The sequence below is a fragment of the Natrinema sp. HArc-T2 genome (assembly GCF_041821085.1).
In the GTDB taxonomy this organism is placed as follows: domain Archaea; phylum Halobacteriota; class Halobacteria; order Halobacteriales; family Natrialbaceae; genus Natrinema.
The window spans coordinates 164,600-220,339 of the sequence record NZ_JBGUAZ010000006.1 but is presented as its reverse complement, the minus strand read 5'-3'; the positions used below and the strand labels follow the sequence as shown (position 1 = coordinate 220,339).

The 55,740-nt window shown below is 62.1% G+C and carries 57 protein-coding genes, 1 tRNA gene and 3 pseudogenes (2 of these 61 only partly in view); 31 read left to right on the top strand and 30 right to left on the bottom strand.

Annotated elements, in window-relative coordinates:
- From ACERI1_RS15490 to aglJ, 3 genes are all read left to right on the top strand, one after another.
- Positions 1-1,839, top strand: partial view of a BGTF surface domain-containing protein gene (locus tag ACERI1_RS15490; RefSeq protein WP_373619340.1) — the 3' portion only. It extends 603 nt beyond the left edge of the window; only the last 1,839 of its 2,442 coding nucleotides appear in the window; its start codon lies beyond the left edge, outside the window; the stop codon is at positions 1,837-1,839.
- Positions 1,840-2,163: 324 nt separating this feature from the next.
- On the top strand, positions 2,164-2,322 hold the full coding sequence (locus tag ACERI1_RS15485) for a hypothetical protein (RefSeq protein ID WP_373619338.1): 159 nt from the start codon (positions 2,164-2,166) through the stop codon (positions 2,320-2,322).
- Between the two features lie 32 nt (positions 2,323-2,354).
- Complete coding sequence (gene aglJ / locus ACERI1_RS15480; RefSeq protein ID WP_373619337.1) at positions 2,355-3,362, top strand: S-layer glycoprotein N-glycosyltransferase AglJ; 1,008 nt, start codon at positions 2,355-2,357, stop codon at positions 3,360-3,362.
- A gap of 76 nt (positions 3,363-3,438) precedes the next feature.
- Here the strand turns inward: aglJ and ACERI1_RS15475 are convergent, their stop codons facing one another.
- Positions 3,439-3,768, bottom strand: a complete 330-nt coding sequence (locus tag ACERI1_RS15475; protein ID WP_373619336.1) for a hypothetical protein — start codon at positions 3,766-3,768, stop codon at positions 3,439-3,441.
- Positions 3,769-3,940: 172 nt separating this feature from the next.
- Here ACERI1_RS15475 and ACERI1_RS15470 point away from each other — a divergent pair, with 172 nt between their 5' ends.
- Entirely contained in the window at positions 3,941-4,150 is a 210-nt protein-coding gene (locus ACERI1_RS15470) for a ribbon-helix-helix domain-containing protein (RefSeq protein WP_006186097.1), read from the top strand.
- 288 nt (positions 4,151-4,438) lie between these two features.
- Here ACERI1_RS15470 and ACERI1_RS15465 read toward each other — a convergent pair whose 3' ends face one another.
- Positions 4,439-4,861: a hypothetical protein gene (locus ACERI1_RS15465; protein ID WP_373619335.1), complete on the bottom strand. Its 423-nt coding sequence runs from the start codon at positions 4,859-4,861 to the stop codon at positions 4,439-4,441.
- A gap of 71 nt (positions 4,862-4,932) precedes the next feature.
- The gene (locus tag ACERI1_RS15460; protein ID WP_373619333.1) at positions 4,933-5,616 is read right to left on the bottom strand and encodes a hypothetical protein; all 684 of its coding nucleotides are present in this window, start codon (positions 5,614-5,616) and stop codon (positions 4,933-4,935) included.
- Between the two features lie 166 nt (positions 5,617-5,782).
- On the opposite strand from ACERI1_RS15460, the gene ACERI1_RS15455 reads away from it, so the two are divergent.
- On the top strand, positions 5,783-5,965 hold the full coding sequence (locus ACERI1_RS15455; protein ID WP_373619332.1) for a hypothetical protein: 183 nt from the start codon (positions 5,783-5,785) through the stop codon (positions 5,963-5,965).
- A gap of 218 nt (positions 5,966-6,183) precedes the next feature.
- Here ACERI1_RS15455 and ACERI1_RS15450 read toward each other — a convergent pair.
- Together ACERI1_RS15450 and ACERI1_RS15445 are read right to left on the bottom strand one after the other, a co-directional pair.
- Positions 6,184-6,759 (bottom strand): annotated as a pseudogene (locus tag ACERI1_RS15450) (transposase); the annotation flags it as partial.
- Positions 6,760-7,221: 462 nt separating this feature from the next.
- On the bottom strand, positions 7,222-7,401 hold the full coding sequence (locus tag ACERI1_RS15445; RefSeq protein WP_373619330.1) for a hypothetical protein: 180 nt from the start codon (positions 7,399-7,401) through the stop codon (positions 7,222-7,224).
- Positions 7,402-7,559: 158 nt separating this feature from the next.
- Here ACERI1_RS15445 and ACERI1_RS15440 point away from each other — a divergent pair, with 158 nt between their 5' ends.
- The 3 genes from ACERI1_RS15440 to ACERI1_RS15430 all read left to right on the top strand — a co-directional run bounded on the left by ACERI1_RS15440 (position 7,560) and on the right by ACERI1_RS15430 (position 11,092).
- Positions 7,560-8,810 (top strand): RNA-guided endonuclease InsQ/TnpB family protein, encoded by a 1,251-nt coding sequence (locus tag ACERI1_RS15440; RefSeq protein WP_373619328.1) that lies wholly within the window; start codon positions 7,560-7,562, stop codon positions 8,808-8,810.
- Positions 8,811-8,974: 164 nt separating this feature from the next.
- Positions 8,975-9,661, top strand: coding sequence for a VOC family protein (locus tag ACERI1_RS15435; RefSeq protein WP_373619327.1), 687 nt, complete (start codon positions 8,975-8,977; stop codon positions 9,659-9,661).
- Positions 9,662-9,718: 57 nt separating this feature from the next.
- Complete coding sequence (locus tag ACERI1_RS15430) at positions 9,719-11,092, top strand: arylsulfotransferase family protein (RefSeq protein WP_373619326.1); 1,374 nt, start codon at positions 9,719-9,721, stop codon at positions 11,090-11,092.
- Positions 11,093-11,166: 74 nt separating this feature from the next.
- On the opposite strand, the gene ACERI1_RS15425 is transcribed toward ACERI1_RS15430, so the two are convergent.
- From ACERI1_RS15425 to ACERI1_RS15410, 4 genes are all read right to left on the bottom strand, one after another.
- On the bottom strand, positions 11,167-11,544 hold the full coding sequence (locus tag ACERI1_RS15425; protein ID WP_008014304.1) for a helix-turn-helix transcriptional regulator: 378 nt from the start codon (positions 11,542-11,544) through the stop codon (positions 11,167-11,169).
- 386 nt (positions 11,545-11,930) lie between these two features.
- Positions 11,931-12,860, bottom strand: a complete 930-nt coding sequence (locus tag ACERI1_RS15420; RefSeq protein ID WP_373619324.1) for a permease — start codon at positions 12,858-12,860, stop codon at positions 11,931-11,933.
- A 6-nt stretch (positions 12,861-12,866) separates the two neighbouring features.
- On the bottom strand, positions 12,867-13,109 hold the full coding sequence (locus ACERI1_RS15415) for a thioredoxin family protein (RefSeq protein WP_373619323.1): 243 nt from the start codon (positions 13,107-13,109) through the stop codon (positions 12,867-12,869).
- Positions 13,110-13,576: 467 nt separating this feature from the next.
- A complete protein-coding gene (locus ACERI1_RS15410) occupies positions 13,577-13,999 on the bottom strand; it encodes a RidA family protein (RefSeq protein ID WP_373619321.1) in 423 nt (140 codons plus the stop codon).
- Between the two features lie 140 nt (positions 14,000-14,139).
- Between ACERI1_RS15410 and ACERI1_RS15405 the strand changes: the two genes are divergently transcribed.
- Genes ACERI1_RS15405 through ACERI1_RS15395 form a run of 3 tightly spaced genes read left to right on the top strand, consistent with a single transcriptional unit; the run spans position 14,140 to position 16,150 of the window.
- Positions 14,140-14,538, top strand: coding sequence for an ArsR/SmtB family transcription factor (locus ACERI1_RS15405; protein WP_373619319.1), 399 nt, complete (start codon positions 14,140-14,142; stop codon positions 14,536-14,538).
- Complete coding sequence (gene arsB, locus ACERI1_RS15400) at positions 14,531-15,697, top strand: ACR3 family arsenite efflux transporter (protein WP_373619317.1); 1,167 nt, start codon at positions 14,531-14,533, stop codon at positions 15,695-15,697. The genes ACERI1_RS15405 and arsB overlap by 8 nt, the downstream gene beginning before the upstream one ends.
- A gap of 6 nt (positions 15,698-15,703) precedes the next feature.
- Positions 15,704-16,150 carry a low molecular weight phosphatase family protein gene (locus tag ACERI1_RS15395; protein ID WP_373619315.1) on the top strand — a complete coding sequence of 149 codons (447 nt, stop codon included), beginning with the start codon at positions 15,704-15,706 and terminating at the stop codon, positions 16,148-16,150.
- Between the two features lie 11 nt (positions 16,151-16,161).
- Here ACERI1_RS15395 and ACERI1_RS15390 read toward each other — a convergent pair whose 3' ends face one another.
- Together ACERI1_RS15390 and ACERI1_RS15385 are read right to left on the bottom strand one after the other, a co-directional pair.
- Positions 16,162-16,452 (bottom strand): DUF5779 family protein, encoded by a 291-nt coding sequence (locus tag ACERI1_RS15390; protein ID WP_373619314.1) that lies wholly within the window; start codon positions 16,450-16,452, stop codon positions 16,162-16,164.
- 165 nt (positions 16,453-16,617) lie between these two features.
- On the bottom strand, positions 16,618-17,073 hold the full coding sequence (locus ACERI1_RS15385) for a ferritin-like domain-containing protein (protein WP_373619312.1): 456 nt from the start codon (positions 17,071-17,073) through the stop codon (positions 16,618-16,620).
- 424 nt (positions 17,074-17,497) lie between these two features.
- On the opposite strand from ACERI1_RS15385, the gene ACERI1_RS15380 reads away from it, so the two are divergent.
- The 9 genes from ACERI1_RS15380 to ACERI1_RS15340 all read left to right on the top strand — a co-directional run bounded on the left by ACERI1_RS15380 (position 17,498) and on the right by ACERI1_RS15340 (position 27,025).
- Entirely contained in the window at positions 17,498-18,706 is a 1,209-nt protein-coding gene (locus ACERI1_RS15380; RefSeq protein ID WP_373619371.1) for a LeuA family protein, read from the top strand.
- Positions 18,707-19,029: 323 nt separating this feature from the next.
- On the top strand, positions 19,030-20,853 hold the full coding sequence (ilvB, locus tag ACERI1_RS15375; RefSeq protein ID WP_373619310.1) for a biosynthetic-type acetolactate synthase large subunit: 1,824 nt from the start codon (positions 19,030-19,032) through the stop codon (positions 20,851-20,853).
- Positions 20,850-21,512 (top strand): acetolactate synthase small subunit, encoded by a 663-nt coding sequence (ilvN, locus tag ACERI1_RS15370; protein ID WP_373619308.1) that lies wholly within the window; start codon positions 20,850-20,852, stop codon positions 21,510-21,512. Before ilvB ends, ilvN begins: the two co-directional genes overlap by 4 nt.
- Positions 21,505-22,557, top strand: coding sequence for a ketol-acid reductoisomerase (gene ilvC / locus ACERI1_RS15365; protein ID WP_373619306.1), 1,053 nt, complete (start codon positions 21,505-21,507; stop codon positions 22,555-22,557). Before ilvN ends, ilvC begins: the two co-directional genes overlap by 8 nt.
- Positions 22,558-22,584: 27 nt before the next feature.
- Positions 22,585-22,869: a hypothetical protein gene (locus ACERI1_RS15360; protein ID WP_373619305.1), complete on the top strand. Its 285-nt coding sequence runs from the start codon at positions 22,585-22,587 to the stop codon at positions 22,867-22,869.
- Entirely contained in the window at positions 22,866-24,287 is a 1,422-nt protein-coding gene (gene leuC, locus ACERI1_RS15355; protein ID WP_373619304.1) for a 3-isopropylmalate dehydratase large subunit, read from the top strand. The genes ACERI1_RS15360 and leuC overlap by 4 nt, the downstream gene beginning before the upstream one ends.
- The gene (gene leuD, locus ACERI1_RS15350; RefSeq protein WP_373619302.1) at positions 24,284-24,919 is read left to right on the top strand and encodes a 3-isopropylmalate dehydratase small subunit; all 636 of its coding nucleotides are present in this window, start codon (positions 24,284-24,286) and stop codon (positions 24,917-24,919) included. The genes leuC and leuD overlap by 4 nt, the downstream gene beginning before the upstream one ends.
- 150 nt (positions 24,920-25,069) lie before the next feature.
- Positions 25,070-25,984, top strand: a complete 915-nt coding sequence (locus ACERI1_RS15345; protein ID WP_373619300.1) for a DMT family transporter — start codon at positions 25,070-25,072, stop codon at positions 25,982-25,984.
- Between the two features lie 57 nt (positions 25,985-26,041).
- On the top strand, positions 26,042-27,025 hold the full coding sequence (locus ACERI1_RS15340; RefSeq protein ID WP_373619298.1) for an isocitrate/isopropylmalate dehydrogenase family protein: 984 nt from the start codon (positions 26,042-26,044) through the stop codon (positions 27,023-27,025).
- 110 nt (positions 27,026-27,135) lie between these two features.
- Here ACERI1_RS15340 and dph5 read toward each other — a convergent pair whose 3' ends face one another.
- Positions 27,136-27,909: a diphthine synthase gene (gene dph5, locus ACERI1_RS15335; RefSeq protein WP_373619297.1), complete on the bottom strand. Its 774-nt coding sequence runs from the start codon at positions 27,907-27,909 to the stop codon at positions 27,136-27,138.
- Between the two features lie 246 nt (positions 27,910-28,155).
- Between dph5 and ACERI1_RS15330 the strand changes: the two genes are divergently transcribed.
- The 3 genes from ACERI1_RS15330 to ACERI1_RS15320 all read left to right on the top strand — a co-directional run bounded on the left by ACERI1_RS15330 (position 28,156) and on the right by ACERI1_RS15320 (position 30,635).
- Positions 28,156-29,397: an RNA-guided endonuclease InsQ/TnpB family protein gene (locus ACERI1_RS15330; RefSeq protein ID WP_373619296.1), complete on the top strand. Its 1,242-nt coding sequence runs from the start codon at positions 28,156-28,158 to the stop codon at positions 29,395-29,397.
- 82 nt (positions 29,398-29,479) lie between these two features.
- Positions 29,480-30,469 (top strand): class I SAM-dependent methyltransferase family protein, encoded by a 990-nt coding sequence (locus ACERI1_RS15325; protein WP_373619295.1) that lies wholly within the window; start codon positions 29,480-29,482, stop codon positions 30,467-30,469.
- 92 nt (positions 30,470-30,561) lie between these two features.
- Positions 30,562-30,635, top strand: a tRNA-Thr gene (locus ACERI1_RS15320).
- 61 nt (positions 30,636-30,696) lie between these two features.
- Here ACERI1_RS15320 and ACERI1_RS15315 read toward each other — a convergent pair.
- The 3 genes from ACERI1_RS15315 to ACERI1_RS15305 all read right to left on the bottom strand — a co-directional run bounded on the left by ACERI1_RS15315 (position 30,697) and on the right by ACERI1_RS15305 (position 32,421).
- Positions 30,697-31,254 carry a dihydrofolate reductase family protein gene (locus ACERI1_RS15315; RefSeq protein WP_373619293.1) on the bottom strand — a complete coding sequence of 186 codons (558 nt, stop codon included), beginning with the start codon at positions 31,252-31,254 and terminating at the stop codon, positions 30,697-30,699.
- Between the two features lie 405 nt (positions 31,255-31,659).
- A complete protein-coding gene (locus ACERI1_RS15310; RefSeq protein ID WP_373619292.1) occupies positions 31,660-32,172 on the bottom strand; it encodes a hypothetical protein in 513 nt (170 codons plus the stop codon).
- Complete coding sequence (locus tag ACERI1_RS15305; RefSeq protein WP_373619373.1) at positions 32,173-32,421, bottom strand: hypothetical protein; 249 nt, start codon at positions 32,419-32,421, stop codon at positions 32,173-32,175. It abuts the gene before it with no gap.
- A 74-nt stretch (positions 32,422-32,495) separates the two neighbouring features.
- Between ACERI1_RS15305 and tnpA the strand changes: the two genes are divergently transcribed.
- Both tnpA and ACERI1_RS15295 read left to right on the top strand, forming a co-directional pair.
- Entirely contained in the window at positions 32,496-32,888 is a 393-nt protein-coding gene (gene tnpA, locus ACERI1_RS15300; RefSeq protein WP_373619290.1) for an IS200/IS605 family transposase, read from the top strand.
- 1 nt (position 32,889) lies between these two features.
- A pseudogene (locus ACERI1_RS15295) lies at positions 32,890-34,145 on the top strand (RNA-guided endonuclease TnpB family protein).
- Between the two features lie 136 nt (positions 34,146-34,281).
- Here the strand turns inward: ACERI1_RS15295 and ACERI1_RS15290 are convergent.
- Genes ACERI1_RS15290 through ACERI1_RS15280 form a run of 3 tightly spaced genes read right to left on the bottom strand, consistent with a single transcriptional unit; the run spans position 34,282 to position 36,338 of the window.
- Positions 34,282-34,986 carry an energy-coupling factor transporter transmembrane protein EcfT gene (locus tag ACERI1_RS15290; protein ID WP_373619288.1) on the bottom strand — a complete coding sequence of 235 codons (705 nt, stop codon included), beginning with the start codon at positions 34,984-34,986 and terminating at the stop codon, positions 34,282-34,284.
- Between the two features lie 49 nt (positions 34,987-35,035).
- A complete protein-coding gene (locus ACERI1_RS15285; protein ID WP_373619287.1) occupies positions 35,036-35,740 on the bottom strand; it encodes an energy-coupling factor ABC transporter ATP-binding protein in 705 nt (234 codons plus the stop codon).
- Positions 35,741-35,750: 10 nt separating this feature from the next.
- The gene (locus ACERI1_RS15280) at positions 35,751-36,338 is read right to left on the bottom strand and encodes a biotin transporter BioY (protein WP_373619286.1); all 588 of its coding nucleotides are present in this window, start codon (positions 36,336-36,338) and stop codon (positions 35,751-35,753) included.
- 520 nt (positions 36,339-36,858) lie between these two features.
- Here ACERI1_RS15280 and ACERI1_RS15275 point away from each other — a divergent pair.
- Positions 36,859-41,847 carry a CARDB domain-containing protein gene (locus ACERI1_RS15275; RefSeq protein WP_373619285.1) on the top strand — a complete coding sequence of 1,663 codons (4,989 nt, stop codon included), beginning with the start codon at positions 36,859-36,861 and terminating at the stop codon, positions 41,845-41,847.
- A gap of 116 nt (positions 41,848-41,963) precedes the next feature.
- Here the strand turns inward: ACERI1_RS15275 and ACERI1_RS15270 are convergent, their stop codons facing one another.
- Both ACERI1_RS15270 and ACERI1_RS15265 read right to left on the bottom strand, forming a co-directional pair.
- Complete coding sequence (locus tag ACERI1_RS15270; protein ID WP_373619284.1) at positions 41,964-42,254, bottom strand: hypothetical protein; 291 nt, start codon at positions 42,252-42,254, stop codon at positions 41,964-41,966.
- Between the two features lie 125 nt (positions 42,255-42,379).
- The gene (locus ACERI1_RS15265) at positions 42,380-42,847 is read right to left on the bottom strand and encodes a DUF5799 family protein (RefSeq protein ID WP_373619283.1); all 468 of its coding nucleotides are present in this window, start codon (positions 42,845-42,847) and stop codon (positions 42,380-42,382) included.
- Between the two features lie 144 nt (positions 42,848-42,991).
- Here ACERI1_RS15265 and ACERI1_RS15260 point away from each other — a divergent pair, with 144 nt between their 5' ends.
- On the top strand, positions 42,992-43,468 hold the full coding sequence (locus tag ACERI1_RS15260; protein WP_373619281.1) for a universal stress protein: 477 nt from the start codon (positions 42,992-42,994) through the stop codon (positions 43,466-43,468).
- Between the two features lie 121 nt (positions 43,469-43,589).
- Here the strand turns inward: ACERI1_RS15260 and ACERI1_RS15255 are convergent, their stop codons facing one another.
- Positions 43,590-44,528, bottom strand: coding sequence for a biotin--[acetyl-CoA-carboxylase] ligase (locus tag ACERI1_RS15255; RefSeq protein WP_373619279.1), 939 nt, complete (start codon positions 44,526-44,528; stop codon positions 43,590-43,592).
- A gap of 104 nt (positions 44,529-44,632) precedes the next feature.
- Complete coding sequence (locus ACERI1_RS15250) at positions 44,633-45,613, bottom strand: tyrosine--tRNA ligase (protein WP_373619278.1); 981 nt, start codon at positions 45,611-45,613, stop codon at positions 44,633-44,635.
- Between the two features lie 227 nt (positions 45,614-45,840).
- Between ACERI1_RS15250 and ACERI1_RS15245 the strand changes: the two genes are divergently transcribed.
- Positions 45,841-46,494, top strand: a complete 654-nt coding sequence (locus ACERI1_RS15245; protein WP_373619277.1) for a hypothetical protein — start codon at positions 45,841-45,843, stop codon at positions 46,492-46,494.
- A 21-nt stretch (positions 46,495-46,515) separates the two neighbouring features.
- Here ACERI1_RS15245 and ACERI1_RS15240 read toward each other — a convergent pair whose 3' ends face one another.
- The 5 genes from ACERI1_RS15240 to ACERI1_RS15220 all read right to left on the bottom strand — a co-directional run bounded on the left by ACERI1_RS15240 (position 46,516) and on the right by ACERI1_RS15220 (position 52,077).
- Positions 46,516-47,295: a 4-phosphopantoate--beta-alanine ligase gene (locus ACERI1_RS15240; protein WP_373619275.1), complete on the bottom strand. Its 780-nt coding sequence runs from the start codon at positions 47,293-47,295 to the stop codon at positions 46,516-46,518.
- Positions 47,296-47,347: 52 nt separating this feature from the next.
- Positions 47,348-48,181: a pantoate kinase gene (locus tag ACERI1_RS15235; RefSeq protein WP_373619274.1), complete on the bottom strand. Its 834-nt coding sequence runs from the start codon at positions 48,179-48,181 to the stop codon at positions 47,348-47,350.
- A 51-nt stretch (positions 48,182-48,232) separates the two neighbouring features.
- Entirely contained in the window at positions 48,233-49,018 is a 786-nt protein-coding gene (locus tag ACERI1_RS15230) for a hypothetical protein (RefSeq protein WP_373619272.1), read from the bottom strand.
- A 312-nt stretch (positions 49,019-49,330) separates the two neighbouring features.
- Entirely contained in the window at positions 49,331-50,635 is a 1,305-nt protein-coding gene (gene aspS, locus ACERI1_RS15225; RefSeq protein WP_373619270.1) for an aspartate--tRNA(Asn) ligase, read from the bottom strand.
- A gap of 95 nt (positions 50,636-50,730) precedes the next feature.
- On the bottom strand, positions 50,731-52,077 hold the full coding sequence (locus ACERI1_RS15220) for a cytochrome P450 (RefSeq protein WP_373619269.1): 1,347 nt from the start codon (positions 52,075-52,077) through the stop codon (positions 50,731-50,733).
- A gap of 158 nt (positions 52,078-52,235) precedes the next feature.
- Between ACERI1_RS15220 and ACERI1_RS15215 the strand changes: the two genes are divergently transcribed.
- The 3 genes and pseudogenes from ACERI1_RS15215 to ACERI1_RS15205 all read left to right on the top strand — a co-directional run.
- Positions 52,236-52,904, top strand: a complete 669-nt coding sequence (locus tag ACERI1_RS15215; protein WP_373619267.1) for a helix-turn-helix domain-containing protein — start codon at positions 52,236-52,238, stop codon at positions 52,902-52,904.
- 67 nt (positions 52,905-52,971) lie between these two features.
- Positions 52,972-53,763: an NAD-dependent deacetylase gene (locus tag ACERI1_RS15210; RefSeq protein ID WP_373619265.1), complete on the top strand. Its 792-nt coding sequence runs from the start codon at positions 52,972-52,974 to the stop codon at positions 53,761-53,763.
- A gap of 194 nt (positions 53,764-53,957) precedes the next feature.
- A pseudogene (locus ACERI1_RS15205) lies at positions 53,958-54,119 on the top strand (DapH/DapD/GlmU-related protein); the annotation flags it as partial.
- 81 nt (positions 54,120-54,200) lie between these two features.
- Here ACERI1_RS15205 and ACERI1_RS15200 read toward each other — a convergent pair.
- The 3 genes from ACERI1_RS15200 to ACERI1_RS15190 form a co-directional block, all read right to left on the bottom strand.
- Positions 54,201-54,902, bottom strand: a complete 702-nt coding sequence (locus ACERI1_RS15200; protein ID WP_373619264.1) for a phosphoglycerol geranylgeranyltransferase — start codon at positions 54,900-54,902, stop codon at positions 54,201-54,203.
- Between the two features lie 170 nt (positions 54,903-55,072).
- A complete protein-coding gene (locus ACERI1_RS15195; RefSeq protein ID WP_171052362.1) occupies positions 55,073-55,246 on the bottom strand; it encodes a hypothetical protein in 174 nt (57 codons plus the stop codon).
- 149 nt (positions 55,247-55,395) lie between these two features.
- Positions 55,396-55,740: the 3' end of a threonine synthase gene (locus ACERI1_RS15190; RefSeq protein ID WP_373619263.1), read on the bottom strand. 849 nt of this gene lie beyond the right edge of the window; 345 of the gene's 1,194 nt are visible here — the last part of the coding sequence; its start codon lies beyond the right edge, outside the window; the stop codon is at positions 55,396-55,398.

Below are 55,740 nucleotides of genomic sequence, written 5' to 3'. Positions count from 1 at the left end.
GATCGTGGTAGCCACGATGCTGACTTCCAGAGCCTGGAAGCTGGCGAGTACAACTTCACCATCGAAGCTGGTGACACTGCAGCAGAAACCAGCGCTTCGATTACCGTCACCGAAGAGGATATTTCGGTTGACTTCACTCAGTCGACTTTCGTCGAGCAGCGTAGTAACGTTGCAGACGTGACTGTCGACTTCACTAACGCAGATAACGCTTACCTCGTCATCGGTGACGAATCTGAGGTCAACTATGAAGTTGTCCTGAAGGTCACGCCCGAGAATAACGACGATGAAGTCACTGTCTCGGTGAACTCTGCATCCGCTAACAAAGTTGCCGAAAGCGACGAAGGTAACACGCACTCCGCTTTCACCGCTGACAACAACGCCAACGTTGTTGTTGAGGACGTTGTCAAGGGCGGCCTCGACGACCCGCTCGCAGCTGGTGACTACCAGCTCGACCTGGGTGGCACCTACTCGGAGGCTGACGGCCTGAGTCAGGAGTACGACACGGCATACCTGACGCTCGAGGAGCGCACGGAGCTCTCCGAGGATGCCGTCGCAACGCACACCGCACCGCAGGGCGACATCGCAAGTGTGAGTGACTTCGAAGACGCAACTGTGACTGAGAGCGACCAGATCGCCGCTGGCGATCAGCTTCTCGTGACCGTCGACATGGAGAGCCTCCACGGCTACTTCGACGACGGTACCTCGCACGACAGCGTCTCGCTCACGGTGACGGAGCAGGACAGCTCGCCGAACTCAGAACCGCAGGTCTGGAGTACTGACGCTGGAGAGGGAGAGAACGATCTCACCGCGGATCTCATCAGCGCAAACCAGTCTGAAGGTCAGCTGATCTACGCGATTACAGCAAGCGACCTGTACGACGGCAGTGCCGCTGACTTCGAGGACTCCCAGAACTTCAACGCGAACTTCTCGGTATCCACGGACAACCCGTACGTCAGTGATAGCGATGAATCCGCTGAGAGTGAGTTCAGCATCGAAGAGCGCATCATCGAGTGGGACGACAGTGCTGCTGAAGTCCCCACCTCGGCTGACGCTGTTGTGACCGGCACGACGACCGTCGCACCTGGCACGGAAATCACCACCCGCGCTCGCGCAGCGGGTACCTTCGTGAAGTTCGAAGACGCTGTTGTCGACGAGGACCGTGCCTTCGGTGCTGAATACAACTTCAGCGCAGAGGCTGCTGGTACCGAGTTCACGCTCCGTGCGACGGACCCCGTTACCAGTGAACACACGACGATGGACTCTGTTCTCGTCGAAGCCGACGAGCCGGAAGAACCGGCTCCGTTCAACTACGACGTCACCACCGACCCCGCAGAGCCGAAGGCCGGTGACGACGTCTCCGCGACGATCACCGTCGAGAACCCCAACGACATGACCGGCTCCGAGAACGTCACGTTCGTCTTCGACGGCGAGACCCTCGTCGACGAGACGGTCTCACTCGAGGCCAGTTCCTCGACCACGCTCGAAGCGGACCTCCTCGAGAACGCCTCCGCTGGCGACTACGAGTGGACGCTGACGGCTGACGGTGAGGAAGTCGACTCCGGTACGCTCACCGTCGACGAGGCTGAGAAGAAGGGCGAGTCCGACGGTAGCACCGACGGCACCGACGGTAGCACCGACGGCACTGACGGTAGCACCGACGGCACTGACGGTAGCACCGACGGCACTGACGGTAGCACCGACGGCACTGACGGTAGCACCGACGACGGCAACACCTCTGACGATGGTGGCTCCGACGACGGTACGCCCGGCTTCGGTGTCGGCGTTGCTCTCGTCGCGCTGCTCGGCGCTGCCATGCTGGCCCTGCGCCGTCAGAACTAAGCTGTAGAACTACCGGCTTTCGCCGGCCTTCAATTTCCGCGGTTTCTTTTTATTGAACGTCATACCCGATAGCGACAGCAGTCGCAAACCTGGGTATGCAGTGCGGTAACTCTCATAGTCCGACCTCGTCCGCAACGATATTTCAGGGCAAGGTCATGACTCACGGGTCAGTTACTACATTGTGAGGCCTCACTGCGAGACACCGATCAACGAGTCGGGCCTCGAGGAACGAATTGGTACCCACCCGGGTACGAACCCGCACGCAACGATGGAGTACAACGCAGCCTGAGAAACAGGCATTATATTCCTCTGTCTTCCCACGTCATGACTGAAGAAGCCGTCGCACCGATCCTCAAGGCCGAATCCGATATCTCGGTCGGTAATGACCTCAAGGTCGCGATGAACCCCGAATTCCTCCGAATAGGATCTGCAGCCAAAGACTTCCTCGAGTCAGATAAAAAGCGGTCATTATTCGATCAGTAGCCTTTTGCGGTTCGGTGGGGGAGTAATGCCCAATGGAAGACGACGCGGTTCGCGCGGCCTCGAGCCCCCGCTCGGACGGCGGCGACGTCGTCGCCGTAACCGAGCAAACCCGCGAAATCTCGCCGGAGGAGGTCTGCGTGCTCATCCCGACGCTCGAGGAGGCGGCCACGATCGGCGACGTGATCGAGGGCTTCTACGAGCAGGGCTATACGAACGTCGTCGTGATCGACGGCGACTCCGAGGACGACACCCGCGAGATCGCCCGCGACCACGGTGCGGAAGTGCTGGTCCAGTCGGGCAGCGGCAAGGGCCAGGCCGTCCGTGAGGCACTCGAGTATGTGACGGTTCCCTACGTGTTGATGCTCGACGGCGATGGGACCTACGACCCAGCTGACGCCGACGAGATGATCGAGCCGCTCGCGCGCGGGTACGAACACGTCATCGGCAACCGGTTTGCCGATATGGACGACGACGCGATGCGGGCGCTGAACGGCTTTGGCAACCGGATGATCAACCGCGCGTTCGGATTCATCCACGGGGCCAACTACGAGGACATCCTCTCGGGGTATCGAGCGTTTACCGTCGACTCGTTCCGCCGGCTCTCGCTCGATTCGGACGGCTTTACCATCGAGACCGAACTCGCCGTCGAGTGTGTCAAACATGGGATCGACACGACGGTCGTCCCGGTCAGTTACCGAGCACGGCCCGACGAGTCCGAGACCAACCTCCATCCAGTCAAAGACGGCGGGACGATCTTGCTCGCGCTGTACTCGCTGGCTAAGACCAATAACCCGCTGTTCTACTTCGGCAGTCTCGGCGTCGGCGGCATCGCCTCTGGTGTCCTCATTGCAGCCTACGTACTCTGGGAGTGGATTCAGTACACACAGAGCCACGAGGTCTTGGCAGTGGTCTCGGCAGCCGCGATCATCCTCGGCGTCCAGTTGCTTATGTTCGGCGTCCTATCGGACATGCTCGTGACCCTCCATCGCGAACAGCGCCGTCGCTTGGAGCGAATCGCTCGAGACGAGCGAAACAAGTAAGATAATTTTCACTCGATCGACTGGACCGCTACCACAGTGACGTAGCGGACGACAACAGGAACAGTGCCCCGTGCGATCAGAACGGCAACAGCGACCGGACCTGCGAAACGACGCTGCCCGAGCGGTTCCGTCGGTACTCCTCGAACGGCTCGTGGAGTGCGTTCAACAGCTCTTGTCGGGAGTCAAAGCGGTCCGTCGGGACGTCGTCGAGTATTTCGCCCAGAGCAACGTCGCTCCCGTGGACGTCGTAGGGGATGTGCTCGTGGCCGAGTTCGGCTCTGACGTCGTCTTTCGTGGCCGGAAAGGACAGATCAGCGTCCTTGAGGTGAGCGTCGACGGCAGCGATGCCGAACTCGATACTGTCGGGTTTCTCGTCGTCTCCGCTCGATGGTGGCCGGACTCCCATGCCTTATCTCTCGCTACGGAGCCGAATATAAAAATGCCTGTGGAGACGGTCGACGATCGCTATTGGACGGGAGCTGTGATCAACTATCATAGAGGGCCACAAGCGCGCGGTGCGCACGCGCGATCGATAGCGCTGTCGACACGCATTTGGGGCCCGCGACGGAGTATGGCGTATGACCGAATACACCACGGTGTCGATCCCGAAGGACCTGGCCGACCGCGTCGAGGAGACCATCGAGGGGACGAGCTTCCAGAGCACGAGCGATCTCGTCCGGTTCCTGCTGCGGAGCATCGTCATCCAGCACCAGAAGGAGGGCGAACTCACCGAAGCCGAGTTCGAAGAGATCACTGAACAGCTCCGCGGGCTGGGCTATCTCGAGTAACCGGACCAATCAGCCCGCGAGCCAGCTACCGGCTGGTGCAACACGGGAACAGCGCTTTTCGGTCTCGAGAGCGTACCCTCTTAGGGGAGTAGACATGCCACACGTTCCGGACTTCCCATCCGACGACGAGACCGACGATGGCCGAGACCGGAGCCCCGGCGGCATCATCGATCGGATCATCGGCGACGACGAGTTCCCGCTCCCGACCGGGTGATACGCAACAACTCACAGCCGTTTTTTGAACGCATACCTGTTTCGTAGCGCCGGCCACGAATCCGTCAGCGCACGTCAGTCCGTCAGCGACTGGTCCGGCGGCGCGGCGTCGACGATCTCAAGGGGCTGGCGCTTGCCGCTGCGGTCGAACGCGGCGAACGACCGCTCGTCAGTCCCCCAAGGCGGGACGGCGACGAAGACGATTTCGGCGAGGTCGTCGCGTCGAGTCACCTCGAGTTCGCCGACCGGATGGGAAATAAACCGGCCCTGTGCCTGTCGGGCAGGCATCGAGAGATCGACGCCGAAGACGGCGTTGACGGAGTTGCCAGGATCGGGCAGAAAGAAGTCCGTAAAGACCGGCGTCTCGGGATCGAGGCCGTCCGCACCCTCGAGTTCGTCGGCCATCGTAACCGAGACGCCGGTCGTCACGTCGTCGGGATCCGCGTCGCTGGCCAGGTCCAGCAACACGTCGACGAGCGCACGGGTGACGTAGACCACAGGTCAGCTTTGGGTGGGAGGTAATTAGATTTATGCCCTCCAGCAGTTAGGTCGACTCGACATCACCGCTCTCAGATCGGCAGGAAGTCCCAGGCTGCCTCGGTGTACAGCCGGGGGGCTCGCCGACGAGAACTCTTGAATGCGTCCTCGAGCGCGTGCGCAGCACCGTCCATTACGCCGGCACCGTGGCCGACGAGGACACGCTCGGGTCGGATGCCACGAAACGCCGCTCGTGGCGGATTCAGTCGCAACATCGGATGCACGCCGAGTCGCTCGTCGCCAGCCAGGAAGTAGTCGACGGTCCCGACCGTTTCGGGGATGACAAGCGTTCTGTCGGCTGGATTGTAGAGGGCAACTTCCTGCCAGAAGCGGCTGTCGACGACGGTAAGTGCACGGATCCCGGTATCCGAGAGTTCGTCACTGAAGCGGGCGACCGCAGTGTCGATGTCGTCGGTTACGCCATCAAAGAACTCGGGCAGGTAGACGGGGACGCGATGACGCCTCGCGATAGCAGCGGCGTCGCGTTTGTGTCGATCCAGCGTGACGACGACGCCGGTCACGTCTCCGAACTCGGCGAACAGCTCGTCGAGTCCCTCAGCGTCGACAGGATCGATCACCCAGACCTCGCCGTCGATCGCGAGGGCGTGGCTAGCACGTTGCATTCGTTCGTCGGGATGGGCGAGCCAGCCGACACCACCCTCGAAGCGGTCGATCTCTCGGAAGTCGGTTGCACGCTCGTCGACACGAAAGGCCATGCCACTGTCTATGAACGCAGTAATGATAAAATCCCATCGCAGGGATGGCAGCCGGCTGGCAGCGACACCATATCTGCCGACGCGACGTTGGGCATCTTGCCGATGGGATTCGACGGTTGGACGACAATCCTTTTTCTCTGCCGACACCTCGGTCGAGCTATATCGAATGCCAGCACTGATTCCGGACATCGTCGCGACAGTCGTTGCGCTGACGCTCGCCCAGCAACTCGAGCAGACGATCAGTTTCGGGATCTTCGTGCTCGGCGCGGCGCTGGCGACGCTCAGCGCGTTGGCGTGGCGACGGGAACGCGACCGGCGCATGGCCGTCGTCGCCGTCGGCTATCTTTAACCAGCGAGAGAATCCCCCGCCGTTCACAGTCGTTGCCGAACCGAGGTATAGAACAAGCTGAAATTAATTCTTTCGTTACTATCCGTGTCGGTATCAATCGGTCCAGAGAGTGGAGGACCGATTGAGAAAGCGAAGGAGCGCCGTCGAACGGCGCTCCGAAGCGTTATCACTCAGTGATTGCTTCCTAACCGATTAGCTCGGTCGTCTGGAGTGGAATTCTACCCGTAGTCAGTTGGAAGCACGAATTCACGGAAGATCTTCGTCGAGAGTGGTGGCTTCCCAGGAATTGTGCCACCGGTGACGAGGACGTTCGCTAGAACCCAGAGGTTGTACAGCGCGACTGCAAACAGAAAGTAGAACAACCGCACCGAGAACGTCGGCGATGACGTTCTCGGAAGAAAGTCACCGATCTGTCGGTATGATGTTTCGATCCCCCAGCGGCGGAATGCCGCCGCGTACGCTCGTGGTGCATCAGGCGCTATCTCTCGGTTTGTGACAAACCACACGTGTTCATCCTCTTTCGAGCGGTGTGGGACAGCAAAGACTGTTACAGCCACCGACGCAGTCGGTTTTCGCTTTCGTTGCATGAGATAGTCATCGACGACCGTCTCAGCACCGACGCTGAGACGGTCTTTCATGCCTTTGCTTGGACGCGCACGAACGATGTAATCGACACCAAGTTGTTCCAGTTCCGCGACAACGTGAACCTGATAGAAGCCGCGGTCAAGATAGACGTGTCTGAGCGAGACATACTTCTGGGCAGTCTCTAACAGGGTTCGAACGGCTTCGCGCTTGAGTGATCGGGGTTTGGTTTGAATACTCGTTTCGGAAGCATTCGCTCGGGTCACCGGATTCGAACAGCGTAAGGCGTAGCCAAGATTCAGAAGTGACGCAGACCACTCTAGCGCGGAAGCCGTTCTCTTCGAGCGGGAGCACTGCAAGCGTAAACCGTGTTCCAGGTGCCACGATACACAGTGTCGCAAAGCAATACGTCCGAGTGGTTCCCTGGTCGGGATAGGTGATGAGAACGTGGTCTGTCTCGGCTGAGCCATAGAATCGCCATTCGTGAAGGTCGATCGCAACGTCGACACAGCTTGGTAACAGCCGACGTTTCCGAAGAACTTCGAAGAGATCGTCGCGGACGCCATCGAACTGATCGTCGATGGCGTCCGCGTCCAGATTCCGTAGGTGGTAGAGAAGCGATTTTGCAAGTGGATTTCGAGCTGTGGATGTGACGTCAACCGGCTTATCTTGGTTCAACTGGTGTGTTTTCCGCCTGTGTTGGCGAATTCCTGCTCAAAAGCGATACGAGAGAGGACTTTCTCGAAGTCCTCTCTCGTGTACATCCCACAGGGTTTGATCTCAAAGTCAAGTTCTGGATAAAGAAGGGCTGATGCAGCTTGACAGACCTGTTTTGCTTCGGTTGTCTTCACCATAGACAACCTACCAGCAGTGTCGTAAATTAGGTTCGGCGTCTACTGTTCACGGCGGGCGTGAATCGCGTCACTCACCTACGGAATCCACCGCTCAATAACAGACCGGATATTCAACGTTAATCTGAATGATTAAGTAGGTTTGTCTACATAGGCTATGTATGGCGGTTAAGGCCACTCGAACCTATGTTGGTTCCATCCAGAACCAGCAACAGGTCTGCGATGGCCTCGATTCGCTCGGTGATTCCGCCTCGAAAATCTGGAACGTCGCACGCTGGACAGCAGACCGCATCTGGGATGAAGCTGGCGAAATACCAGACGAAGGAACGCTCAAAGCGTACATGAAGAACCAGTCGTGCTGGAAAGACCTGAACGCACAATCCAGTCAGAAAGTCATCGAAGAACTTTCCGACGCTTTCCAGTCATGGTTCGACCTGCGACACAAGTTTGACGAGGCGAATCCTCCCGGCTACCGTAAATACGGCGACACTCGACCCAAGAGTACGGTCACGTTCAAAGCAGACGGCTTCAAACACGACCCCGAACACGACCGCGTCCGACTCTCAAAGGGCAAGAACCTGAAAGAACACTGGTCGGACTTCCTGCTCTGCGAGTACCAGACCCGCCCCGACGTTGACCTTTCAGAAGTCAACAAGGTGCAGAACGTGCGAGCCGTCTGGAATGGCGACGAGTGGGAACTGCGCTTCGTCTGCAAAGTCGAACTCGAAACCAACGACTCAGCAGGCAACGAAGTGGCCGGTATCGATCTCGGTATCAAGAACATCGCCACAGTCGCATTCCCCGACGAGTACATCCTGTACCCCGGCAACTCGCTCAAACAGGACAAGCACTACTTCACCCGAGCAGAGTACGACACTGAGGGTGAGAACGGCCCCTCGGAGAAGTCGATGCGGGCACGCAGGAAACTCACAGACCGTGAAACACACTTCTACCACACGCTTACGGACACGATCATCACGGAGTGTGTCGAACGCGGTGTTGGTACGCTCGCGGTGAGCTGGCCTGAAGACGTGCGCGAGTCCGACTGGGGCAAGACGGGAAACAAAAAGTTGCACTCGTGGGCGTTTGACCGTATCTACCAGTACCTCGCGTACAAGGGGGAGATTCGTGGCGTTGAGGTGCTGAAAGAGAACGAGTGGGACACCTCGAAGACGTGTTCACGGTGTGGTGACGACACGAGGTCAAACCGCGTGGAACGGGGCTTGTATGTCTGTTCATCGTGTGTATTGGTCGGGAACGCCGATTGTAACGGGGCGGAGAATATGCGCCAGAAGATAACTCCGAGTCCTCACGGTGAGGATAGGAGTAACGGCTGTGTGGCACAGCCATCGGTACACCTGTTCGACCGCGAGAGCGGGACGTTTCAGACGAGAGAACAGGTCGTGTCGTAGACCAGCAAATATCCCACCTGCGGTACGGGAAGCCTCGCCGTTTACCGCGAGGAGGATGTCACCGTTTCGCGTCCATCGATCGAATGTTCGTCCAACCATCGAATCGTCCAGTTCGATCGCAGACCGCCGACGATTCTTTATCCCTCCTTCGAGTAGCCTGCGTCATGCTAACGGGGCTTTCCTGGCTGGCACTCGAGGTCAAATATCTCGAGCCGGCGCGGGCGTTCTACGAAGAGACACTGGGACTGTCCGTCCACGAGCGCGAGGACGACGAACTCGTTGCCACAGCTGGCGAGACCGACCTCGTGCTTCGACGACCGAGCGGACTCCCCCGGGGTGGTCTCCATACTCACTACGCGTTCTCGATCCCCGCGGTCGAGTACGACGACTGGTGGAATCGCCTCTCTGAGAGCCATGATCTCGAGGAGGCGCAGTTCGGCCCCGCGCGGTCGCTGTACCTGTACGACCCGGACGGCAACTGCGTCGAACTCGGCCAGCAGGACGTGGCCGGTCCCGGCATCGATGGGATCTTCGAGGTCGTCCTCGAGGTCGAAGACCTCGATCGTTCGCGTGACTTCTACGAGGACCTGGGATTCGAGACCGTCGACGAGGGCGACGACCGCACGCGGGTGCGACTCCACGGGCCGATGGCGCTCGAACTCTGGGAACCCCATCTGGGACTCGCCGACGCCCGCGGCGGCGTCCACGTCGACCTCGGGTTCGAGACGGATGAGCCGAAGGCGGCGCTCGAGACAGTCCATGATCGCGTTCAGGTAGTCGATCGAGAGGCCGACGACGAGGTCGTCGTTCGCGATCCGGACGGTCACGTCCTGACGTTCCTCGCGCCGTGAACGTGCCCGCAGCCCTATTACCGTCCTCGTGGAAGGGCGATAGACGGCGAAACACGAATGGTTCGATCGACAGTCGCGGCAGCAACTGACCGACTCACTCGAAACCACGTTCGGATCGTTTTCCTCACGATACTCATCGCGTGCGCTGCGGGAATCGTCTTCAGCGCAGCTGGCGAGTCTGCGAGCGAACGGACGGATGCACCCGCTGACGCGCCCCCAACCGATAACCACACCGTCATCACGCAGTCGGGACGGGCCGGTAACATCCTCGCGTACGCGCCCAACGGAAGCCGAATCTACGCCAACTATACGCACACGAAGTACTACGACGTCGATCCCGTCGAAAACGAGTCGATGACCGTCGAGTACGCCGCGACGGACACGCTGTATGCCGACAGCTCTCGCTGTCAGGACCCGCCCTGTGCGCGCAACGTCATCGAACGGGCGAACCTCTCGACAGGCGAGGTGACCGAGGTCTACGCCCAGTACGTCTACCGGGAAACCGCCGGCGAGTGGCACGACGCCGACCGGCTCGACGACCGGCATATCGTCGTCGCCGACATCGCCGCCGATCAGGTGTTCATGGTCGACACTGAGACAGGGATGATCGAGTGGACTTGGGATGCCCAGAGTGACTTTCCCGTTGAGGGTGGCGGCTCCTACCCGGGCAACTGGGTCCACCTCAACGACGTCGAGGTCCTTGCAGACGGGCGCGTGATGGCCAGTCTCCGCAACCAGGATCAGGTCGTCTTCATCGAGCCCGAGACTGGGCTGGTCGACGACTGGACGCTCGGTGCGGAAGACGAGTACGCGATTCTCAACGAGCAGCACAATCCGGACTATATCCCCGAGTCGCGTGGCGGCCCTGCTGTCGTCGTCGCGGACTCGGAAAACGGTCGCGTCCAGGAATTTCAGCGCGACAACGGAGATTGGAACCGGAGCTGGGTCTGGTCCGACGACCGGATGCAGTGGCCCCGCGACGCCGACCGGCTGCCCAACGGCAACACGCTCGTCACCGATACCGGTGGCGAGCGTGTCCTCGAGGTCAACCAGAGCGGCGACATCGTCTGGCAACTCGAGGTGCCCCACCCCTACGATGCCGAACGCCTCGAGACCGGCGACGAGAGCACCGGTGGACAGAGCGCAGCGGTGCTCGGACTCGAGTCGCAGACGAGCGGCGCTGACGACGGAGGGAGGCAGAACATCGATCTCGGCGTCTTCGATCCGATCGTCGATCGGGCCCGGTCGCTCGTTCCGTCTCACGTCGTCACGTTCGTCGTCTACGCCAGCCCGTCGTGGCTGGGGCCGTCCGCCCTCGGACCGGTGACCGTCGGCCTTGCGACGGCGCTGCTCTGGGGATGCGCCGAACTCAGATGGGCGCTCCGCGCGCGCGGAATCCGGCTTCGTTGGCCCGTATACAAGGAGAAATAGCCGTCCGTCTTACACGAGCTGCAAGAAGGAGTGCTCCGAGCCGACGAGCGCTGCCTCGAGTCCGGATGTAAACGTTATTCTCCCTCAGCGAGCGCGTGTGCAATCTCGAGTAACTGCAGTGCAGCGGTGTCGCCGATCCGGTAGTAGGTCCACTTGCCTTGGCGTCGCGTCTTGACCAGCCCTGCGTCTTTGAGCTCTCGCAAATGACTCGCCACCGTCGACTGGGGCGCGTCGAGGACGACTTGTAACTCACACGCACACAGTTCGCCTTCTTTGAGCGCCTCGAGGATCCGGATCCGGTGTTCGTTTGCCAGCGCTTTGAACACACCAAGCTGTGCGTCCACCTGTTCGTCGTCCGGTGCGAGTTCGAACAGCGACGTCAGTCGGTTTTCGGGGTCCTCGTAAAGTCGATCCAGCGTCTGCCGCGTCGATTCGGGTACTGAGTCACTCATCGTTGCTTAGTGCTCTCCATCGTCAGTCGATCCTGCGCCGGCCAATGCAGCCGCAATTTTGCCGAACAGCGAATTAGCCATACATATCGATAAAGGTCGTTTTAATACTAAAGCTTTCGATCAGAGAGGGGGCATATGGGCTGAATGTTGCTCATCCCAGTATTGAACGTTGTCTTTTCAATTCAGGGATTCCCGATACGAGATGGCGATCTCGGAACGTACTGCCGGGTGCAATATCGGATGAATCGCTCTATTCTACAGGCAGGGCAGGCCGAGTGCCTCGGGGTCGTCCGAGACGGCTTTGCCGTCTCGTGATGACGAGAGAACTTCGCTCTCTCGAACCACTTGACCCCGAGGCGGCTCACTGTGAACAGCCACCTGCGAATTTAGAGTAGTAGATTGAAGAGCAAGCCAATGGTCAAGATACCTGCCGCCAGTGTGGTCGCATATGCCGCGATCAGTTCCTTCTTCATCACTTTGTTCAGGATCATGAACTGCGGGAACGAGAGTGCGGCGACCGACATCATGAACGCCAGACCCGTCCCAACCGGCAGTCCTTTTCCGATCAGCGATTCGACGACCGGTATGACGCCGAGGATGTCGGTATACATTGGGACGCCGACGGCGACCGCGCCGAAGACGCCGAGCGGTCCCGACAGATACTGTGTTACCAGTTCGCCGGGCAGGTAGCCGTGGATAGCTGCACCCGCTCCGACGCCGACGATAACGTATGGCACGATTTCGACGATGATGTCTTTTGCCTCGACGTACGCCTCTCTGGCACGCTCTCTTCTCGAGGGTTCATCGATTTCGACATCCGAGTCGCCGAAATTGAACTCCTCGATGTATCTGTCGAAACCCAGTTTATTGAGGGTGTAGCCGCTGGACATCCCGATCACGATTCCGCTCACCGCATACAGTGCTGTCAGTTTGAATCCGACGACGCCCGGCAACACGACGAGCGCAGCCTCGTTGATCATCGGTGAGACGGCGAGGAACGTAATCGTGATCCCGAACGGGATTCCCGCACCGACCATACCGAGGAATATCGGGATCGTCGAACAGGAGCAAAACGGGGAGACGATTCCGAGCAACGCAGCGAGTGCGTACCCCGTTATTGCTCGCTTCCCTTCGAGATAGTCCCTGATCTTCTCCGGTGGAAAGTACGTTCGGAGGTACGTCACGCCGAAAATCACGACGATGAGTATCGAGAGGATTTTCAGCGTGTCGTAGATCCAGAAATGAGCCGCCGCTCTCAGCGACCCCGTGAGTCCGAGAGCATCGACTACGTACGTGGCTATCTGTTGAAAAACCATAGTTTCTTACAACCGTTCCTCGATGAGCTCCTGTAACTGGTCTTCAGGCGGATTCGACCCGCTGAAGACCATTTCGCCGTCGATCTCGAAGCCAGGCGTGGACATGATGCCTTTCTCTGCCAGCTTCGCCATGTCCCCTTCTTTCTCTACGTCGGCGTCGAATCCGTTTTCGTCGACGACGTTCTGGGCTTTCTCTTTGAGCCGCGAGCAGTTGCTGCAATCGCCCGGTCCATAAACGATGATTTTCATCGGTTGCCTCCGGTTTTTTCGATTTCGACGCTCCAAATCTGGGAGTCATCTGCCGTCAAACCTGTTCCAGCCTGCGCATCCACGGTCTTGTCGACCATTGGATCTGCCATACATATCGATAAAGTCCGGTCCGGTATTAGTACGTTTCGATAAAACCCGATCTGTTCGAGCGGGCCTTGCTCAGCGTTGATCCTCGAGCCGGGGTGTATTACCAGTTCGGAAAAGACAAAATATTGTGGATATCAGGCTTATTCGAGAGAATAAGAGGTGATACGTCCGATGAATGCAAGCATATATCTGAATCAATCGGGTTCAGACCGGGTGCGACTGGACTCGAGTCGAGCTTCGATTGAATCGAGAAATATCGATGTGGGTATCAACACCGTCTACACGGGTGACTTACTTCGATACACTGTTTCTCGGATAGCATTCAGCTATCTCACGAGAAACATTCAAGAACAAAACCCTTACTCGATCGCCGCAACCGCGTCGAGCTGAACGCTGGCACCGCCAAGTAACTCCGAAACACCGACGACGGCGCGCGCTGGGAGCTGCTCGCCGAATGCCTCACGATAGACCTCGTTGACCGCGTCGTACTGCTCGAGGTCGGTGAGATACACCGTCATCTTGAGCACGTCGTCGAGCGTTCGGCCCTGTTCTTCGAGTGCCGTCTCGAGGTTCGAGAGCGCGCGGTTCATCTGTTCCGCCGCTGGCTGATCGCCGTCGACCACGCCGTCCTCAGCCGGGAGTTGCCCCTCCAGAAACAGGAGATCAGAACTCCCAGCCTTCGTGCCGTAGCCGCCGGTAAACGCCGTCCCGGCACGCTGTTTGCGACTCGAGACGCTTGCACGAGACGACAACTGTTGCTGATTGATGTTCGACTGTTGCACATCCTAATTGAGGAACCGCTCACATATAGGAGTGTTGGGGGCCACGTGCAAGTCTGTTACGCAATCGCAAACGGCGATCGGACTGACACTGATGACTTCCGGTCGGAACTGTTAATTGAAAAGACTCTCAATTGAGGGTGATGGCAACAGCGACACAACGACTCCAGCGATACCTCGAGGACGAACTCGAGGACTGTCGTCCCGAGGACGTCGATCAGCGACTCGACGAACTCGATACGCTCGAAGCGGTGCTCTCGACCGAGCGGATCGACTCGGATCTCGACGTGCTGGCAGCGCTTGCGAACGAAACACGGTACAAGCTCGTTCGGCTGCTCGTCGCCGCCGACGGTGAACTCTGTGTCTGTGAACTGAATGCGATGATCGATACGAGCGAGAGTGCCATCAGTCACGCACTCTCGGAGCTAATCGAGGCCGGGCTGGTGACACGCCGGAAGGACGGTCGCTGGCGGAAGTATCGTGCCTCGAACGGCGCGGTTGCGATCCTGACGCTGTTGGACGGAGTGTTCACGAATGAGTAACGCCGACGGACACGAACACGGACCAAACTGTGGCTGCGAGAGCTGTGGTGACCCGCGGTCGATGGACTTCCTCGATAAGTACCTCACCGTCTGGATTTTCGGCGCGATGGCCATCGGCGTGGGACTCGGTTTCGTCGCGCCGTCGGTCACGCAGCCGATTCAAGACTTCCACCTCGTCCAGATCGGCCTGATCGCGATGATGTATCCGCCACTGGCGAAAGCGGACTACTCGCGACTCCCGACCGTCTTTCGCAACTGGCGCGTGCTCGGATTGAGCCTCGTTCAAAACTGGCTCATCGGCCCGACGCTGATGTTCGGGCTCGCGGTCGTCTTCTTCAGCGGACTCGTTCCCGGGCTTCCCGCGCGCCCGGAGTACTTCCTCGGACTCGTCTTCATCGGGATGGCCCGGTGTATCGCGATGGTGCTCGTCTGGAACGAACTCGCCGACGGCTCGACCGAGTACGTCACCGGGCTGGTCGCCTTCAACAGTCTCTTCCAGATCGTCACCTACGGCGTCTACGTCTGGTTCTTCGGCCTGTTTCTCCCGCCACTCCTTGGCATGGAGACGCTCGTCGCTGGCATCGAGACGTTCAACGTGACGCCAACACAGGTGTTCAGGGCGATCGTCATCTTCCTCGGTATTCCCTTCGCCGGCGGCTTCCTCACTCGGTACGTCGGCACGCGAACCAAAGGCGAGGCGTGGTACGACGAGGAGTTCGTCCCGAAAATCGATCCCGTGACGCTGGTCGCGCTCCTGTTTACCGTCATCGTGATGTTCGCGACCCAGGGAGAGGCCATCGTCGCCTCGCCCGGTGACGTCCTCCTGATCGCCGTCCCGCTGACGATCTACTTCGTCGTCATGTTCCTCGTGAGCTTCGGGATGGGCAGAGGAATCGGTGCGGATTACTCGACGACGACCGCGATCGGCTTTACCGCCGCCTCGAACAACTTCGAGCTCGCGATCGCGGTCGCGGTCGCGGTCTTCGGCGTCGGCTCCGGCGTCGCCTTCACGACTGTCGTCGGCCCACTGATCGAGGTCCCCGTCCTGCTCGCGCTGGTCAACGTCGCGCTGTACTTCCAGCGGCGCTTCGACTGGAGTGGTGCCACCACTGGCCGCCTCGAGCCATCATCCCCAAAATCGACCCCTGATGACGACTGATACCTAATGACTTCACACACCGATTCCACCGACTCGACTCGTATCGCCTTCGTCTGTGTCCAGAACGCAGGCCGGTCACAGATGGCCTACGCGTTCGCTCAGCAGGAACTCGAGGCGCGCGACCTCGCCGACGAAATCGACCTCATCACCGGCGGCACGCGACCCGCCGACCACGTCCACGACGAGGTCGTCGACACGATGGCCGACACAGACATCGACATCGCCGATCGGACGCCACGAGAGGTCACGTTCGAGGACCTTCAGGCGAGCGACTACGTCATCACGATGGGCTGTTCAGCTTCCGACGTCTGCCCGGCCAGTTGGGCTGGCGAGAACCGCGACTGGGCTCTCGAGGACCCGGACGGGAAATCACCGGCAGCGGTCGCGACGATCCGTGACGAGATCGAGCGCCGTGTGTGTTCGCTGTTCGACGAACTCGAGGCGACCCGCTAATCCCACCGCGATTAGAGCCGGTCTGTACTCACGTCTACACCCGGTGGCGTCACGAGCAGAAAGCCACGGAAGTGAACGAGGTTCCCGCCCGATTCCCTGACGTCGCGTGCGAACCCCGACGCCAGTTCGTTGACGTTCCCCTCGACGTTGAGGACGAGCACGTTCCCCTTCGAGATCGCCTCGAGCCACTCTTCAGCGGGTGTCTCCCCATTGAGAACGCCGAGGACGATGCTGCCTTCGATCTCGAGTTCGTCGTCGATGTGTTCCTCGACGGTTCGAAGGTCGAGGTCGAAATCGCTCATACCGGGTGCGTCGAACCGCGATGAGAAAAACGTTCGCCCCCAACCTGTTACGCGACGCTCACTCGCTTTGCTCGTTCGCGGATGCTCAGACGGACTCCTGTCAGTCAGTGCCTGGGACCGCAGGGTGGTCGCGGTTCCGCTGGCACATCGTGACAGCAGACCGTCTCAATTCATCGGGAACTCTTTCTGGAACCCGCGGAACTCGGTGCGGTGGGCTTCCTCGTCGGCGAGGATCGTCACCGCCACGTCTTCGGTGACGGGATCGTTCGCGTCGTCGGCCGCCTCGATCAGCGATCCATAAAGCTCGATAGCGGCCTCCTCGGCCTCGAGGACGCCCTCGATGACTGACTGGACGTCAGTCGTGTCTTCGGGCGGCTGGAGGCTGTGCTGGTTGGCCTCGAACGCCTCCGAGCCCGGCGGGGACTCGTCGAGCTGTTTCAGGCGCTCGCCGAGGATCCGCGCGTGGTCGAGTTCCTCTTGGATATCCGCCTCGAGGCTCTCTTTGACTTCCTCGGCGTGGATCCCGTCGAGGACGATCGCGTTCGTCCGGTAGTTCATTACGGTCTCGAGCTCGTCGATATACGCCTTCGTCAGCAGGTCGGTGATCTCGTCGGTTGTCATGCGGCCACTTCTATCACGTCCAGGCATAAGAAGGGTAACGCCAGCAATCGCGGTCACGTGATGGACGTTCGTGGCTGCAATCGATCGAGATGAGGCGATCGTCACAGTACTGGCGTTCCCCGCCAGCCGATTCCGACCGAACGTCCATCAGCGAGCGCGCGCGAGCGCTCGAGCGAGTTCGATCGGGCCAAACGGGGAAGAGTTCGTGGCCATTGCTCGAGAAGTGCTCCGGTTGGTGGGCTCGCGCTATACAGTATTAGGTGATATGGTCGAATAATAGGTCGACGCTGTCGTGCGGTTTTCGGAACTCAATAAACGATTGTGATGGTATCGATCGTCGATCACCGTCGGTGACAGCGGTAGTTTTATATATGTCGTCGCACCTGGGATTCAGATACAATGTCTTCACAAGACAGCCCATCCTCTGACAACAGTCAGGGGGGTCGAGTTCTTCCAGGGCACGTTAGATTCCACTGACGAAATAGAGTCAGCACGTGTCTTCGATACGACCCTCCGGGACGGCGAGCAGTCGCCCGGCACTTCGTTCTCTTACGACGATAAACGGCAGATCGCGTCCATCTTGGACGAGATGGGAACCCACGTCATCGAGGCCGGATTCCCCGTCAACTCGGACGCCGAGTTCGAGGCCGTTCGTGACATCGCTTCGGCAACCAGTTCGACGACCTGTGGCTTAGCCCGCGTCGTCGACAAGGACATCGAAGCGGCGCTCGATTCCGGCGTCGAGATGGTGCACACGTTCGTGTCCACCAGCGACGTCCAGATCGAGGATTCGATGCACGCCACCCGTGAGGAGGTCGTAGAACGCGCAGTCGAGTCGGTCGAACGCATCACCGAGGCGGGCGCAACCTGCATGTTCTCGCCGATGGATGCGACGCGAACCGACGAACAGTTCCTGATCGAGGTCATCGAGGCGGTCACCGAGGCTGGAACCGACTGGATCAACATTCCCGACACCACCGGCGTCGCTACACCGACCCGATTCAAGGCCATGATCGAGAAGGTTCTGGCCCACACCGACGCCCGGATCGACGTCCACGCCCACGACGACTTCGGGCTGGCCACCGCGAACGCCTTGGCCGGCATCGAAGCGGGCGCAGACCAGGCCCAGGTGTCAGTCAATTCCATCGGCGAACGCGCCGGTAACGCCGCCTACGAGGAGTACGTGATGGCCGTCGAGTCGCTCTACCAGACCGATACGGGGATCGACACGACGCGCATCACCGAACTCTCCGAAGTCGTCGAGGAGAAAAGCGGCATGGGGACGCCGGGCAACAAGCCCGTCGTCGGCGACAACGCCTTCTCCCACGAAAGCGGTATCCACGCTGCCGGCGTCATCGAAAACTCCGACACCTTCGAACCCGGCGTGATGACCCCCGAAATGATCGGTGCCGAGCGCAAGCTGGTCATGGGGAAACACACCGGGACCCACTCGGTTCGCGAACGACTCGTCGAGTGTGGCTTCGATCCCACCGACGAGCAGGTACGCGCAGTCACCCGCCGCGTCAAAGATTACGGGGCCGAGAAGCGCCGCGTCACGGTCGACGTCTTGGAGCGCTTCGCCAAGGAGGCTGGCGTCGAACGCCAGTCCGAGGAAGAGGAGGTGCGCGTCTGAGGGATGTCCTCCCCGTTTGCCACCAGCCGCGAGCCCCGGCTATCGCGTTCGGTCCAGCTAACTGATGCGACTCGTAAGGATTATCACCCTCGAGAGAGCTACGTAACCAGTAATGACGGTTCGCGCTTCCCTGTCGGCTCGTGTTCGCACAGTCGACACCAGCGCGCTCGCTCCGATTCGTATTGTAGGGGCGTTCTAGCCCCATCTTCAGTACCTCGCAGCTCCGGACCGGCATCCGCATCGTTCTCCGAGCGATCAGCAATCCACCAGATGACACACTACCGTACACCACCCGATCGCCGCACACCGGCGGGAGGTAATCGATGAGCGAACGCGCAGCAAAGGTCACACCAGCCGAGGACGAACAGGACGACGACCAGATCACCGACAGCGCCACACCGGATGCAGCGACTGCGGACACCACGGCAACCGATGCCGCGTCCGAGGAGACGACCGACCCCGTCACGACGGGTGCCGAGTCAGTCGTCCGTGCACTCGAGAACGCGGGCGTCGAGTACGCCTTTGGCGTCCAGGGCGGGGCGATCATGCCCGTCTACGACGCCCTCTACGACTCGGACATTCGTCACGTGACGATGGCCCACGAACAGGGCGCAGCCCACGCGGCCGACGCCTACGGCATCGTCTCGGGCGAGCCGGGCGTCTGTCTCGCGACGTCGGGGCCGGGCGCGACGAACCTCGTGACCGGCATCGCCGACGCCGACATGGACTCGGACCCGCTGCTTGCACTGACAGGGCAGGTCTCGACGGATTTCGTTGGCAACGACGCGTTCCAGGAGACCGACACTACCGGCGTCACGACGCCGATCACGAAGGACAACACCTTCGCGAGTGACTCGGATCGCGTCGGTAGCGACGTTAGCGAGGCGTTTGCACTCGCCAGTGAGGGCCGACCGGGACCGACCCTGGTCGACCTCCCGAAAGACGTCACCAACGGCGAGACCGACCGCGAGCCCGACGAACCGAAGACGCCCGACACCTACCACGTGCAGGAACAGGCCGACCCCGAAATCGTCGCGGCCGCAGCCGATCGGATCGAGAACGCGTCTCGTCCCGTCATGCTGCTCGGCGGCGGCGTCATCAAAGGCGAAGCCAGCGAGGCCTGTCGCGAGTTCGCCGTCGAACACGAGATTCCGGTCATCACCACGATGCCCGGCATCGGCGCGTTCCCCGAAGACCACGAACTGTCCCTCGAGATGGCGGGCATGCACGGCACCGGCTACGCCAACATGGCGATCACCCACTGTGATACGCTGATCGGGATCGGGACCCGCTTCGACGACCGCCTGACTGGCGGCATCGAGACTTTCGCACCCGACGCGGAGGTCATCCATGTCGACATCGACCCCGCCGAGATCTCGAAGAACATCCACGCGGACTACCCACTGGTCGGCGACGCCGAAACCGTCGTCGAGCAACTCGCCGACGCGGTCGACGAGTCGCCGGCAGCCAAGAAGTGGCGCGCGCAGTGCCAGCAGTGGAAATCCGACTACTCGATGGCCTACGAGGCACCCGAAGACGCACCGGTCCAACCGGAGTTCGTCGTCGAAGCCTTAGACGAGGCCACGAGCGATCAGGCGATCGTCACCACCGGCGTCGGCCAACACCAGATGTGGGCCGCCCAGTACTGGACGTACACCGAACCGCGAACCTGGGTCTCGAGTCACGGTCTCGGGACGATGGGCTATGGCCTGCCAGCCGCCATCGGCGCGCGACTGGCAGCTGACGACGACCAGGAGGTCGTCTGTGTCGACGGCGACGGCTCGTTCCTGATGACGCTGCAGGGACTGTCCGTGGCCGTCCGCGAGAACCTGGACATTACAGTCGCCGTGCTCAACAACGAGTACATCGGCATGGTCCGCCAGTGGCAGGACGCCTTCTTCGAGGGTCGTCACGCCGCTTCGGACTACAACTGGATGCCCGAGTTCGACAAGCTCGCCGAAGCCTTCGGCGCCTGTGGCTTCCGAATCGACGACTACGACGATGTCGCCGACACCATCGAAGAGGCACTCGCCTACGACGGCCCCTCGGTGATCGACGTCCACATCGATCCCGACGCCAACGTCTACCCGATGGTGCCAAGCGGCGGCGACAACGGTCAGTTCGCACTGACGGAGGACCAGCTATGAAACGCGGATTAGAAGGCCCAGCACCTGAAGAGCGACCGACACCTGCAGGACGGCGCAACAAACAGGGCATTCGCATCGACCCCGAAGTCGAGGCGACCCACGAGCCCCGGCGCACCGTCATCTCGGCGCTGGTCGCACACGAACCCGGCGTGCTCTCGGACGTCTCGGGACTGTTCTCGAGACGGCAGTTCAACATCGAGAGCCTGACCGTCGGCCCCACCGAAGACGAGGATCGCGCACGCATCACGATCGTCGTTGAGGAACCCGACCCGGGGATCGACCAGGTCGAAAAACAGCTGCGAAAGCTCGTGCCGGTCATCTCCGTGCGCGAACTCGAGCCCGACGCGATGCGCCGCGAACTGGCGCTCGTGAAAGTCGACGCCGCGGATCCGGCGTCGGTCAGCGCTGTTGCAGATATGTACGACGCGACGGCGGTCGACTCGAGTCCGGAGACGGCGACCTTCGAGATCACTGGCTCGCGCCAGAAGATCGAGGCTGCCGTCGAGACCTTCAGCCAGTTCGGCATCCGAGAAATCTCCCGAACGGGGCTGACGGCGATGGCCCGTGGCACCGACCAGACCGCTGGAGCCGACCTGACAGCACAGCCCGCCGACGAGGCGAACTATAGCGACGCGACCCAACCAGCAGACGATGACTGACGACTTCACCACCGACATTTATTACGACGACGACGCAGACGTATCGACGCTCGACGACGAGACCGTGGCCGTACTGGGCTACGGCAGCCAGGGTCACGCCCACGCGCTGAACCTCCACGAGAGCGGGGTCGACGTAGTCGTCGGCCTGCGCGAGGATTCCTCCTCGCGATCCGCCGCCGAGGCCGACGGGCTCACCGTCGAAGCGCCCGCCGACGCGGTCGCACAGGCCTCCTACGTCTCCGTGCTCGTACCCGACACCGTCCAGGCGTCGGTCTATGAGAACGCCATCGCGCCCAACCTCGAGGCCGGTGACACGCTCCAGTTCGCCCACGGGCTGAACATCCACTACAACCAGATCGAGCCGCCGGAAGACGTCGACGTGACGATGGTCGCGCCCAAGAGCCCGGGTCACCTCGTCCGCCGCAACTACGAGAACGACGAAGGGACGCCCGGCCTGATGGCGATTTACCAGGACACCACGGGCGACGCAGAGGAGCGCGCCCTCGCGTACGCGAAGGGAATCGGCTGTACCCGCGCCGGCGTCATCGAGACGACCTTCCAGGAAGAGGTCGAATCCGACCTCTTCGGCGAGCAGGCCGTCCTCTGTGGCGGCGTCACCTCGCTGGTCAAACACGGCTACGAGACGCTGGTCGACGCGGGTTACTCGCCCGAGATCGCTTACTTCGAGTGTCTCAACGAGCTCAAGCTGATCGTCGATCTGATGTACGAAGGCGGCAACATGGAAATGTGGAACTCCGTCTCCGACACCGCCGAGTACGGCGGTCTCACCCGTGGCGACCGCGTCGTCGACGAGTCCGTCCGTGAGAACATGGACGAGATCCTCGAAGAGATTCAAAACGGCGAGTTCACGCGCGAGTGGATCGTCGAGAACCAGGCTGGCCGTCCGAGCTACAGCCAGCTGCGCAACGCAGAACAGAACCACGAGATCGAAGACGTCGGCGAACGACTGCGCGACCTGTTCGCCTGGGCCGAAGAAGACGAAGAGGCGGAAGACGAGTCCGTCCAGGTGCAGGCCGACGACTAACGAGTACGAGTACGAGCACGACCACCCATGAACGACACCGAGAACACGACAGACACGATGGCCGACGTCAGCCACACGAACCCCTACACCGGGGAGACGGCTGGCCGGCTGTTCAACCGCGGGCCGATCGTCGCCGCCGACGGGGGCGAGGCAGAGGCCAACGGAAACGAGCGTACCGACAGGAAACAGACGATGCGCGACGTCGACCACACGCCGCCGAAAGAGGCCGACGACGCGAACCGCGTCTTCGAGCGCGGGACCGAACACGGCGAGCGCGTCGACCGTGAGACGGTCGTAGAGGACGAGGAATGAGCGAGGGAACACTGTACGACAAGGTTTGGGATCGACACAAAGTTACCACGCTGCCGACCGGACAGGATCAGCTGTTCATCGGCCTCCACCTCATCCACGAGGTTACGAGCCCGCAGGCGTTCGGGATGCTTCGCGAACGAGATCTCGAGGTCGCCTATCCGAAGCTGACCCACGCGACGGTCGACCACATCGTCCCGACAGCCGACCAGTCCCGTCCCTACGAAGAGGACGCGGCTGAAGAGATGATGTCCGAACTCGAGGAGAACGTCCGCGAGGCGGGCATCGAGTTCTCGGACCCGACGACGGGCGATCAGGGGATCGTCCACGTCATCGGCCCAGAGCAGGGACTCACCCAGCCCGGCAAGACGATCGTCTGTGGGGACTCCCACACCAGTACGCACGGTGCGTTCGGCGCACTCGCCTTTGGGATCGGGACCTCCCAGATCCGCGACGTGCTCGCGACGGGCACCGTCGCCATGGAGAAACAGAAGGTCCGTAAGATCCAGGTCGACGGTGAACTCGGTGAGGGTGTCGAAGCTAAAGACATCATCCTCGAGATCATCCGCCGACTCGGAACGGAAGGCGGCGTCGGCTACGTCTACGAGTACGCCGGCGAAGCCATCGAGAACCTCAACATGGAAGGGCGGATGTCGATCTGTAACATGTCCATCGAGGGCGGTGCTCGTGCGGGCTACGTCAACCCCGACGAGACCACCTACGAGTGGCTCGCAGAGACCGACTACTTCCAGGAGAACCCCGAGAAGTTCGACGAGCTCAAACCCTACTGGGAGTCGATCGCATCCGACGAGGACGCCGAGTACGACGACGTCGTTCACATCGACGCGAGCGAGTTCGAGCCGGTCGTCACCTGGGGCACCACGCCCGGGCAGGGCGTCGGCGTCACCGAGCCGATCCCGGCACCCGAGGACCTGCCCGAGGAGAAACAGGACACGGCCCGACGCGCCCAGGAACACATGCGTGTCGAGCCCGGCGAGACGATGGAAGGCTACAATATCGACGTCGCCTTCCTCGGCTCCTGTACGAACGCGCGCCTACCTGACCTGCGACGTGCCGCCGAGATCGTCGAAGGACGGCAGGTCGACGACGACGTCCGTGCAATGGTCGTTCCCGGCAGCCAGCGCGTTCAGCGCGCCGCCGAGGAGGAAGGCCTCAAGGACACGTTCGAGGAAGCCGGCTTCGAGTGGCGCAACGCCGGCTGTTCGATGTGTCTCGGCATGAACGAAGACCAACTCGAGGGCGACGAGGCAAGCGCCTCCTCCTCGAACCGGAACTTCGTCGGTCGGCAGGGCAGCAAGGACGGACGGACCGTCCTGATGAACCCGCAGATGGTCGCCGCGGCGGCGGTCACCGGGGAGGTCTCTGACGTGCGCGATCTGAAGGAGGTGAATCTGGCATGAGCGACGACGTCGAAATTCCGGAAGTCGATTACGTCGCTGGTTCGGGCGTCCCGATCCGCGGAAACGACATCGACACCGACCAGATCATCCCCGCGCGGTTCATGAAGGTCGTCACCTTCGACGGACTGGGCGAGTTCGCGTTCTTCGACCTGCGGTTCGACGACGACGACAACCAGAAGGACCACCCGATGAACGAGGACCGGTTCCAGGACTCGTCGGTGATGGTCGTCAACAGTAACTTCGGCTGTGGCTCATCGCGCGAGCACGCTCCCCAGGCGCTGATGCGCTGGGGTATCGACGCGATCATCGGCGAGAGCTTCGCCGAGATTTTCGCGGGTAACTGTCTGGCGCTCGGCATTCCGACCGTCACGGCGGACAGCGAGACGATCCAGGAACTGCAGGACTGGGTCGACGCAAACCCCGACGGCGAGATCGAGATCGACGTCGAAGCCGAGGAAGTGACCTACGGCGACACCACGATCGACGTCACCGTCGACGAGGCCCAGCGCAAGGCCTTGGTCGACGGCGTCTGGGACACGACGGCGCTGATGAAGTCCAACGCCGACGCAGTCCGCAAGAAGGCGACGGAACTGCCCTACGTCGACGACGAAGCGATCCCCGAAGCAGAGTAAGGCGCGGTTTCGGTCGGTCGCTCCGTTTTCCGTTCGTTCTGACTCGAGTCAACCCTCGTGTCTCGAGTCGCTACTCTCCGCTTGTGATCACGAACGCCTCACGAACTCGAAATCGCGGGATACTTCGGACGACAGCCCGGACTAACCACTATGTCTCGCTCCCTCGACGTGCCGCTTTTCGTGTTCCTCGCCGTTCTCTGGGGGCTTTCGTTTCCGGCGATTTCGATCGGCCTCGAGCACCTCCCGCCGCTGCTGTTCGCAGCCGTTCGATACGACATCGCAGCGGTCTTGCTCCTAGCCTACGCTGCCACTCAAGTCGATGGCTGGGTGCCGACTCGCCGGAACGATCTGGCAGCCGTCGCTGGCGGCGGTGTCTTTCTGATCGGCGGCAACGGCTTACTCTTTCTGGCCCAGCAGACCGTCCCGAGCGGCGTCGCCGCGATCATCCAGGGACTGGTCCCCATCATCACCGCGTTGTGGGCGGTGATGCTGCTCGGTGAGCGACTCTCACCGCTCGGTGCCGTTGGGGCCGCGATCGGCTTTTTCGGCGTCGCGCTTGTCATCCAGCCCGATCCAAGCAATCTGCTGGCCGGCGACACCCTCGGTCGGCTGCTCGTCGTCGGACAGGTATGCAGTATCGCGCTCGGCGGAGTCTTGATCCAGCGCGCCGGCCCGACGATCGAGCGTGGAGCACTTGTCGGCTGGTCGATGGCCATCGGCAGCATCGTCTTGCACGCTGCCAGTCTCGCCGCTGGAGAGTTTCCATCGCCATCGCTCGTCGTCCCCACCGCAGTCGGCGCCCTCGTCTATCTCGGCGTCTTCGCAACCGCCATTGCCTTCCTGATCTACTTCCGGATTCTCGAGGAACACGGCGCGTTCGAGGCGGCACTGGTCGGCTACGCCGTTCCGATCGTCGCGACGATTGCGGGCGTCGTGTTCCTCGAGGAGTCGATCAGTACGGTGACGGTCGCCGGGTTCGGACTCGTTGTCGTCGGGTTTGTGGTGCTCAAGCGGCGTGCGATCGCCAACGCAGTCGGGATCAGCATTGGTATCGGGAGTCCCTAAGCGACGACCTGTCCGGCAATCGATACCCTCTTTTCGGCCCCGCGACGATGGTTGTCCATGACTCACGAAATCGCCGTGATTCCGGGCGACGGAATCGGACAAGAAGTAACACCCGCTGCAGTCGACGTTCTCGAGACGCTCGACATCGACTTCGAGTTCATCGAAGCGGAAGCCGGCGACGCGGTCAAAGAAGAGACCGGCCAGGCACTGCCCGCGGAGACCTACGACCTCGCGGCGTCGGCCGACGCGACGCTGTTCGGCGCAGCCGGCGAGACGGCCGCGGACGTCATCCTGCCGCTGCGCGAGGCAGTCGACTCGTTCGTCAACGTCCGGCCCGCGAAGGCGTACCCGGGGATCGACGCTGTTCGTCCCGAAACGGATCTGCTCTTCCTCCGAGAGAACACCGAGGGCGTCTATTCGGGCCACGAGGACCGACTGACCGACGACGTCTCGACGCTCACCCGCGTCGTCACGGAGTCGGCCTCCGAACGGCTCGCCGAGTTCGCCTGTGACTTCGTCGCCGACAGCGACAAGCACGACAGCTTCACGATCGTCCACAAGGCCAACGTCATGCGTGAGACGGACGGACTCTTCCGTGATACCGTCAAGTCGGTCGCTGACGAGCAGGGCATCGAGACCGACGAAGTGCTGATGGACGCCTTCGCGACGAGGGTCTGTCTCGACCCCGACCAGTTTGACGTCGTCGTCTGCCCGAATCTCGCGGGCGACGTGCTCTCGGACCTCGCTGCTGGTCTCGTCGGCGGTCTCGGCCTGCTCCCCTCGGCCAACATCGGCCCCGAGCGCGCCCTGTTCGAGCCGGTCCACGGGACCGCACCCGACATCGCCGGCGAGAGCGTCGCGAACCCGGCTGCAAAGATCATCTCTGCCGCGATGATGCTCGAGTACCTCGGCTACGAAGAAGAGAGCGACGCCGTCAACGAGGCCGTCGAAGCCACGCTCGCCGAGGGGCCGCGCACGCCCGACCTGGGTGGGGACGCGTCGACCGAAGACGTGACCGCCGCGGTCATCGACCGCCTGTAGCTCCGCTGGCCGATTCACAGCAACAGCACAGCCGGACCAGTCATTTTCGATACACAGGAAAGTCGTAGCCGTAGTCGCGAGTCGACTCGAGCCGGTGTTTGTCCGCTACTTCAAACGATATCGAGCGTGTCCCGATCGGCACCAGCCAGTTCGACCAGCGCATCGGCCTCGAGCAGGTGACACTCCCCAGGAATAACGAGAAGATGTAGCGGATCGCCGAACTCCCTGTTTGCCAGTTCGGTCATCGTGCCGGCCTCGACGAGCGGCTCCGGACTGCCCGCACGGGCGACGACGACGCCAACGAGGTCGGGGTATTCCTCGGCGAGCAGTTCCGCACCAACATCGGCGGTCATGTACTCCTCACGTTCAGCTTTGATATCCAGATAAACGACCGTGTGAAGGCCGTCAGCGCGGTTCTCGTCGATCGTCTCGGTCACGCTTGCAGGAAGACCATCGGCCCCGTGGGCGTAGGGGAACGGGAGGGTCGTCGCCTTTCCGAACCGGTAGTTCTGAAGGCCGGTCAGCGAGCTGGTCGCCGTCTGGGCCGTGACGCCGTGGATAACCCGCGTCTCGATGCCGCGCTCGTGGGCTCGCAGTCGAAGATCGACGTGGGTCGTCGAGATCATCGTATCGCCCGCCGTCAGGAAGGCCACATCCTCGTCTTCGGCTGCCTCGAGCATGTCTTCGGGGTGTTGTTCGACGCCAGCACGGTCCCGGACGTCGATCTCGATGTCGTGGGAGGACTCGAGATCGTCGATCGTCGTCCCGATCAGCTGGCTGGTGTAGAACTCGGCGTAGACGCGGTCGGCCGCCTGCAGGGCGTCCCGCCCCTCGACGGTGATCGAGCGCTCGTCGTAGAGACCGAGGCCAATGAAGGTGAGCATAGCCGCTCGTAGTCGTAGCGGTCGGAATACGCTTTCGAGATCCACCCTCTCGAGCGAGATCGCTCCACGAGACAAGAAAGCGATAGGGAACCAGCGACGGGCATCAGTCTCGAATTCGAATTTTCTATAGCGAGTACCAATTTATCAGCGGACAAGGCGAATACCTCGAGGCTTGACCTCGGGGATGAAGCCGACAACTCGTGATACAAATCATTAAGTGAACACATTACTAATCAAGAGACAGCGATGGAACACAGTCACCGCTACCATGCCTACCCGACACAAGAGGTAGCGGACGGGCTGGAACACCATCTCGACGTTCATCGCCAACTCTACAACCACGTCCGCTGGGATTACGAGAACAGTCCTGAAGATGACAAGCCGAGTGAGTACGGCCAGAACAACAAACTCCCCGAATGGAAACGCAAGTGGTCGCTGTTCGGAGAAATGCACTCGAAAGCCGCACAAGCCACCGTCGCTCGATTCCATCGGAACCTCTCGAACCTCCGCAAGAAGAAAGAGAAGGGACACAAAGTCGGTCAGCTCACACGGCAAGCACCCAGCGATTACCGAAGTGTGACGTACAACCAGTCCGGCTTCGACCTCGATGAAAAGAGGGGCCGCGACAGGTTCGCTTCCGTCCGCTTTAGCAAAATCGGCTGGGTCAAAATCCGCTACCATCGCCCGATTCCTGACCGCGCTTCCATCAAGGAAGTCACATTCAAGAAAGAGACGACCGGCGAGTGGTTCGTCTCCTTCGGGTTGGAAACCGACGATACTGACCTTCCCGAGAAACCCGACGTGAACTCGCTCGATGCGAGCAACAGCGTCGGAGTTGACCTTGGAATCCTCAACTACATCCACACGAGCGATGGGAAGACCGTGGAATGGCTCAATCTTGAAGACGAATACGACCGGCTCCGCCGCGAACAACGCAAACTCTCACGGAAGGAGAAGGGGTCAAACAACTACGAGAAACAACGAAAGAAGGCCGCCAAGGTCAAGCGCCACATTCGTCGGAAGGTGCTGGACTACCAGCACAAGATCACGACGTGGCTCGTCCGCGAGTACGATGCCGTGTTCGTGGAAGACCTCAACGTGGCTGGGATGCTTCAGGGCGATGGGAGCGCTCGTAACAAGCAGGATGCGGCGTGGAGACAGTTCATCACACTCCTCGAATACAAGGCCGACCTGTACGGCTGTCACGTCAAGCAGGTTGAAGCGCAAGGCACTACCAAAGAGTGTGCATCGTGCGGTGTGGAAACAGCGAAACCCGTCTGGGTCAGGGAACACTCCTGTCCGTCGTGCGGATTCGAGACGGGCAGAGACGCGAATGCGGCGATGAACGTCCTACAACGCGGCTTTTCTGAACTAGGGCTGGGATGGCCCGAATCAACGCCCGTGGAGACTGTGACCGCTACGGACACCGCTGATTTCCAGCGCGTGTCTGCAAGTCACGTCGTAGAAACGGGAAGCCTCGGGGCTTGACCCCGAGGCGATTCACCTGTAATGCTGTGGGTGGGTGTGGGCGAAACGTCAGCGTTACGGCGGCTCGCCGGCCACTCCGAGTATGGAAGTTCCGTGCGTCCGCGTTGCGCGCGAAGCCGGCGAAGCGACGCGTACGACGCTCGCCGACGCGGATCTGATCGACGACGACTACGAGATCTCCGTCGAGGACGGCTGGCTCTATATTCCGATCACTGACTCCGACGCCGTTCAGGCGGTTCTCGAGGACGGCGAGATCGTCACCCGAACGGTCGACGAACGCGACAGTCAGACGACGCCCGCCGATCTCCTCTCGTTCGAACCGTCCTACGAACGGCTCGGCGAGGCCGCCCTCATCGACGAGGACGATCCCGAGCGAGCACGCGAGATTGCGGACGCCATCCTCGAGTCCGATCTCCCAGTCGAAACGGTGCTAAACAAGGCCTCGAAAGTCAAAGGCGAGACGCGCGTCCGCGACTGGGTGCTGCTCGCGGGCGAGGACACCGAGGTCGTCCACCGCGAGTACGGCTGTGAGTTCCTGCTAGATCTGGCAGAAGTCTACTTCTCGCCGCGGCTCGCGACCGAACGCCATCGCGTGGCCAAGCAAGTTACCGCAGGCGAGCACGCGTTCGATATGTTCGCCGGTGTTGGCCCCTTCGTCGTCCCGTTCGCGAACCGCGGCGCGGAGTGTGTCGGCGTGGATATCAACGCTGACGCGATCGAGTATCTGCGCGAGAACGCCCGCCGAAACGGTGTCGAAGATCGCGTGATGGCGATCAACGACGACGTTCGCGACGTCGCCACTGAGTACGAGGATTGGGCCGACCGCATCGTGATGAACCTCCCTCACAGCGCCGACGAGTTCCTTGAGGCAGCCGTAACGCTCGCCGGCGACGATTGTGTCCTCCATTACTACGACATCCAGCACGAAGACGACCCGTTCGGGCCGGGCGAACGTGCGATCCGTGCGGCTGCCGAACCCGAGTACGACGTGACCGTCGAGACACGCCACACCGTCCGGTCGTATGCCCCCCACGAGCTGAACGTCTGTCTGGACGTGCGCCTCGAGCGATGATCTGTCAGCCAATGTCTCGGAACCCGTTCACACGACTGGATCGATTCGCAACCCTTATGGCTGGTATCGGCCCTACGAATGAATGCAATCGCGCCGGTGTAGCTCAGACTGGCAGAGCGAATCCTTCGTAAGGATTAGGTCGAGGGTTCAAATCCCTCCACCGGCTTCTTGCTATTCCGAGCGGTACTATACCTCGTACTTGAAAGTGTCTCCTGATTCTCACATACTTAGCGACTGCTGTTGATCCCCAGTATCTCGTAGTGCTGTTCCAAGATCCCGCTGTCATGGACACTGATATCGATCAGCTGTAACTTCTGTCGGTCGTACTCACCCGCAAACAACGATATCCCATCACCAAGGAGAACCGGAATCTGGGACAGTCGAAGTGCATCAATCTGCCTCTCCCGCAGAAATGTCTGCGCGAGCTGTGCACCGCCCACCAGCCAAATGTGGTCATGTTGCTTTTTGAGTTCGGTCGACAGCTCTGCGACCTCCCGATCAACGAACTCAACCGCCTCGGTCGCCGGAGAGAGGACCCGCTGTGTGAACACATACGTCGGCTTGTCGCCGTAGGGCCATTCACCGAAGCCGAGTACCTGTTCATACGTCGTCGCACCCATCACGAGACAGTCGATACTCGCAAAAAACTCCCGAAAGCCCTCTTCATCCTCGTTGCCATCCGATTCCGATTGAAATTCTTCAAGCAAGTCAACGCCTCCTTCTAGGTCGGCGATGTATCCGTCGACACTCGTTGCGATATAGAGAGTAACTCGGCCAGCACTCATACAGAACGTAGGACACAGACTCGTTAGTAGTGTTCGTAACGACGAATTAGCTGTTGTATCCGGCACGCGCTTGTTTTGGACCGACCGACGGGCTGAAATCGGAGTACGACAGATGGAATGATAAACCACAAATCGCGATATAGAATCTGTCGGTTGGCATGAACGACAAAGTCGATCAACAGCGAGCTCGAGAGCGCTTACGAGGGTCGCCGCAGTGATCAGCCATCAGGAACAGAAACTCGCCTTCGAGCCATCACCGGACGAGCATACTGAATTACGGATCGCAGCTGCTCATTCGGGACACGTGAGCGAATCTGTGCCGTCGGAAATCGGCCATGAACACTCGAGATCAAAGGATAGCGACGAAGACGGTCGGCAAAGAGGCGTCGCGGCGAAGCGACCCGGTCAGTCCGCCAGCGGTGACTCGGTCCCGCGGACGCTATCGACGATCACGTCGCCGTCTGGCCGGGACGCGATCCAGAAGAGTTTGTGGGCGTCGATTGAGCGTGCGAACGTCACGTCCGGTTCGGAGCCGACCGCGACCTTCCGGAGCGTCCATTTGAATACGGCGTCCTCGGCTTTCTGGTGGGTCTGTGTGTCGGAGAATTCTGATGGGATCACGAGCACGTCGTCGACCGTTCGCGTCTGCGTCTCCGGGAACGTGTCAGCCCGCACGGCCAGCCGACGTGCGCGATCGACGGTGACAACGTAATCGATGTCGCGGTCCGTGATCACTGGCCGCTCGATTGTCGCGACCGCGTCGTAGACACGGTAGGGGTATGCGACGGCACCGACGCGACCGCTCGAGTCGACGTCCTCACGCGCGACCGATGGTGTGATGACCGACAGTTCAGTGCGCTCACGGCGGCCACCTGCGGCATCGCTCGGTGTCGCCGGTGGACGACGTGGCGTGCTCATTTAGTCGTCCTCCTCGTCCCAGTAGTCGGTTGCGTCGACGTGGGCACGAATGGTGTCGGTCTCCGTGACGGCCTTCGGGGAGACATCGCGACCGCCGTCGGTGACGTACTCTGGCGCGCCGGTTGGACTATCTTGATTCAGCGAGAGAATCCCGCCCTTCCCGTGAGTGACGAGTGTTCCGACGCTCAGTCGGAACCGAGGAGCGAACAGGGCGGGAGTGAATCGAGTAAGCTCTGTGCAACGAACCACTCGGTTTCTCCTCGCTGAACACCTAACGTCATAAGAATTATCTGAGTTGGATGTATTGAATCTGGCAAGGCCAAATGGAATATCATCTGCAAACTGGGTCGCACACAGTGTACGCTCTCCAGTATCACTTCGTGACCGTCACGAAGTACCGTGCCGATATTCTCACGGATGAGCGGCTGGAGCGTGTCGCTGAAATCGCCCACGGTATTGCAGATGACTTCGAGGCCGACATCAAGAACGTGGACGGCGGTACCGACCACGTTCACATCCTGTTTCAGACCAAACCAACCACAGACCTCACGAGGTTCATTAACTCGCTCAAAGGTGTCACGTCCCGCCGAGTTCGCACGGAATTCCCCGAAGTGACACAGACGCTCGAAGATGCCTTCTGGCAACCGGGGTACTTCCTCGCTACGACCGGCCAAGTGAGCATTGACGTGCTGATGGACTACGTGGACGATCAGTAGCATGACCGCAACAACCACGAAAACGCTGGAAGCTACGCTCGCCCCGCCGACAGCACACAAGGAGCGGAAATTGTGTGACCTGCTCGAAACCTACCGTGAGGGGCTACACGAGGCGTTCGACGCCGGGTGTGACACGATGAGTGCAACCAGCGACGTGGTGACGCCCTACGACCTGCCATATCAGGCGAAAGCGGCACTGTGCAACTACGTTCCGCAACTTCACGACACCTACAACGCACAGGAGTTGGACGACGACCATCCGGTTCGACTTACCAACCAAGCCGCCGAGTTCGACCACTCGGCGGCTCGTGACTACGAGTTCACGTGGTGGGCACCGCAATCCGGACGCGGCACGAATTTCTGGATACCGCTCCGTATCAATCCCGCCCAAGAAAATCTGTGGCACGATCTCGTACACGGGGACGCTTCGGCAGGACAACTCCAACTGCAACGCCACCGCACGTCGTGGACGCTCCACGTCACCATCGAGTTCCCGGTCGAAGAACCCGACTACGAACCGACAGACGACGATGTAACACTAGTCGGCTTCGACATTGGCGAAGCACACCTGCTCGCGGGCTGTGCCTGCGAGCAGGGCACTCCGACTGACCCACTGCTCATCAACGGTGGTCGCGCTCGCCACCTTCGCAAAGAGATGTTCACGACGCTGAAACGGCTCCAAGAGCGTGACGCCGCAGAGTGGCGGATTGGCGAACGATTCGACCATTATCAAAACGCGCTCACAGACATCATCGAGAAGGCGTCTCGACGTGCCGTCGAATACGCCTGTCGATTCGAGAAGCCAGTCCTCGTGCTGGAGGACCTCTCGTACATCCGCGAAGACCTCGATTACGGCGAGTGGATGAACCGACGCCTTCACGCATGGGCGTTCGCCCGCCTCCAACAGCGCATCGAGGACAAAGCACGGGAGGCCGGACTTCCGATGGCATACGTGCGACCGGAATATACGAGTCAGACGTGTCACGAGTGCGGCCACATCGGTCACCGAACCGGCGACGAGTTCCGGTGCCAGAATAACGAATGTTGGGTCACGGAGTACCACGCAGACATCAACGCGGCGGTCAACATTGCTGACCGTCACGACCCGTGGGGTGAGAGCCTGCCGCTGAAACCGGCGGGTGATGACATCTCACGAGATGGGAGCGCCTGTGACAGCGCCACGACCCCTCCGAGTAGAGCCAACCACAGCAGATGACGCTCGGAGAGGTCGGGTCGGAACCCACTGCCGGTAGTTAGCCGGTATTCCAATGCAGGGAAGCCGCGCCGTGAACGGCGCGGAGGATGTCACTCGCAGGCATTACCGTCGTGTCGACACCTCCTGGATATAAGCGCGTCGAGGGAGAGCGCGGTCGAACTGTCAGTCCCTCGAGCGCTAATAGAACGCGGACACGGCAAGGACAACGGCCAGCCCGAGCGCGGGATAGTCAAGCCGCGAGAACGTGAGTACCGGCAGCGTGGGATTCCACGCGAAACACCGCGCCTGCAACGCGAGCGAGAGTCGATCCGCGCGGTCGAACGCCCGCGTCAGCCCGAGGACTGCGACCGTGCTCGCACGGTCTATGATGCTCCGCTCGGTTCCCAGTCGGGCTGCCATCGCCTCGCGAATCGTTCGGAGATCGCCCTGCAAGACGGGGAGAAACCGGAACACCAGTGCAACGCCGATTCCAAGCAGTTGGCCCGGTTTGCCGGGAATCGTCCGCTGGATCGCCGCTCGAGAGTCCCGAACCGGCGTCGACCGGACGTAGGCCGCACTGACGAACAGGATGAGCAACACCCGGTAGCTCGCCAGCCCCGACGCGGCGGCGTCGGTCGGATCGAACCAGGGCGCGCCGAGCGTCAGCCCCGATATCAGCGGTGCGAGCGCGAGGATGACCAGTGCAAAGCGGTAGGCAACGAGGGTTCGGCGGATGGAGATCCGCGCCGCAAGCAAGATGCCCGCCGTCACGACGGAGAGAACGGCCAGCGCCCGCGGCGTCGTGTGTGCCAGTGCAGTAGCCGCAAAGCCGATCTGGATCAACAGCTTGGACCGGGGATCGAGCCGATGGGAGACCGTCTCGTCTGGTTCGTACGTTAGCATCGGGGACACCCAACGTGTGGCGTCGGTCGTCTCGAGGCGAGCATCACGATCACTGGTTCGGGACCCGCACCTCGAGACCGCCGAGTTTCCCCAGCGCGCGTTCAGGTGGCTCGTCGACAGCGATGCGACCGTCCTGCATGGCGATGACGCGATCGGCGAGTTCACAGACATCCCGCAGATCGTGCGTCGTGAGCAAGACACCGGTGCCGTCGGCTGACAACGACGTGAGGCGTTCGAGGACGGACTGACGCGCCGGCTCGTCGAGGCCAGTAAACGGTTCGTCGAGGACGAGATGGGTCGGTTCCATCGCGAGCGCGCCCGCGATCGCCACGCGGGACTGTTCGCCGCCCGAGAGGGAGGCGATCCGATCGTCTTCGCGACCGGCCATGTTCACGGCCTCGAGTGCGGTCGCAACGCGACGGTCGATCTCGGCGCGCTCGAGGCCGAGGTTTTCGGGGCCGAAGGCGACGTCCGCGCCGACGGTCGCGGAAACGAACTGGTCGCGTGGGTGTTGAAAGACCATGCCGACGCTCGAGCGGGCGGCGATCAGGTTTTCGGCGACGGGTGTGCCGTTGACACTGACCTCGCCACTGTCGGGTTCTAACAGGCCGTTGCAGTGGCGCAGGAGCGTCGTCTTCCCGCTGCCGTTGGCACCGGCCAGCAGGACGAACTCGCCGTCGTCGATCGACAGCGAGACGTCCTCGAGAACGGGCACGTCGTCGAACGCATACGAGACCGATCGAAACTCGATCATCGGCTCTATCTCAGGACTGGACCGGTGTAATGAGTCCGGATCTGACGATGGCGATCGCGGCGATCATCTTGAGGAGTTCGCCCGGAAGGAACGGAAGCGCACCGGCGGCGATCGCTTCCCAGGCCGACATGTCGAGGAGCCAGGCCATGTACGCCGTCCCCATCCCGTAGATGACGATCGTCGCCATGACGAGGGCACCGACGACCAGCGGAAGCGACACCTCACGGAGATCGCGCAACGTCGTCCCGCGGTGAACGACGACGCCGATCAGTGACGCTGCGATCGGGTACGACCACAGGTAGCCGGCCGTGTTTCCGATCAGGACGCCGAGACCACTGTTCATGCCGGCGAATACCGGGACGCCGACGGCGCCGGCGATGAGATAGAGCAGGACCGAAAACCCACCCCAGACCGGGCCCAGAACGAGCCCGGCGAGGAAAATAAACAGCACCTGGAGCGTGATCGGCGCCGGCGAGAGCGGAATCGGGATCGAAACCAAGATCGATGCCCCGATCAACGCCGCGAGCACCGCTGCTCGAGCGAACTGCCGGACGACGGTGTCGTCGACGAGCTCGACTGAATTCTGTTCTGTTGCCATAACACCCGCTCTCTCGTAAACCACGATCAAAACTTCGGTTTCCGAGATTGGCAGCTGTCTGACAGATTCGGTCGCTCGAGCCGTGCTCACTCGACGGCGAAGCGATCGTGCAAGGCGAAATAGCTCGCTTCCTCTCAGTGTTCAAGACGGTTGCGGTCGTGTCGGGTTCGTCGCCGCGCTGTGTTCGGGTATCGGGCGCTCGTCGCCGGCAGTCTCGGCTGGCGCGTGCCGAGTAATACCGTGTTGTCTCGGCTCGCTAACCGAAACGACCGGCGATCTTATACACTGATTCGGTCCCGTGTGGGGAAATGCGAACCGATCGGACGACAGCCGACGATCGGAGAGAACAGACAATCTCTCCGGGGGATCGGCCGCGCGACGGTGGCGGTGAAACGGGACGGCTGACAGGCCACTCGAGGGCGTCGGTATCCGCGTTCGGCCCGTCGGTGATCGGACCAGTACCCGGCGGGTCACATTGCGCGCGGGAGCGGGCGGGAGCCCAGAGCGGAGGGAGCGCGTGATGAAGCGCGATCGAACTGCAATCACTGTCGTGCTTGTCGCCGTCGCGATGGTCGGCAGTGTCGTCGCGCTACCGGCACTGGGCGGCGGAATCGAATCGATCAACGCGCCGGACGCGGCTGACGGGGCGGCCACCCAACCGGCTGACGATCCATCGTCTGCAGCTGGCTCGTCGCCTGCAAGCAGTCCACCAGCTGCGGCTACGCTCGAGACGAACGCGCTCCAGACACAGAACGACACCGAGTCGACGGCTGAGTCGGAACTCGTCACGTTCACAGAGTCCAACGCGACGACCGGCGACGCGAACGCGCAGGCGATCCAGGGAGAGACCGAACAGGCCGTCGAGGCCGGCGTCGAGGAGGGTGTCGAACTCGTCCAGTCTCAGGGTATCGAGGTGACACAGGAACAGCGAGCAGCGGCGCTCGAAGCCGCTCGATCGTCGGTGCAGCAGTATCAGACCGTCGATGCCGAGCAGGTGCAGGCGGCGACGGCGGGAGCCGTCCACGGCTCACTGGCCCAGTCCCAGTCGGCAAACGTGAGCCAGGTCCAGTCCGCGGTGGGTGGGGCGACCGACGGCGCACTCTCACAGTCCCAATCCGCGAACGTGACTCAACTCCAGAGTGCGACGTGGGGCGGGGCACACGGGGCGCTCGCCCAGAGCCAGCGCGTCAGCGCCGAACAGATTCAGGTCGCGAGCCGGGGCGCAGCCGCCGGTGCCGCACACGAAGCGGGCACGACGGACGTCGGCAAGGCACCACACGTTCAGGAGGCCGCACAGGGCGCAGCCTACGGTGCGCTGACGCAATACCAGTCGATCACAGCCGAGCAACGCCAGCAAGTGACCCTCGAGCACGTCCAGCACGCCGCCGCCGGCGGTGCAACCGGGTCACTCGGAGGGAGTGCGCCCGCGGTACTCGAGCAAGAACAGCGTGTCGACGTCGAGCAGCGCCAGCGGGTGACGATCAAGCAGATCCAGAAGGCCGCAGCGGGGGCGGCGAAAGGCGCGCTCGTCCAGAGACAGTCGGTGTCGGTTGAGCAGACCCAGGCCGCCGCCCGCGGGGCCGGTCGCGGCGCGCTGACACAGGTCCAGCGAACCAGTCTCGAGCAGCGCCAGCGGGTGTCGATCACGCAGGTACAGGAAGCATCCTTCGGCGCAGCGAAGGGCGCGATCTCGCAGAGTCAAGAAGCAACTGTCGAGCAGATTCAGGCCGCCGCCACCGGGAGCGCAGGCGGCGTGCTCGTCCAGCGCCAGTCGATCTCGATCACGCAGATCCAGTCCGCCGCGGTCGGGGCCGCCGAGGGTGCGGTCACGTCCGCGATCCAGCGCCAAGAAGTGACGATCGAGCAGATTCAGGCGGCGGCGTTCGGTGCCGGTGAGGGGGCAGTGACCCAGACGCAACTCGTCGAAGTAACGCAAGTCCAGCACCTTGCATACGGCGGTGCGAGCGGAGCACTCGTCCAGTCACAGTCGGCGACAGTCACGCAGATTCAGACGGCGACGCGAGTCGCCACGCAGGAGACGGCCCGGCTCGTCCAGTCCCAGCGGATCAGCATCACGCAACTGCAGACGCTGACCCAAGAGGCCGCAGCCGAGGCGACCACCTACGCGGTGGACGAGGACACCGACGACGTGACCCAGATCACCCAGCGCATCACGGTCGTCATCGAACAGCGAATCGAAACGATCGACCGGCTCGAGGGGACGGCATCGATCGACTTCCCCGATCAGGAGTCGACCGGTGAGCAGGTCACTATCGCGAACGTGTCGCTCTCGGAGGGTGGGTTCGTCGCGGTCTACGACGGGGTCGCCGTCGACGCCGATCCAGACGCCATCGTCGGCGTCTCCGACTATCTCGAGCCGGGTGACCACCAGAACGTCACGATCGACCTTGACGAGCCGCTCGCGGCCAGCGGCGCGGTCGTGGCAGTCCCCCACCACGACACGAACGACGACGAAACGTTCCAGTACGTCGACTCCGGGGGCGAGGAGGACGTGCCCTATGTCACCGGTGCCGGCGCGCCGGTGATCGACGGCGCGTTCGTAACGGTCACGGACGAACCCGACGAGGCGAACGCAACGCTGTCAGTCTCGGATCAGGACGGCAGCGGCGAGACGCTCACTGTCGACGAAGCCAACGCGTCCGTCCCCTATACCGTCACGGCGTCGTATGACGGCGAAACAGCCACGAGTGACACGTTTGCAGCCGGTGAGGAAGCAACGAATCTCTCGCTTGCGTTAGAACCGCCGCTCGCAGAGAACACCACCGTCAACGTCTCCGTCGTCGGGGAGGACGGGACGACGCTCGCGACCGAGACTGTCGAGTACACCGTCACAGACGAGCCTGACGGCGAACGGACCGCGACACTGTCCGTGGCCGATCAGGCGGGCAACGGCTCGACGCTCACCATCGACGAGGCAAACGCCTCCGTCGAGTACGCGATCAGCGTCACCGACGAAGACGGCGAGTTGCGCGCCGAAAGCGACACGTTCGCTGCCGACAACCCGATCACGAACGAGACCCTCGAGTTAGAACCGCCCCTCGAGACCAACGCCACCCTCGAGGTCGCAGTCATCGCGACGGACGACGGCGCGTCGCTCACAAACGAGACGATCGAGTACACAGTCGAAAACGACACTCCCGACGAGAGCCCCGACGCATCGCTGTCGGTTGACAACCAGACCGGCGACGGCGAAACGCTGACCATCGACGGGGCGAGTGCGTCCGTTCCGTACCTTCTCTCAGCCGAATACGACGGCGAACGCGTCGACAGCGAGACGATCGAGGCGAACACGACGGTCGCGGACGAGACTCTCACGCTCGAACCGCCACTCGAGGAGAACACCACCGTCAATGTCTCCGTACGCGCCGCGGCCGACGACGCGGTGCTGGCGAACGACTCCATCGAGTACGCAGTCGAAGAGCCGACACCCGGTGAGCCGACGGCGAATCTCACGGTGGCCGATCAGGTCGGTGACGGCTCGACGCTGACCGTCACGCAGGCGAACGCGTCCGTCGAGTATGCGATCACGATCACCGACGAGAACGGGACCCAGCTCGCAGCGAGCGAGTCCTTCGGTGCGAACGAGACGATCGGTCCCGAGGAGTTCACGCTCGAGCCGCCACTTGAGGAAAACGCGACGCTCGGGGTCGCGGTCGTCACAGCCGACGACGGGACGCCCATCGAGACGGCGAGCGTCGAGTACACGGTCGACGGCCCGCCGCCGGGATTCGACGTGGAATTCACGAGCTGTCAGCGTGCGGTCGTCACCGCATCGCTCGCGGAGGGCGACCGGGTCGCCGCAAGCACGTGGTTCTACACCAGCGGCGGAGTCGGGGACACCATTGTGGAAGATATCGTCACTGCTGGCGACGAGATTCCGGCACCATACAACGGGACGATCGTCTTCGAAATCGGCAACGAACGTCGAGTCACGATGGAAGGCGATCGGGTGCTCGTCGAAGTACCGGATTACGGAACCTTCGGGACGTACATCTCCGGGATCAGCTCGCCCGAGCCGGCCGAGATCGGTAGCATCGACTATCCGAATCCGTTAGAGCGGTGCGATGAGGAGGCCCGACCCGAGTTGCCGTCGATCGCGGTCGAAGAGACGACAGCAACCGAAGACAGCATCGACGTAACGTTCAGCTACGAGAACCCGAACGACGCATCGATGGGAGCATACAGCCGGTTTGTCGAGGGCACCACGACCGACGAACCGCCGTCAGGGTTCGAGCCGGGCCAGCATACGTTCACCGTCGAATGGACGCCCGAGAGCGGCGACGAACGACTCGTCTGGGAGGCCGATTTCTCGCTGTTCGGGTACGAGGAGCCGATCACCGCCGCGACGCCGCCCGCCAGCGATATCGAGCCGTCCGAACCCGCGTTCTTCAACGTCTCGAGCCTGGAAACGAATAGCCCGGTCGAGCAGGGTGTGCCGCTCGAGGTCGACACTGAAATCGAGAACGTCGGCGGCGAAGACGGAACCCAGAACGTCTCGCTCGCAATTGATAATACTACTGTCAACGAGACAGAAAGAACGCTCGAACCCGGCGAGAACCAGACCGTCTCGTTCACTGTGGGCACCGCCGACCTCGAGCCCGGTGAGTACCCGCTGTCGGTGGCCACCGAAAACGAGACAGCTGAAACGACGATCACCGTCGAGGAGCCGGACGAGCCTGCAACCTTCGGCGTCTCGATCGACGAGACCAACAGCCCGGTCATACCGGGTGAACCGCTCGCAGTCGAAGCCACCCTCGAGAACGTCGGTGATCGCGCGGGGACACAGGACGTCGAAATCGCCGTCGACGACACGCCCGGCGAGTCGACAGCAGTGACGCTCGAGTCGGGCGAGACGACGACAGTGACGCTGAATTACGACACGGCGAATCTCGAGCCCGGAGAGTATCCGCTTACCGTGTCGACCGAAAACGAGACGGCGGAGACGACGGTAACCGTCGAGCAGCCGGCGACGTTCGCTATCAGCGACTTGACAGCGCCTGATACCGGTCAGCCCGGCGACGAGGTGACGGTGACGGCGACGCTCGAGAACGTCGGTGACCGAGAGGGAACGCAGACGGTGGCCTACGCGGTCGACGAACAGGTCGTCGATGAGTCGTCCGTGACGCTTGCGGCTGGGGAGACGACGACGATCTCGTTTACGTCTCAGTTGCCGCCAGGAACGTCGACGCATACGATCGCGACCGACGACGACCAGGCATCGGTGACGATCGAGGCAGTTCCGGCAGATGGCGGGGGTACGGACGGAAACGGTGAGACGGGGCCAGATGGCGGACCCGAGACGCCTCCCCAACCGCCGACCGAACCGGAGCCGCCCCAGCCGCCCGAAGCGCCCCAACCACCTGAGTCGCCAGAACCACCGCAACCACCCGCGGAGCCACAGCCAGGGACGGGGCCAACCGCGCCGGCCGATGGCGGCACAGCCGAGTCCAACGACGGTGGGGCAGGTGACACGACTGCTGGGCAATGAACTGGGACAGCCGACGGTAGCACGACCGGTGCCGCCGCTGACGGGGTGCCTGGCAGCGGAAACGATACGAACGGTGCTGGCTAGTCAGCGCCAGCACGCGATCACTTTGGAGCCGATCAGTGCTGGTGGCCGGTCGCTTCGCCGAACGTAACGCCGAAGCGTTCTTCGAACAGATCCATCACTTCGGCCTCCTGTGCCTCGAGGTCCTCGTCTGCCTCCTGACCGTGGTGGACGATGTGGTGGGCGCGGCTGGCAAACGAGAGGAGTACGAGGTCGCCGACCGTTTCGGCGTCGGTCTGGTCACCCTCGGCGACGAGGTCGACGAGGCCGGATGGTACGGTGACTTCGTCGGTCTCGCCGTCGTCGGAACTGATCGAGAAGGTCGTCGTCTGAACTTCGTCTGTCATACCCCTACGGTCGGGAAGCGACCGTAAAGGTGCTGTGGCTTGGATCGACACCGTGCGACCGTCGAACCCCACTGAGTACGACTACCGCTGGACTCGCCAGCGATCAGTCGGCGCCTAACTCCCGCTTAGGGGCTGTCAGCGGCGGTTTGTCGAACCGTCTCCCAGCGTCCTTTCGACTCGAGGTGAGACTGCAGTTCCGCAGCGTAGGCCTGTGTGAGCCGTTCGGCTGCCTCCCGTTGTTCTCGCTGGTCGTCGCCACTGTTGTCACCCACCCCGAGTGCACCCATGATCGAATCGAGGAGTCCGCCGCTCGAGGCGTTCGAGCCACCCCGATCGGCACCCGGGCCGCCCATCGCGCCCATTCCCGACTGTATGTTCTCAAGTTCGGGGATGATCCCCTCAAGGTTGTCCGTGTTGGCGACGATCTGTGCTTGCTCGGGATCGTCGGGATGTTCGATCTCGAACTCCGTGGCGGTCATGATCAGACTCCACTGCTGGTTGGAGAACTGCGACTGCTGGATCCGCTCGGCAAACGCCTGATCGACGGTCATCCGCTCGCCGACGATCCGATCCGTCCACGGGGTGTCGCTCATGGCCCCCGATTGGACTGGTGGCTGTATCAGCGTTTCCCTCCCGCGTGTGGGCCGTCGGTGCCCAAAAAGTCATCATCCGAACTGACCATCGTTCATGTCAGAACAACGTTAATATAGCTGTTCGTTGTATGCTACCGCATAACAATGTACGATAGCATTCTCGTGCCGACAGACGGCTCTCGAGAGGTCGAACGGGCCCTCGAGCATGCGTTCGGCCTCGCAAACAGACACAACGCAACGATCCGCACGCTGTACGTCATCAATGCGGCCAGCTACGGCGGCCTGCAGCTCGAAACTGCTCTCGAGGGCATCGCCAACGCCTTACACGGCGAAGGGAAGGCTGCGGTCGATCGCGTCGAGGAACTCGCGCCGACGGACGTGACGGTCGAAACGACGGTACGCAAGGGGGCACCGAGTCAGGTTATCGTCGACGAGGCCGAGACGACGGCATGTGATCTGGTGGTGATGGGGACACACGGTCGCGGTGGAATCGATCGCCTCTTGCTCGGCAGCGTCACCGAACGGGTCGTCCGACGGTCACCAGTCCCCGTTCTGACGGTTCAGGTCGAACGAGACGATATCGAAGAAGTACCCGAGCGATCTCCGGTCGTGATCGAGTGACGATTATAACTCGTTGCCATCCCGCTCACGTATCGCAGAAACGCTGATACAGATCGGACAACCGAACGGAGAGACAGCGGTCAAGTGTATACAGTCCGGCAGGAAGGCCGTCCGATGCCGATTAAACCGGTCGTAGGTGCTCGCAGTCGCCTGCCGAGACGGTCTCCGTCCCCTCGTCGGTCTCGATCACGAGCGCGCCCGATTCCGTCACGTCGACTGCATCCCCGACAACCTCACCAGACGGTCGATCGACCCGGACGCGCTGGCCGAGCGTATGCGACAGCTCACGCCACGCCGGAACGACGGCCTCGAGGTCGTTACGGTAGCGATCGAACTCCTCTAAGAACCGCTGGACGAAGCGCCGCCGATCGACATCGCCGGCCTCGTCGCGGATGCTGGTTGCACCTTCGGGAAGCGTGTCGGCGTCGATGTTCGCGTTCACGCCGACACCGACGATGATCCACTCGACGCGATCCATCTCGCCTTCCATCTCCGTGAGAATCCCCGTGAGCTTCCGGTAGTCGCCCTCGTCGCCGACCGGGACGACCACGTCGTTCGGCCACTTGATCTGTGCGTCGACGCCCGCCTCTCGAGCCGCCGTCGCCGCCGCGACCGCTGATGCGAGCGTATAGAGTGGTGCCTGTGCGGGCATGATGTCAGGTCGGGAGATGACGCTTACCCAGACACCACCCGACGGTGCGGTCCACTCGCGCTCGAGGCGACCGCGGCTGCCGACCTGTTCGTCCGCGAGGACGGCCACGTCCGCTTCGCCGTCGGCGGCGAGTTCGCGGGCCCGATCGTTCGTGCTCCCTACGGCGTCGTGATACTCGACGGAAAGCGGGGCCTCGAGTCCGAACTCGACTGCCAGCGCGTTGTACGCCGTCACCTCGCCGAGTTCGTAGCCGTTCGACCCACTCTCGATATCGAAATCGGCGTCGCGTAACGCCTCGATGTGCTTCCAGACGGCCGCTCGCGAGATGTCGAGGGCGTCGGCCAGTTCCGGCCCCGACACCGGCCCGTCGGTGAGCGCCTCGAGGACCGCTTGTCGCGTCTCGTTCATGGACTCGCAAGGGGGCCGCTCGTACTTGAATCGGCTGGATTCGTTCGGTCGTCGGTCGGCGCGGACAGCAGTGAGAAGAGACAGCGCCGTCCGCCGTCGCGTGTCTACGCTCGCAGTTCGCGCAGTTTCTCGCGACCCGGCGCGATCAGTTCGTCGAGATAGGTCGCGAGCGTCCCCTTCGCGTCGGCGGGGTGAAGTTCGCCCGACTCGAGGTCCGCAGCCAGCCGTTCGTAATCGTCGTACGTCAGATCGCCGCCGTACTTCTCGGGGCGCTCGACGACGACTTCATCAAATCGCGGGAAGACGTGGTACTCGAAGAGTTCGAGCACGGGATTCTCGAGGTCGTCCTCGGGATCACGCGTCGGCGGGCAGAACGCCGAATTGACCTTTTCCTCGAGCTCTTCGGTCGAGTCCTCCATCGAGATCGTAATGCCCTCGCTCGAGGACATCTTCCCTTCGCCGCTGGTGAGGTCAGCCACGATTGGCGTATGCAGCGCGGGTCGAACCTCGTAGTCGAGTTCGGGCAGCTTCTCGCGGGCAAGCATGTGAACCTTGCGCTGATCCAGGCCGCCGACCGCGAGATCGAGGTCGAGGTACTCGATGTCCAGGGTCTGCATCAGCGGGTAGACGAGGTGGCTCACCTTGGCCGTCTCGTCGCCCTGCAGTTCGGCCATCGCACGCTGGGCGCGGTTCATCGTCGTCGCCTGCTCGAGGTAGTGGAGATCGAGCGCGTAGTCGTCGTCGAGCTGGAACGCCGAGCCGTAGACGAACTCGGTCTTGTCCTCGTCGAGCCCGTAGGCGAGGAACTGGGCTTTCATCTGCTCGGCGGTGTCGCGGATCTCCTCGAGCGTGCCCTTCTCGTTGAGGTAGGCGTGGACGTCCGCCAGCAGGACGACGACCTCCATCCCCGCTTCCTGCAGATCGATGAGCTTGTTCGCAGTCAGGAGATGACCGAGGTGGAGTACGCCAGAGGGCTCGTAGCCGACGTAGGCGCGTTTCCCCGCCGGGTCGTCGGCGAGGTCGCGGACTTCCTCGTCGGTGACGACCTCCTCGGCGTTTCGTGTGAGTAACTCGTAGGTGTCCATGTGTGGCAGGAACCGGAGGAGGAATTTATACTTCCTGAAAGGCACTTGGCCTGACTCGAGCCAGTCGACACGCGGATACACGAAAGCTCGTCAGATTCCGAGACGGAAAGACGACTTACGCAGCTGCACAACAGGGCCCATACCGCTCGTCTCGAGGGAATACACGAAATCGACGTGAACTGCCAGCCGAATACTCTTCCGACCGGTCGTCATAGCCGTGCCAATCAATGAGCTACCGAGAGGACATCGTCAACGCCGTGCGTCGGAGCTTCCTGCCACAGCTTCACTTCCTCTTTCGAGGCACGTTCGGCGGCTACGCGATCAGTCACACGACCGCCGACGAGTACGTGCTGACAGCCCACTGCTCGGAGCAGGCGATCGAGGACATCCTCGAGCGACTGGGATTCTCGCGCAATCCGATCGCCGCGCTCAAGGTCAGAGTGGACGGCAACACCTCCGAAGGATCGTGGGTGTGGCGACCGTCGCTGCTCGCCGACGAGCAGCTGCACATCGTCCTCCACGACCTCGAGAACCGGTCGGGAGTCGACGTTTACGCCCACTGGGAGTGCTCGTGGATCCGCCACCCGTACAGACACTACTTCGCCCGCGGCTACGATGCCGAGACGGGCGTCGCGCTGGCCCGATACTGGCTCATCGACGGGGAGGAACTCGAGTGTGGGTCGGGGATCAATTACGAAATCGACAACTCGCTCGCGCGGTGGCTGAGCGAACGTCTGTGGCTGTCGTACTACCGAGTCGAAGAGGGTATGGGATCTCTTAGGTCAAAACTGCCGTTCGTCGACGGTGTCGAGAAACAACAGATTATCGAGCGTGACGGTGAGCGCGATTCCGTGTCACCGACGATCCCCGGAGCACCCTAAGTACGGGTTCGATGAAACCGGTCAGAGATCGCCCAATCGGATGCGCTCTTCCGCGTTCTCGAGCGCCCGCTCGCGGTCGAAGTCAGCGATAATCGTCTCCAGTTCTGACTCGTCGGCGTCCGCCAACGCCTGCGCGTGCTCGGTCATGTTCGGTACCGCGCGGATGATGTTATCGACGATCGGCACGTCGGCCACCTGTGGCGAGCGCGACAGTGGGTTGAGGTCGATTACGATCTCGGTCTTGCCCATCTCGTCTAAGGCCTCGGCACGGTCGCCGTCCTCGAGCGGAACGAGCACCACGTCCGCGTCGTAGATACCGTCCGCGTCGACTTTCGCCCGCTTGTGATCGAGATTCGGAATGCGTGCGTCGGCCTCGAGTCCCTTCACCTCCTCCGCACCGTGCTCGCGGAGGTGGTCGGCGATGGCGTCGATCCGTTCCGGTGTGCGATTGAACAGGTTGATCTCGAGGTCGGCGTCGACGGCGTCGGCGAGGGCGACCATCTCGCCGGGGACCAGCGCCGCCACGTTGCCGTTGATCGAAAGCACCGGGTGCTCGGCCAGCAGCAGGTGGGCCGCAGCCGCCTGCTCGGCGGCGTCGGCGCTCGGGATTGTCTCCTCGCCCAGTAGGTAGTCAAAGGCGCTGCCTCGTCCCTCAGCGTGCATCCCCTGGAGGTGCGTGATCCCCTTCTCGACACCCTGCTCGATCCGGTGGCGGGTAAGCAAATCCTGGTATCTGGGATGGTCCTCCGGAATCTCCTCCTCGTGCTCGACGTCGGCGGAGACGCTGTCGTAGTCGCTCACGAGAGAGGACTCGCACCGATCGATAAAAAGTCGACTGATACCTGGGTCGTGGTTACTTGAGCAGGGCACCAGCCGGATGGGTCGCACAGACTGACGGCTCGTAACCCGCGTCAGACAGCCCCGTCCCGAGCGCGAAGACGGTCTCGCCGAGCATTGCCATCGACGCCTGCCCGTCGACCGCAGCGACGTCAGCGATCGTCTCTCTGACTTGGTCGGTCAACAGTTCAGCATCGCGTGCGAACCGTCTCGAGGCGTACATAAAGGAAACCAGCGTCGGCTCCTCGACCACTCGAGCGAGTGCCTCCTCTCCGGCGACCGTCAGCGTCTCGGTATCGCCCGAGAGCACGTCGGCAGTCGAGAGTTGGCCGAACGAGACGTATTCGACGCGTGCCCGTGCCGGAATCGAGTCGAGCGTGTTCTCCTGTGGGCTACCGGGCTCGAGGCGGATCGGGACGCCGCCGTGGGCCTGTGCAACCACGTCGCCCAGTCCGGTGCCAGCCTGAACCTCGGCTCCGTGGGCGATCGTGATCAGTTCGTTCGTCGAGAGCTTACACGCGAACACGCAGTTTGCCGCAAGCGCCGTGCCAAGCGCCATCGCACCCGAAATCCCGAATCCGGATCCAAGCGGCAGGTCGGATTCTGCCTCGACGCGTGCGGTCACGTCGAGCGTCTCGAGAACGGTGCTAACGGGATCGATCTCGAGTTCCTCGCCGTCGAGAACGATCGTCGAATCCTCGTTCGCTGTTGGTTCGACCGTTACCTCGACGCCATCGGTGAGCGTCAGCCCTGCACCCCGAGAGCCTGCCTTCGTCGGATCCTCGTCCGGATGTGCACTGAAAAAGCCCGTGATATGTCCAGGTACGAACGCGGTCGCCTCCTCACGCATTGGGCACCCTTACGACTGGGACGATATAACAGTGAAGATTCACAGGTGTCGTCACCGGTACGATCCCTGGCCCGCCTCGAGGGAGCCGTCGACGGCGATCCAGTCCGCCTGCGGCCCAGCGAGGTCGACGGCCACCGCGTCGCGGTACCAGTTGCCGCTCCAGCCGCCGACCCACCACGAGTTCTCGCCACGGTGTGAGACTCGTATCGAGACGTCGGTAGACGGATCAGTGCCGTACTCGGCGTAGACGAATCCCGTGTACTCGGAACAGCGTTCCGCCCCGTCGAGACACTCTGTCTCGGTCGCGTCGACGCGGGGCTCGAGTACCGGTTCGGTGCCGACCGGCTCGCGCGTCTCGATGGGCTCGTCGCTCTCGATCCTGATGGTCAGTTCGTACTGATCGCGGTCACGCACGAACATGTCGGGGTCGTCCGGATCGTACTCGTCGGCGGTGATCGGTTCCGTCCGCCCCAGTTCGCCCTCTTCGACGACCCGGTAGTACTCGGGCTCGACGACGAACTCGTCGACGGACACCTCGAGCATCGGGCCGCGATCGGTCTCGACGAGCCGACTCGAGAACGCCTCCGGCTGGGCGTAGTAGTCGCCGTCCTCGAGCACACCGGCAACGGCCACCTCGCCGTCCGAGACCGGTACCGGGACGAGCAGCGTCGCGTTCGTCAGCGTTCCGTTCGTCGCCACCTCGACGTCGTAGCTGTACTCGCTCGTATAACTGTCCTCGGCGAGCGAGTCGGAGAGGACGACGAGCCCGCCGATCAGGAGTGCGGCGACGACCACCACAGCCAGGAGTCCGATTCCGAGAGTGCGTTTCTGGGTCATAACATTGCCTCGAGCACGACCCTCGGTCGACGTGCGAACCGAGCAGCCGGCGGTGTCTCTCGAAAGAGACGGCTCGAGGACTCGTAGCTTTCGGTGATAATTCCTCGAAACTGAAGATCAGTGCATGATGACCGAACGGAGCGGTCGATTCGGATCGTCAGGTCGGCAGCCGCTTTGGTCTGGCGAGACTCACTCCGTTCGTCTCGCTGGCTTGCAGGTTTGTCGACGTAGGCGACAAACGCTGGCGATCTCGCGGGAACACGGTCGGAGCAAAGCTCCTCTCTGTTCCCGATCGACGAACAGCGACCTCGCCTACGGCGAGAGTCGCTGACGGTCGCGTGGGAACAACACAGCCTCTCGGATGTTGTCCAGGCCGAGGATCGTCATGATCAAGCGCTCGCCGCCGAGGCCGAAGCCGGCATGGGGCGGCATGCCGTACTTGAACATCTTCGTGTAGTACTCGAACTGGTCGGGATCGAGGCCCTGCTGTTCGAAGCCTTCGATGAGCTTCTCGTGGCGGTGTTCACGCTGGCCACCCGAGACGAGTTCCATGCGCGGGTGCATCAGGTCGAAGCCCGTCGAGAGCTGCTCGTCGTCGTCGTGGTCCTTGATGTAGAACGGCTTGATCTCGCTGGGCCAGTCAGTGATGAAGTAGTGACCACCGACGTCGTCGCCGAGTGCCTTCTCGCCCTCGGTCGGCAGGTCGTCGCCCCAGACGAGTTGTTCGTCGAGTTCGCCAGTCGCGTTGATGCGCTCGATGGCCTCCTCGTAGCTAATGCGTGGGAAGTCGCCCTCGGGAGCTTCGAACTCCTCTTCGAGGCCGAGCGCCTCGAGTTCCTCGCTGCAGTTCTCGTCGATGGCCTCGTAGGCCGCTTTGACGACGCCTTCGACGACGTCCATGGCGTCGTTCTGGTCGCAGAACGCGCCCTCGAAGTCGATCGAGGTGGCCTCGTTCAGGTGGCGGGGCGTGTTGTGTTCCTCGGCGCGGAAGATCGGGCCGATCTCGAAGACGCGCTCGACGTTCGAGCCAGCGATCAGCTGTTTGAACAGCTGGGGCGACTGGTTCATGAACGCTTCTTCGCCGAAGTAGGTGATCGGGAAGAGCTCGGTGCCACCCTCGGTCCCGGTCGCAACGATCTTCGGCGTGGTGATCTCCGTACAGCGGAACTCGCGGAACTGATCGCGAACCGCGCGCAGGATCTCCGAGCGGATCTCGAAGATGGCCTGGACCTCGTCCTTACGCAGGTCGAGGGTGCGGTTGTCTAGTCGCGTCGAGAGGTCGGCGTCGACTTTGCCGGAGGGGTCGAGCGGCAGTTCGGGGTCGGCGGGCGCGACGACCTCGACGGACTCGGGCGTGACCTCGACGCCGGTCGGCGCGCGCGGCTCTTCTTCGACCGCGCCGGAAACTTTGACGACGCTCTCGCGGGAGACGCCCAGTCCGGTCTCGACGAGATCCTCGTCCATCTCGTCTTTCTCGAACTTGATCTGGATCTTGCCCGAGGTGTCTCGGAGAATCAGGAAGGCGATGCCACCGAGATCGCGAATCTCGTGGACCCAGCCAGCGACGGTGACGTCGTCGCCCGGCTCGGCGTCGGCAGTGTAGGTTCTATCCTGCATACCACTCGATTCACGCAGGCGGAACTTAAACGCAGCCGTTCGGACCCGTCGATCGACACTGCGTTCGGGGTGGGTTCCCAAGCGACGATCTTCGCTTAGCGTTCGTGGACGGTCATCGGAATCTCGTGTTTCGGTCGTGCGGTTACCGTCGCCATTAGATCCAGACCCGTCCCAGGGACGAGCTCGAGGTGGTAGTCACGGTAAACCGTCGCGAGGATGAGCCGGGCCTCGAGCATCGCGAAACGGTCGCCGATACAGCGCCGTGGACCCGCCGCGAACGGGAAGTACGCCAGTTTCGGAAGGTCGTTCTCGAGGTCGTCAGTCCACCGGTCCGGCCGGAACGCGAGCGGGTCGTCGTACCACCGCGGATCGCGGTGGACGACCCACTGGTGCATCCGGACGGTCGATCCCGGTTCGATCTCGTAGCCGTCGATGACATCGGGCTTGACGGGTTCGCGGACGATCCCCGGCACGGGCGGGTAGAGCCGCATCGATTCTTTGACGACGCGTTCGGTGTACGTAAGGTCAGACAGGTCGTCCATCGTCGGCGTCCGATCGCCGAGGACGTCCTCGAGTTCCGCGACGAGTTGCCGTTCGACCTGCGGATTCCTCGAGAGGAGATACATCGTCAGCGTCAGCGACAGCGCCGTCGTCTCGTGGCCGGCCAACAACAGCGTGACCACTTCGTCCCGGATCTGGTCGTCCGACATCCCGGTGCCGCGATCGTCGGTCGCCTCGAGCAGTTTCGAGATCACGTCGTGGTCCGTCGGGTTTGCCCGCCGCTGCTCGATCAGCCGGTAGACGACCTCGTCGAGGTCCTCACGAGCGCGCTGGATTCGTCGTCTGGCCGGCGTCGGGACGTTCGAGGGCAAGACGTAGTTCGAGAGGCTTTCGGAGGCCTCCATGAACGTCTCGAGCGCCGAGCCAATGGTGTCGACGTGCTCGTCGACGTCGACGCCGAACAGCGCCCGGGCGACGATCTTCAGCGTCACTTCCATCATGTCCTCGTGGACGAGCCGCGTCTGGCCGTCGTCCCACGACTCGAGGGCCGCCTCGGTGAACTCGGTCATCATCGTCGCGTACTCTTGGATCCGGTCGGGATGGAACGCGGGCTGGATCAGGTGGCGGTTGCGCCGCCAGACCGCGCCTTCGCTGTTGAGGATGCCGTTACCGGTCAGTGGCCCGAGGACGCTCTGGAACCGTTCGCCTTTGACGTAGTTCTCGTTATTCTGGACGAGCACGTGTTCGATGTACTCGGGATGGTTGAGCTGGTAGACTCGGCCCTCGGGGTCCTTCCAAGAGGCGATATCGCCGTACTCGCGGGCCGTTCGCGTCATAAAGCCGTACGGATCACGGAGAAACGCGACCTGATTGCCGAGCAGTGGAAGTCCGTCGGGGCCCGGCGGATAGCGGTCAGCGGTCGCAGACGTGTCGTGGCTCATTCGTAGTCGAACGAAGGAACGCCAACTCCCTTTCTCTATAGCCGAGCATGCTAGGTGTATTTAAGCCGACGACCGATACGGGCCGCTATGAGTTCGTCCGCCTCTCCGACCGCAAAAGCGCCGGCGTCGACCGACAACGCCGGTGGCGGTGATCGGCGATGAGATACGCCACGATGGTGCTGACGTGGGCCGACGGTCGGCTCAACGCGATCGACGACCACTTTAGCCGCAGTGACGCGGTCGCGATCGAAGGGGTCCGCTATCTGAACCCGATCCACGAGAGGCGATACGTCGAACTCCTCGAACTTCGCGGCGACCTCGAGCAGGCTCGCGCGTTGCTCGCCGACAGTCCAGAGGCACTCGAGTACGACGTTGCCGGCGCGGACGGTCGCGGCGTCGCCTACGTGCAGTGTCGGATCGTCGAGCCCGTCGACGACCTGCTATCGATCCTCCGCGAGCACGAAATCGTCCTCGACTGGCCGATGACCTACGTCGACACCGAGGCGGCTCGCGGGCTCGAGGTGACGGCGATCGGGACGAGCCGGGCGATTCAACACGCTGCTGCGGCGCTTCCCGACGGGATCGACCTCGACCTCCAGCGGCTGGGCGAGTACGACCCCGGCGGTGGCCAGTCCTCGCCGACGCTGACCGCCCGCCAGCAGGAACTGTTCGACCTCGCGGTCCGCGAGGGATACTACGAGGTGCCACGCGAGACGACCCACCGGGAACTGGCCGCGAAACTCGACCTCGCGGCGGGGACCGTAAGCGAACACCTCCAGCGGATCGAATCGAAGCTGGCCGCTAGCTATACGGCGGCGATGCGATAGTCGATCCATCGTCCCACCGAATGATGGATCCGTCTCGCTTTTATCGGTCGCCCGTCGCTCTCTTGATATGGACGACCTCGAGTCACTCGCCGCCGACATCCGACGTGCAGACACTGTCGTTGCCCTGACCGGCGCGGGCATCTCGGCTCCATCGGGTGTCCCGACGTTCCGCGGTGACGACGGCGTCTGGGACCGATTCGACGAAGGACAGTTCGCCTACGACCGGTTCCAGCGCGACCCCGCGGGATTCTGGGACGACCGAGTCGCCCTCCAGCGAGAACTGTTCGGCGACGACCCAGACCCGAACGCGGCCCACGAGGCGCTGGCCGCGATGGGACGTGCGGGTTCCCTCGAGGCGATCTGTACCCAGAATACGGACGGCTTACACGGCGTGGCCGCTGACACCGGGGACGACCCGACCAGCGACGCGGACGGAGACACGACGATCCTCGAACTCCACGGCAACGCCCAGCGGGTTCGCTGTCAGGACTGTGGGCGTCGCCGCGACAGCGAGCCGATCATCGAGCGTGCAGCCGCTGGCGACCTGCCGCCGACCTGTGATTGTGGTGGCATCTTCAAGCCGGATGTCGTGCTTTTCGGCGAGCAACTGCCGGGTGCAGCGATTCAGCGTGCGCGATCGCTCGCTCGCGAGAGCGATGTCTTTCTCGCGGTCGGCTCTTCGCTGGTCGTCCAGCCCGCCGCCTCGCTCCCGCAACTCGCCGCTGAAACCGGCGCGACGGTCGGGGTCGTCAACCTCGACTCGACGCCGTGTGATAGCCACGCCGACGTCGTCTATCGCGAGAACGTGACGACTGTCTTGCCGCGGCTACGAGAGCTCGTCGTGAGTAGCAGGCGGTAGCGGCAGTTAGTCAACAGGGGTGTCGTAGGAGTCTTTCCACACCCACCTCTACGGTGATTTGGCCGATACATAGGTGTGCGTATTGCCCAGCACGGAGTCCGGAATCTGTATCTAATTTGTATGACATCTCAAAATCATGGGCAGTGAAAAAGAAAAGATGCTGAACGGGGAGTTGTACGACGCCGACGACACAGAATGTCTGGATCGGTGGCCGGGCGGTTCTCAATCCCGGTGTAACGGTCGGTGACAATGCTGTTGTTGCATCTGGAGCGGTCGTAACAGAAGATGTACCCGACGATGTCGTTGTACGGGGTAACCCCGCGACGGTGGTGAAGGAACTTGAGCCAGAGGAATAGTCTGCACCCTCAGTCGACAGTATACAGAGACCCGGAACAGCACAGCCGTCCTGATCAGGCCGGACAATGAGACAGTCGCGCCTACGCGTCGTTCGCTGCTTCGACAGTTTTCCGGACAGCGTCGATACCCTCGTCGTGTGCGAGGTCGCCGACGACGATGACATCGGCGTACTGCGCCATCGAATACGCAGAGTCGTAGTCGTGGATGCCACCGCCGTAGAACAGCGTCGCGTCGTCGACAGCGTCGGCAGCGGCGTCGACAACACCTTCATCGCCGAGCATGCCCGAATACTCGACGTAGACGATCTCCTGGCCGAACATCCGCTCGGCGACCGTCGCGTAGGCCGCGACGTCGTCGGCGGCGAGGTCGCAGTTGGCCTCTGTCAGCGTCGCCACGTCGGCCTCGGGATTCATCACGATGTAGGCCTCCGTCGTCGTCCGCTCCCAGTCGAGATCGTCGTCGAGTCGAACCCACTCCTTGTGGGCCTCGGTGATCCAGAACGGCGAGCCGGCGTTGAACACCGTCGGGATGAGATAGCCGTCGAGCGCGTCGTCCTCGAGGACGACCTGCGGGTTCGAGGGTTCCTGATAGAGCGGGACATCGTGTTCGGCACAGGCCTCGATGACGGCACTCATGTTTTCCTCAGTGATGCCCATCGTCCCGCCGACTTCGATCGCGTCAGTACCAGTCGCACAGAGATCGCCGTAGGTCACACCCTCGGGTAACTCCTTGTCCGGATCGATCTTGAGAACGTGATTCCAGTCGTCCCAGGGGGTAGTCATACCGCCCCGTTGCCAGACAACCAGCAAAAGCGCTACGGAACGCCCCCGTCTCGAGCGGGCGGATGTCATTCGGCGGAACTGGCACGACCAGCCCCGCACTCGAGTCGCTGGCAGTCCGCTCGCGACCCCCTCTGGCGCGCGAGCGCCCCTGGCAGTGTGGTCGTCCCGAATTACAGTTGCTCGGCACTGACAGCCTGCAGCGAGCTGTCGTTTTCGACCTCCCAGATCCGCAGCACGAGGTGGGCCTTGCAGTAATATTCGGCGGTCTCCAGGCCAGTCTGCCCGTTCTTGAGAACGAGCTGGCACATGTCCCCGTTCGAACACTCTGGTGAATGTTCACACATTGGTACTCGTTTCGTCTACTCGTCTCGCAGTCAAGACACTGTCGGTGGTCGCCATCGATCCCAGAACGGGGATCTGACCGGCTGCTATCGGTTTTGAACGGGTTTCTCGGGTGTTATCACCGAGTACTTGGTGACGGAACGGGCGCAGGTCAGATTCCCTGTCCCATCAGGTGACTGCGCAACACGTCGGCTTCCTTGTTTCCGGCACCGGTGTTGACGATGACGATCGTCTCGTCGCCGTCGAAGACACCACGCTCTGCGAGTTCCCACGCGCCGCTTGCAGCCGCCGCGGCGCTCGGTGTTGGCTCGAGTCCGGTCGACTGTGCGACTCGCACGGCGGCCTCGAGAATGTCCGGGTCGTCGGTCGCGACCGCGCCGCCGTCGGTCTCGCGGACGGCATCGAGCACGCGCGGGCTCTCCAGCGGATCGGGAATCTCGAGTTCGCCACAGATCGTGTCGGGGTGTTCGACCGGCACATGGTCGTCGCGGTCGTC

Bases quoted from the DNA above. Each gene is read 5' to 3' on its own strand.
- ACERI1_RS15485 (WP_373619338.1), top strand. From the start codon at position 2,164: ATGACTGAAGAAGCCGTCGCACCGATCCTCAAGGCCGAATCCGATATC.
- aglJ (WP_373619337.1), top strand. From the start codon at position 2,355: ATGGAAGACGACGCGGTTCGCGCGGCCTCGAGCCCCCGCTCGGACGGC.
- ACERI1_RS15475 (WP_373619336.1), bottom strand. From the start codon at position 3,768: ATGGGAGTCCGGCCACCATCGAGCGGAGACGACGAGAAACCCGACAGT.
- ACERI1_RS15470 (WP_006186097.1), top strand. From the start codon at position 3,941: ATGACCGAATACACCACGGTGTCGATCCCGAAGGACCTGGCCGACCGC.
- ACERI1_RS15460 (WP_373619333.1), bottom strand. From the start codon at position 5,616: ATGGCCTTTCGTGTCGACGAGCGTGCAACCGACTTCCGAGAGATCGAC.
- ACERI1_RS15455 (WP_373619332.1), top strand. From the start codon at position 5,783: ATGCCAGCACTGATTCCGGACATCGTCGCGACAGTCGTTGCGCTGACG.
- ACERI1_RS15445 (WP_373619330.1), bottom strand. From the start codon at position 7,401: ATGGTGAAGACAACCGAAGCAAAACAGGTCTGTCAAGCTGCATCAGCC.
- ACERI1_RS15440 (WP_373619328.1), top strand. From the start codon at position 7,560: ATGGCGGTTAAGGCCACTCGAACCTATGTTGGTTCCATCCAGAACCAG.
- ACERI1_RS15435 (WP_373619327.1), top strand. From the start codon at position 8,975: ATGCTAACGGGGCTTTCCTGGCTGGCACTCGAGGTCAAATATCTCGAG.
- ACERI1_RS15430 (WP_373619326.1), top strand. From the start codon at position 9,719: ATGGTTCGATCGACAGTCGCGGCAGCAACTGACCGACTCACTCGAAAC.
- ACERI1_RS15425 (WP_008014304.1), bottom strand. From the start codon at position 11,544: ATGAGTGACTCAGTACCCGAATCGACGCGGCAGACGCTGGATCGACTT.
- ACERI1_RS15420 (WP_373619324.1), bottom strand. From the start codon at position 12,860: ATGGTTTTTCAACAGATAGCCACGTACGTAGTCGATGCTCTCGGACTC.
- ACERI1_RS15415 (WP_373619323.1), bottom strand. From the start codon at position 13,109: ATGAAAATCATCGTTTATGGACCGGGCGATTGCAGCAACTGCTCGCGG.
- ACERI1_RS15405 (WP_373619319.1), top strand. From the start codon at position 14,140: ATGGCAACAGCGACACAACGACTCCAGCGATACCTCGAGGACGAACTC.
- arsB (WP_373619317.1), top strand. From the start codon at position 14,531: ATGAGTAACGCCGACGGACACGAACACGGACCAAACTGTGGCTGCGAG.
- ACERI1_RS15395 (WP_373619315.1), top strand. From the start codon at position 15,704: ATGACTTCACACACCGATTCCACCGACTCGACTCGTATCGCCTTCGTC.
- ACERI1_RS15390 (WP_373619314.1), bottom strand. From the start codon at position 16,452: ATGAGCGATTTCGACCTCGACCTTCGAACCGTCGAGGAACACATCGAC.
- ACERI1_RS15385 (WP_373619312.1), bottom strand. From the start codon at position 17,073: ATGACAACCGACGAGATCACCGACCTGCTGACGAAGGCGTATATCGAC.
- ilvB (WP_373619310.1), top strand. From the start codon at position 19,030: ATGAGCGAACGCGCAGCAAAGGTCACACCAGCCGAGGACGAACAGGAC.
- ilvN (WP_373619308.1), top strand. From the start codon at position 20,850: ATGAAACGCGGATTAGAAGGCCCAGCACCTGAAGAGCGACCGACACCT.
- ilvC (WP_373619306.1), top strand. From the start codon at position 21,505: ATGACTGACGACTTCACCACCGACATTTATTACGACGACGACGCAGAC.
- ACERI1_RS15360 (WP_373619305.1), top strand. From the start codon at position 22,585: ATGAACGACACCGAGAACACGACAGACACGATGGCCGACGTCAGCCAC.
- leuC (WP_373619304.1), top strand. From the start codon at position 22,866: ATGAGCGAGGGAACACTGTACGACAAGGTTTGGGATCGACACAAAGTT.
- leuD (WP_373619302.1), top strand. From the start codon at position 24,284: ATGAGCGACGACGTCGAAATTCCGGAAGTCGATTACGTCGCTGGTTCG.
- ACERI1_RS15345 (WP_373619300.1), top strand. From the start codon at position 25,070: ATGTCTCGCTCCCTCGACGTGCCGCTTTTCGTGTTCCTCGCCGTTCTC.
- ACERI1_RS15340 (WP_373619298.1), top strand. From the start codon at position 26,042: ATGACTCACGAAATCGCCGTGATTCCGGGCGACGGAATCGGACAAGAA.
- dph5 (WP_373619297.1), bottom strand. From the start codon at position 27,909: ATGCTCACCTTCATTGGCCTCGGTCTCTACGACGAGCGCTCGATCACC.
- ACERI1_RS15330 (WP_373619296.1), top strand. From the start codon at position 28,156: ATGGAACACAGTCACCGCTACCATGCCTACCCGACACAAGAGGTAGCG.
- ACERI1_RS15325 (WP_373619295.1), top strand. From the start codon at position 29,480: ATGGAAGTTCCGTGCGTCCGCGTTGCGCGCGAAGCCGGCGAAGCGACG.
- ACERI1_RS15315 (WP_373619293.1), bottom strand. From the start codon at position 31,254: ATGAGTGCTGGCCGAGTTACTCTCTATATCGCAACGAGTGTCGACGGA.
- ACERI1_RS15310 (WP_373619292.1), bottom strand. From the start codon at position 32,172: ATGAGCACGCCACGTCGTCCACCGGCGACACCGAGCGATGCCGCAGGT.
- tnpA (WP_373619290.1), top strand. From the start codon at position 32,496: ATGGAATATCATCTGCAAACTGGGTCGCACACAGTGTACGCTCTCCAG.
- ACERI1_RS15290 (WP_373619288.1), bottom strand. From the start codon at position 34,986: ATGCTAACGTACGAACCAGACGAGACGGTCTCCCATCGGCTCGATCCC.
- ACERI1_RS15285 (WP_373619287.1), bottom strand. From the start codon at position 35,740: ATGATCGAGTTTCGATCGGTCTCGTATGCGTTCGACGACGTGCCCGTT.
- ACERI1_RS15280 (WP_373619286.1), bottom strand. From the start codon at position 36,338: ATGGCAACAGAACAGAATTCAGTCGAGCTCGTCGACGACACCGTCGTC.
- ACERI1_RS15275 (WP_373619285.1), top strand. From the start codon at position 36,859: ATGAAGCGCGATCGAACTGCAATCACTGTCGTGCTTGTCGCCGTCGCG.
- ACERI1_RS15270 (WP_373619284.1), bottom strand. From the start codon at position 42,254: ATGACAGACGAAGTTCAGACGACGACCTTCTCGATCAGTTCCGACGAC.
- ACERI1_RS15265 (WP_373619283.1), bottom strand. From the start codon at position 42,847: ATGAGCGACACCCCGTGGACGGATCGGATCGTCGGCGAGCGGATGACC.
- ACERI1_RS15260 (WP_373619281.1), top strand. From the start codon at position 42,992: ATGTACGATAGCATTCTCGTGCCGACAGACGGCTCTCGAGAGGTCGAA.
- ACERI1_RS15255 (WP_373619279.1), bottom strand. From the start codon at position 44,528: ATGAACGAGACGCGACAAGCGGTCCTCGAGGCGCTCACCGACGGGCCG.
- ACERI1_RS15250 (WP_373619278.1), bottom strand. From the start codon at position 45,613: ATGGACACCTACGAGTTACTCACACGAAACGCCGAGGAGGTCGTCACC.
- ACERI1_RS15245 (WP_373619277.1), top strand. From the start codon at position 45,841: ATGAGCTACCGAGAGGACATCGTCAACGCCGTGCGTCGGAGCTTCCTG.
- ACERI1_RS15235 (WP_373619274.1), bottom strand. From the start codon at position 48,181: ATGCGTGAGGAGGCGACCGCGTTCGTACCTGGACATATCACGGGCTTT.
- ACERI1_RS15230 (WP_373619272.1), bottom strand. From the start codon at position 49,018: ATGACCCAGAAACGCACTCTCGGAATCGGACTCCTGGCTGTGGTGGTC.
- aspS (WP_373619270.1), bottom strand. From the start codon at position 50,635: ATGCAGGATAGAACCTACACTGCCGACGCCGAGCCGGGCGACGACGTC.
- ACERI1_RS15220 (WP_373619269.1), bottom strand. From the start codon at position 52,077: ATGAGCCACGACACGTCTGCGACCGCTGACCGCTATCCGCCGGGCCCC.
- ACERI1_RS15215 (WP_373619267.1), top strand. From the start codon at position 52,236: ATGAGATACGCCACGATGGTGCTGACGTGGGCCGACGGTCGGCTCAAC.
- ACERI1_RS15210 (WP_373619265.1), top strand. From the start codon at position 52,972: ATGGACGACCTCGAGTCACTCGCCGCCGACATCCGACGTGCAGACACT.
- ACERI1_RS15200 (WP_373619264.1), bottom strand. From the start codon at position 54,902: ATGACTACCCCCTGGGACGACTGGAATCACGTTCTCAAGATCGATCCG.
- ACERI1_RS15195 (WP_171052362.1), bottom strand. From the start codon at position 55,246: ATGTGTGAACATTCACCAGAGTGTTCGAACGGGGACATGTGCCAGCTC.